48 protein-coding genes (2 of these 48 cut by a window edge) are annotated in these 57,671 nt (G+C 44.1%); 33 read left to right on the top strand and 15 right to left on the bottom strand.

The annotated features are described in order from the left end of the window. On the top strand, nucleotides 1-83 hold the 3' portion of the coding sequence (locus MHI27_RS29315) for a hypothetical protein (RefSeq protein WP_405175229.1). 169 nt of this gene lie to the left of the window's left edge; 83 of the gene's 252 nt are visible here — the last part of the coding sequence; its start codon lies off the left edge, out of view; its stop codon occupies nucleotides 81-83. Between the two features lie 334 nt (nucleotides 84-417). On the opposite strand, the gene MHI27_RS29310 is transcribed toward MHI27_RS29315, so the two are convergent. Next, on the bottom strand, nucleotides 418-921 hold the full coding sequence (locus MHI27_RS29310) for a GNAT family N-acetyltransferase (protein WP_405175228.1): 504 nt from the start codon (nucleotides 919-921) through the stop codon (nucleotides 418-420). A gap of 182 nt (nucleotides 922-1,103) precedes the next feature. Between MHI27_RS29310 and MHI27_RS29305 the strand changes: the two genes are divergently transcribed. Both MHI27_RS29305 and MHI27_RS29300 read left to right on the top strand, forming a co-directional pair. After that, complete coding sequence (locus MHI27_RS29305; protein WP_405175227.1) at nucleotides 1,104-1,721, top strand: TVP38/TMEM64 family protein; 618 nt, start codon at nucleotides 1,104-1,106, stop codon at nucleotides 1,719-1,721. A gap of 44 nt (nucleotides 1,722-1,765) precedes the next feature. Then, nucleotides 1,766-2,680, top strand: a complete 915-nt coding sequence (locus MHI27_RS29300) for an aldo/keto reductase (protein ID WP_076284881.1) — start codon at nucleotides 1,766-1,768, stop codon at nucleotides 2,678-2,680. Between the two features lie 8 nt (nucleotides 2,681-2,688). Here the strand turns inward: MHI27_RS29300 and MHI27_RS29295 are convergent, their stop codons facing one another. Continuing rightward, complete coding sequence (locus MHI27_RS29295) at nucleotides 2,689-4,200, bottom strand: aminotransferase class V-fold PLP-dependent enzyme (RefSeq protein ID WP_076284880.1); 1,512 nt, start codon at nucleotides 4,198-4,200, stop codon at nucleotides 2,689-2,691. Nucleotides 4,201-4,542: 342 nt separating this feature from the next. Here MHI27_RS29295 and MHI27_RS29290 point away from each other — a divergent pair, with 342 nt between their 5' ends. Beyond that, the gene (locus MHI27_RS29290; protein ID WP_405175226.1) at nucleotides 4,543-6,369 is read left to right on the top strand and encodes a stalk domain-containing protein; all 1,827 of its coding nucleotides are present in this window, start codon (nucleotides 4,543-4,545) and stop codon (nucleotides 6,367-6,369) included. Further along, nucleotides 6,366-6,761 (top strand): hypothetical protein, encoded by a 396-nt coding sequence (locus tag MHI27_RS29285; protein ID WP_405175225.1) that lies wholly within the window; start codon nucleotides 6,366-6,368, stop codon nucleotides 6,759-6,761. The genes MHI27_RS29290 and MHI27_RS29285 overlap by 4 nt, the downstream gene beginning before the upstream one ends. 77 nt (nucleotides 6,762-6,838) lie before the next feature. Here MHI27_RS29285 and MHI27_RS29280 read toward each other — a convergent pair whose 3' ends face one another. After that, complete coding sequence (locus tag MHI27_RS29280) at nucleotides 6,839-7,561, bottom strand: helix-turn-helix transcriptional regulator (protein ID WP_042192637.1); 723 nt, start codon at nucleotides 7,559-7,561, stop codon at nucleotides 6,839-6,841. Nucleotides 7,562-7,749: 188 nt separating this feature from the next. On the opposite strand from MHI27_RS29280, the gene MHI27_RS29275 reads away from it, so the two are divergent. The 4 genes from MHI27_RS29275 to MHI27_RS29260 all read left to right on the top strand — a co-directional run bounded on the left by MHI27_RS29275 (nucleotide 7,750) and on the right by MHI27_RS29260 (nucleotide 13,154). Beyond that, nucleotides 7,750-9,045: an ABC transporter substrate-binding protein gene (locus MHI27_RS29275; RefSeq protein ID WP_076297952.1), complete on the top strand. Its 1,296-nt coding sequence runs from the start codon at nucleotides 7,750-7,752 to the stop codon at nucleotides 9,043-9,045. Nucleotides 9,046-9,128: 83 nt separating this feature from the next. Beyond that, complete coding sequence (locus MHI27_RS29270) at nucleotides 9,129-10,007, top strand: carbohydrate ABC transporter permease (RefSeq protein WP_231573358.1); 879 nt, start codon at nucleotides 9,129-9,131, stop codon at nucleotides 10,005-10,007. After that, a complete protein-coding gene (locus tag MHI27_RS29265) occupies nucleotides 10,007-10,855 on the top strand; it encodes a carbohydrate ABC transporter permease (protein ID WP_076284877.1) in 849 nt (282 codons plus the stop codon). Before MHI27_RS29270 ends, MHI27_RS29265 begins: the two co-directional genes overlap by 1 nt. 22 nt (nucleotides 10,856-10,877) lie before the next feature. Next, entirely contained in the window at nucleotides 10,878-13,154 is a 2,277-nt protein-coding gene (locus MHI27_RS29260; protein WP_405175224.1) for a glycoside hydrolase family 65 protein, read from the top strand. An 87-nt stretch (nucleotides 13,155-13,241) separates the two neighbouring features. On the opposite strand, the gene MHI27_RS29255 is transcribed toward MHI27_RS29260, so the two are convergent. From MHI27_RS29255 to MHI27_RS29245, 3 genes are all read right to left on the bottom strand, one after another. After that, nucleotides 13,242-13,718: a DsrE/DsrF/DrsH-like family protein gene (locus tag MHI27_RS29255; RefSeq protein ID WP_042131456.1), complete on the bottom strand. Its 477-nt coding sequence runs from the start codon at nucleotides 13,716-13,718 to the stop codon at nucleotides 13,242-13,244. Nucleotides 13,719-13,961: 243 nt separating this feature from the next. Beyond that, complete coding sequence (locus MHI27_RS29250; protein WP_042192626.1) at nucleotides 13,962-14,279, bottom strand: hypothetical protein; 318 nt, start codon at nucleotides 14,277-14,279, stop codon at nucleotides 13,962-13,964. Nucleotides 14,280-14,333: 54 nt separating this feature from the next. Then, complete coding sequence (locus tag MHI27_RS29245) at nucleotides 14,334-14,957, bottom strand: acetate uptake transporter (protein ID WP_042192624.1); 624 nt, start codon at nucleotides 14,955-14,957, stop codon at nucleotides 14,334-14,336. Nucleotides 14,958-15,292: 335 nt separating this feature from the next. On the opposite strand from MHI27_RS29245, the gene MHI27_RS29240 reads away from it, so the two are divergent. The 4 genes from MHI27_RS29240 to MHI27_RS29225 all read left to right on the top strand — a co-directional run bounded on the left by MHI27_RS29240 (nucleotide 15,293) and on the right by MHI27_RS29225 (nucleotide 19,269). After that, nucleotides 15,293-16,210, top strand: coding sequence for a prenyltransferase (locus tag MHI27_RS29240; RefSeq protein WP_231573357.1), 918 nt, complete (start codon nucleotides 15,293-15,295; stop codon nucleotides 16,208-16,210). 133 nt (nucleotides 16,211-16,343) lie between these two features. Then, nucleotides 16,344-17,120, top strand: a complete 777-nt coding sequence (locus tag MHI27_RS29235) for a DUF6081 family protein (protein WP_405175223.1) — start codon at nucleotides 16,344-16,346, stop codon at nucleotides 17,118-17,120. Nucleotides 17,121-17,158: 38 nt separating this feature from the next. Continuing rightward, nucleotides 17,159-18,112, top strand: a complete 954-nt coding sequence (gene menA, locus MHI27_RS29230) for a 1,4-dihydroxy-2-naphthoate polyprenyltransferase (protein WP_405175222.1) — start codon at nucleotides 17,159-17,161, stop codon at nucleotides 18,110-18,112. Between the two features lie 161 nt (nucleotides 18,113-18,273). Beyond that, nucleotides 18,274-19,269 (top strand): Gfo/Idh/MocA family protein, encoded by a 996-nt coding sequence (locus MHI27_RS29225; RefSeq protein WP_042192615.1) that lies wholly within the window; start codon nucleotides 18,274-18,276, stop codon nucleotides 19,267-19,269. Nucleotides 19,270-19,359: 90 nt separating this feature from the next. Here MHI27_RS29225 and MHI27_RS29220 read toward each other — a convergent pair whose 3' ends face one another. After that, nucleotides 19,360-20,718 (bottom strand): dicarboxylate/amino acid:cation symporter, encoded by a 1,359-nt coding sequence (locus MHI27_RS29220; RefSeq protein ID WP_042194660.1) that lies wholly within the window; start codon nucleotides 20,716-20,718, stop codon nucleotides 19,360-19,362. A 290-nt stretch (nucleotides 20,719-21,008) separates the two neighbouring features. On the opposite strand from MHI27_RS29220, the gene MHI27_RS29215 reads away from it, so the two are divergent. Together MHI27_RS29215 and MHI27_RS29210 are read left to right on the top strand one after the other, a co-directional pair. Then, a complete protein-coding gene (locus MHI27_RS29215) occupies nucleotides 21,009-21,914 on the top strand; it encodes a hypothetical protein (protein ID WP_405175221.1) in 906 nt (301 codons plus the stop codon). A 73-nt stretch (nucleotides 21,915-21,987) separates the two neighbouring features. Beyond that, nucleotides 21,988-25,710 carry an S-layer homology domain-containing protein gene (locus MHI27_RS29210; protein ID WP_405175220.1) on the top strand — a complete coding sequence of 1,241 codons (3,723 nt, stop codon included), beginning with the start codon at nucleotides 21,988-21,990 and terminating at the stop codon, nucleotides 25,708-25,710. Between the two features lie 60 nt (nucleotides 25,711-25,770). Here MHI27_RS29210 and MHI27_RS29205 read toward each other — a convergent pair whose 3' ends face one another. Further along, nucleotides 25,771-26,784 carry an NAD(P)-dependent alcohol dehydrogenase gene (locus tag MHI27_RS29205; RefSeq protein ID WP_405175219.1) on the bottom strand — a complete coding sequence of 338 codons (1,014 nt, stop codon included), beginning with the start codon at nucleotides 26,782-26,784 and terminating at the stop codon, nucleotides 25,771-25,773. Between the two features lie 114 nt (nucleotides 26,785-26,898). Here MHI27_RS29205 and MHI27_RS29200 point away from each other — a divergent pair, with 114 nt between their 5' ends. From MHI27_RS29200 to MHI27_RS29185, 4 genes are all read left to right on the top strand, one after another. Continuing rightward, entirely contained in the window at nucleotides 26,899-27,291 is a 393-nt protein-coding gene (locus tag MHI27_RS29200) for a winged helix-turn-helix transcriptional regulator (RefSeq protein ID WP_405175218.1), read from the top strand. A 201-nt stretch (nucleotides 27,292-27,492) separates the two neighbouring features. Continuing rightward, nucleotides 27,493-28,293, top strand: a complete 801-nt coding sequence (locus MHI27_RS29195) for an ABC transporter ATP-binding protein (protein WP_405175217.1) — start codon at nucleotides 27,493-27,495, stop codon at nucleotides 28,291-28,293. Next, on the top strand, nucleotides 28,286-29,944 hold the full coding sequence (locus MHI27_RS29190; RefSeq protein WP_405175216.1) for a hypothetical protein: 1,659 nt from the start codon (nucleotides 28,286-28,288) through the stop codon (nucleotides 29,942-29,944). Before MHI27_RS29195 ends, MHI27_RS29190 begins: the two co-directional genes overlap by 8 nt. Before the next feature lie 228 nt (nucleotides 29,945-30,172). Next, nucleotides 30,173-32,188 carry an EAL domain-containing protein gene (locus tag MHI27_RS29185; protein ID WP_341129383.1) on the top strand — a complete coding sequence of 672 codons (2,016 nt, stop codon included), beginning with the start codon at nucleotides 30,173-30,175 and terminating at the stop codon, nucleotides 32,186-32,188. 95 nt (nucleotides 32,189-32,283) lie between these two features. Here MHI27_RS29185 and MHI27_RS29180 read toward each other — a convergent pair whose 3' ends face one another. After that, nucleotides 32,284-33,978, bottom strand: coding sequence for a methyl-accepting chemotaxis protein (locus MHI27_RS29180; protein WP_405175215.1), 1,695 nt, complete (start codon nucleotides 33,976-33,978; stop codon nucleotides 32,284-32,286). A 248-nt stretch (nucleotides 33,979-34,226) separates the two neighbouring features. On the opposite strand from MHI27_RS29180, the gene MHI27_RS29175 reads away from it, so the two are divergent. Then, complete coding sequence (locus tag MHI27_RS29175) at nucleotides 34,227-34,658, top strand: MarR family winged helix-turn-helix transcriptional regulator (RefSeq protein WP_081382665.1); 432 nt, start codon at nucleotides 34,227-34,229, stop codon at nucleotides 34,656-34,658. Between the two features lie 88 nt (nucleotides 34,659-34,746). Here the strand turns inward: MHI27_RS29175 and MHI27_RS29170 are convergent, their stop codons facing one another. Next, nucleotides 34,747-36,606, bottom strand: a complete 1,860-nt coding sequence (locus MHI27_RS29170) for an LTA synthase family protein (RefSeq protein ID WP_405175214.1) — start codon at nucleotides 36,604-36,606, stop codon at nucleotides 34,747-34,749. A 283-nt stretch (nucleotides 36,607-36,889) separates the two neighbouring features. On the opposite strand from MHI27_RS29170, the gene MHI27_RS29165 reads away from it, so the two are divergent. Both MHI27_RS29165 and MHI27_RS29160 read left to right on the top strand, forming a co-directional pair. After that, nucleotides 36,890-39,196: a helicase C-terminal domain-containing protein gene (locus tag MHI27_RS29165; RefSeq protein ID WP_405175213.1), complete on the top strand. Its 2,307-nt coding sequence runs from the start codon at nucleotides 36,890-36,892 to the stop codon at nucleotides 39,194-39,196. A gap of 53 nt (nucleotides 39,197-39,249) precedes the next feature. Next, nucleotides 39,250-40,218 carry a Gfo/Idh/MocA family oxidoreductase gene (locus tag MHI27_RS29160; protein ID WP_341129380.1) on the top strand — a complete coding sequence of 323 codons (969 nt, stop codon included), beginning with the start codon at nucleotides 39,250-39,252 and terminating at the stop codon, nucleotides 40,216-40,218. A 76-nt stretch (nucleotides 40,219-40,294) separates the two neighbouring features. On the opposite strand, the gene MHI27_RS29155 is transcribed toward MHI27_RS29160, so the two are convergent. Together MHI27_RS29155 and MHI27_RS29150 are read right to left on the bottom strand one after the other, a co-directional pair. Beyond that, entirely contained in the window at nucleotides 40,295-40,978 is a 684-nt protein-coding gene (locus MHI27_RS29155) for a CidB/LrgB family autolysis modulator (RefSeq protein WP_042192587.1), read from the bottom strand. Beyond that, on the bottom strand, nucleotides 40,972-41,346 hold the full coding sequence (locus tag MHI27_RS29150; protein ID WP_042192585.1) for a CidA/LrgA family protein: 375 nt from the start codon (nucleotides 41,344-41,346) through the stop codon (nucleotides 40,972-40,974). Before MHI27_RS29150 ends, MHI27_RS29155 begins: the two co-directional genes overlap by 7 nt. A gap of 111 nt (nucleotides 41,347-41,457) precedes the next feature. Here MHI27_RS29150 and cidR point away from each other — a divergent pair, with 111 nt between their 5' ends. From cidR to MHI27_RS29110, 8 genes are all read left to right on the top strand, one after another. After that, complete coding sequence (gene cidR / locus MHI27_RS29145; protein WP_405175212.1) at nucleotides 41,458-42,390, top strand: cidABC operon transcriptional activator CidR; 933 nt, start codon at nucleotides 41,458-41,460, stop codon at nucleotides 42,388-42,390. Nucleotides 42,391-42,502: 112 nt separating this feature from the next. After that, entirely contained in the window at nucleotides 42,503-42,742 is a 240-nt protein-coding gene (locus tag MHI27_RS29140; protein ID WP_042192581.1) for an aspartyl-phosphate phosphatase Spo0E family protein, read from the top strand. A 195-nt stretch (nucleotides 42,743-42,937) separates the two neighbouring features. Continuing rightward, entirely contained in the window at nucleotides 42,938-44,338 is a 1,401-nt protein-coding gene (locus MHI27_RS29135; RefSeq protein ID WP_405175211.1) for a DNA-binding protein, read from the top strand. Continuing rightward, nucleotides 44,292-44,414, top strand: a complete 123-nt coding sequence (locus MHI27_RS29130) for a hypothetical protein (protein ID WP_262495583.1) — start codon at nucleotides 44,292-44,294, stop codon at nucleotides 44,412-44,414. Before MHI27_RS29135 ends, MHI27_RS29130 begins: the two co-directional genes overlap by 47 nt. A 279-nt stretch (nucleotides 44,415-44,693) precedes the next feature. Further along, the gene (locus tag MHI27_RS29125) at nucleotides 44,694-45,140 is read left to right on the top strand and encodes a MarR family winged helix-turn-helix transcriptional regulator (RefSeq protein WP_042192575.1); all 447 of its coding nucleotides are present in this window, start codon (nucleotides 44,694-44,696) and stop codon (nucleotides 45,138-45,140) included. After that, a complete protein-coding gene (locus tag MHI27_RS29120) occupies nucleotides 45,133-46,893 on the top strand; it encodes an ABC transporter ATP-binding protein (RefSeq protein ID WP_405175210.1) in 1,761 nt (586 codons plus the stop codon). The genes MHI27_RS29125 and MHI27_RS29120 overlap by 8 nt, the downstream gene beginning before the upstream one ends. Continuing rightward, entirely contained in the window at nucleotides 46,890-48,779 is a 1,890-nt protein-coding gene (locus MHI27_RS29115) for an ABC transporter ATP-binding protein (protein WP_405175209.1), read from the top strand. Before MHI27_RS29120 ends, MHI27_RS29115 begins: the two co-directional genes overlap by 4 nt. 212 nt (nucleotides 48,780-48,991) lie before the next feature. After that, nucleotides 48,992-51,220 carry an MMPL family transporter gene (locus tag MHI27_RS29110; RefSeq protein WP_379424730.1) on the top strand — a complete coding sequence of 743 codons (2,229 nt, stop codon included), beginning with the start codon at nucleotides 48,992-48,994 and terminating at the stop codon, nucleotides 51,218-51,220. Nucleotides 51,221-51,384: 164 nt separating this feature from the next. On the opposite strand, the gene MHI27_RS29105 is transcribed toward MHI27_RS29110, so the two are convergent. The 3 genes from MHI27_RS29105 to MHI27_RS29095 form a co-directional block, all read right to left on the bottom strand. Continuing rightward, nucleotides 51,385-51,702, bottom strand: coding sequence for an antibiotic biosynthesis monooxygenase (locus tag MHI27_RS29105; protein ID WP_405175208.1), 318 nt, complete (start codon nucleotides 51,700-51,702; stop codon nucleotides 51,385-51,387). A gap of 754 nt (nucleotides 51,703-52,456) precedes the next feature. Beyond that, a complete protein-coding gene (locus tag MHI27_RS29100) occupies nucleotides 52,457-53,176 on the bottom strand; it encodes a 3-ketoacyl-ACP reductase (RefSeq protein WP_341059256.1) in 720 nt (239 codons plus the stop codon). A 172-nt stretch (nucleotides 53,177-53,348) separates the two neighbouring features. Next, entirely contained in the window at nucleotides 53,349-54,896 is a 1,548-nt protein-coding gene (locus tag MHI27_RS29095) for an FAD-dependent oxidoreductase (RefSeq protein ID WP_405175207.1), read from the bottom strand. A gap of 157 nt (nucleotides 54,897-55,053) precedes the next feature. Between MHI27_RS29095 and MHI27_RS29090 the strand changes: the two genes are divergently transcribed. The 3 genes in view from MHI27_RS29090 to MHI27_RS29080 are tightly spaced (at most 5 nt apart) and all read left to right on the top strand, a layout consistent with a single transcriptional unit that may run on beyond the window. Next, nucleotides 55,054-56,406 carry a spore germination protein gene (locus MHI27_RS29090; RefSeq protein WP_405175206.1) on the top strand — a complete coding sequence of 451 codons (1,353 nt, stop codon included), beginning with the start codon at nucleotides 55,054-55,056 and terminating at the stop codon, nucleotides 56,404-56,406. A gap of 5 nt (nucleotides 56,407-56,411) precedes the next feature. Beyond that, nucleotides 56,412-57,512 carry a GerAB/ArcD/ProY family transporter gene (locus tag MHI27_RS29085; protein ID WP_042194655.1) on the top strand — a complete coding sequence of 367 codons (1,101 nt, stop codon included), beginning with the start codon at nucleotides 56,412-56,414 and terminating at the stop codon, nucleotides 57,510-57,512. Continuing rightward, nucleotides 57,509-57,671: the start of a Ger(x)C family spore germination protein gene (locus tag MHI27_RS29080; RefSeq protein ID WP_076285622.1), read on the top strand. 935 nt of this gene lie beyond the right edge of the window; only the first 163 of its 1,098 coding nucleotides appear in the window; the start codon lies at nucleotides 57,509-57,511; its stop codon lies off the right edge, out of view. The genes MHI27_RS29085 and MHI27_RS29080 overlap by 4 nt, the downstream gene beginning before the upstream one ends.

Below are 57,671 nucleotides of genomic sequence, written 5' to 3'. Positions count from 1 at the left end.
CTCGTAAGTACGTGACAACCCTTGTGGTTGCGGGGCTGAGGGCGGAAGGTGAGGAGGCTAGTTGTTACAGTGGAGAGGTTTGAAGTGAGGGGATTTGAAGCTGAGTAGTGAGCCTGCGCAGGATAGGGGGCCTACTGCTCGGCTTTTTATTGTGCGCATGAAAGGGGCGTGGAGATAACTTCCCTGAAAATAGCCGATTATCATCGCGGAATACACTTTTTAGGGAAATCCTCCCTAAAAAGTAGCTGATTATGGTCCCGAATAGACGTTTTAGGGAAATCCTCCCTAAAAATCCCTGAAATACGCCGGTTTTGCTCAAATTCGCTAAATATTAGGGAGGTTTTCCCTGATTTGCAGTTATAGGCACCTGAAAGACCAAAAATCAGGGAGGATTTCCCTAATCTATTGCTGTCGCTGCTACTCACGCTCCATATACTCATGCCGTAATATGGACATGATATGCAGAGATTCAAAGTGTTCCCCTACTTTTATGCATTCACGTAGAGTGCCTTCCAGTGTAAAGCCACAGCTTTCATAGACATGGCGTGCTCTGTGGTTGTGGTCTCTAACATCTAACCATAGGCGATGTGATTCAGTGTGGCGAAAGATCCAGTCGCTCACGAGCTGAAGCGACAGTTTGCCATACCCAAGCCCTTTGGAATGGATGACGATTCTTTTAATGCAGACGGAAAGATGGGTGTCCTGAAGTCCTGTTACGATGATATAACCGACTCTTTTTCCAGAGTGATCCCTAATTGTAAGGTGCAGAATATCTGAATCATGAATGGCTGTAGTGTGCTCCTCTTTGCTCCATACTCCGATATAGGCACGGTTTCCTACATTTTGTTCTGTCGCTAATACGAACGCTAAATCCTGCACGGTGGTACGTTGTAAATCCAAGGCTTCTGAATGGATGATCATAACCATGCGCCCCTGTCTCATATGTATTTTCTATCTATGGTAACTGACGGTCTGCTCGATGTCATTCATGTAGTTCTAGCTTGTTTTCTTTATATTGGAAGAGCTGTAGGAATGCTCGCAACTTCGTGTATAATTGAGACCAGGTGTTAAGAATTCCAATCGGATGAGGAGATCAGCTGGTTATGTACTTTCTTGATATTATGTCTTGGCTGACAGAGGATAATCTGCGGCATCTGCTTGAACAATATCGTTCGTTTGGGCCCTTTCCGGGCATTGCGTTAACGTTTTTGAAATCATTTATACCACCACTACCAACTATTGCGATCGTCGGATTAAACGGGGCTGTATATGGTTTATGGTTAGGTTTTTTGTATTCTTGGATCGGCTTGGTTGCGGGCTGTGTGACAACATTTTGGATTATTCGCAAAGTAGCTTCGCATCGGTATCTGCGAAAATGGTCAGAACGGCCAAAGGTAGCCAAAAGTATGACATGGGTGCGGCAAAGCGGATTCAGTTATGTTTTTCTGCTTAGTATATTCCCGGTAGGCCCCTTCGTTGTAATTAATATGGCTGCTGGTCTTGCTGGTATGAGGTTTCGTTCATACCTCCTTGCGCTCACTGTGGGCAAAGCGATCATGGTATTCGCTGTTTCATATATTGGAAATGATCTGGAACGATTTATCCGCCAGCCGTGGGAGATCATCTATGTCTTGGTGTTTATTGGATTGTCACTATGGGGAGTTAAAGCCATCGAGGCGCGGTTCGCTAGAACGGTGGAAGATGGAAACAAGGCCGCTTAGTACTGTGAATGGACTATTTTAATAGAACAAAGGAGGAAATGATGATGAAATATCGTAAACTTGGCAGTACAGGGATGAATGTATCGGTGATCGGATTGGGTACTTGGCAGTTCGGTGGAGAGTGGGGCAAGGATTTCACTCAAGCAGAAGTCGATGCCATGTTAGATAAGGCTGGAGAGCTCGGTATTAACCTGATTGATACGGCAGAATGTTATGGAGATCACTTGTCAGAGAAGTTCATCGGAGGTTATCTGGCTCGCCGGAAACGTGAGGACTGGATTGTAGCTACGAAATTCGGTCATCATTTTCAGGGACATTTGCAGCGGGAACAGTTATGGCGTGCTGAGGATGTGCTGAAGCAGCTGGATGATTCCCTGCGTGCACTTCAGACCGAGTACATCGACCTCTATCAATTCCATTCCGGAACGGATGAGCAATTCGATAATGACAAGCTGTGGAGCATGCTCGACAGACAGAAGCAGGCAGGGAAAATCCGTCATTTAGGCGTCTCGATAAGTGCATCAGTCTCGGGTGTACATCAGACCTCTGCAGCAGCGGATGTGCAAGCAGAGGCCATACAAGTAGTATATAATCGGCTGGATCGTCAACCTGAGGAAGAGATTCTTCCGCTCTGCATCGAGCATAAATTAGGTGTGTTGGCGCGTGTTCCGTTAGCGAGTGGTTATTTAAGCGGCAAGTACAAGCCGGATGCGGTATTTGGTCAGGGTGATGTGCGTGCTAACCATAAAGAGGATGTAAGGCAAAAACAGCTGCGCGCTGTAGCTGAAATTGCTGCCAATGAAGTCCCTTCTGGACTCGATATGGCGCAGTGGGCTTTGGCGTGGTGCCTTCAGCATCCCGCAGTAACCAGTGTAATTCCGGGTTGTAAAAATGTAGAACAAGTTATCTCCAACGCTAGTGCTGCCGATCTGGACATGGTGAAGGACATTACACAATAAGCTGGGAACTACACCGAAAAAAGCGCTTTGACCTTCGCCTCTGCGGGATCCTCATTGTAGATATGAGTCCAACTGTTCGTAGAAGCATCATAAAAATAGTCCTGTTTCCATTGTTGGAAATGGATCACGATATTTCGTACAGCGGATACAATTCTCTCTACCTCCTGATTCGTCATAATGGGGTGTAGAGAGATGCGGATCCAACCCGGTCTAAGCGACTGGTCTCCTACAGTAATTGCCTCAGCGATCTGAGCAGATTGCGCCCACCCTAATTCAAGTAAGTAATGCCCATAAGGACCTGCACAAGAGCAACCACCCCGGGCTTGTATACCAAAGCGATCATTCAGTAGTTGAACTGCAAGATTATAATGAATATCACGTAGTGTAAAAGAGACAATGCCATGACGTTCTGTATGATGTCCAGCTAGCAGCGAGCATTCGGGTATGCTACGGAGCCCGTTCATTAATTGCTGGCATAGCTCGTGCTCTCTAATCACCATATATTGACCGTTTCCATTCATCTGTTCCTTCAGCTTCACGCAAAGTGCTGTCCGAAAAGCTTGCAGAAACCCCGGTGTTCCCCCGTCTTCCCGCATCTCTATTTCGTTGGTGTAGCGGCGTCCTCCCCAAGGATTGACCCAAGCCACTGTACCTCCACCCGGTTCGTCAGGAATACGTCCATTACTTAGAGCCTCATCAAAAATTAGAACGCCATTCGTGCCCGGTCCACCCAGAAATTTATGCGGAGAAAAAAAGATTGCATCCAGCTTCTCCAGCGGTGAGACAGGATGCATATCGATAGGCTCATAGGGTGCACTGGCGGCAAAATCTACAAAACATAGGCCTCCGTGGCGGTGCATAATCGCGGCAAGCTTCTGGTAGGGAGTCTGAATTCCGGTCACATTGGAGCAAGCCGTAAATGAACCGATTTTCCAGCGGCGATGCTGATACAATTTCAACTGGGCTTCAAGCTGCTGAAGATCTATATTTCCGTTTTCTCCGGGAGGAACAGTCACAACATCACCAATCCCCTCCTGCCAGGGAAGGATATTGGAATGATGCTCCATATGGCTGGTGAAGATCACAGGACGTTCCTCCATCGAATGGGAGCTATAGTCCTGAATCCACTCAGGGAGTCTTAAGCCCATGATACGCTGCAGCTTGTTTACGGCTCCCGTTGTTCCATTTCCGCAGAAGAGCAGGATGTCCTGAGGGCCAGCATTTACATGCTTTTTAATAATTTGTCGCGCTTCATTATAAGCCAGTGTCATGGTTAAACCGGTCGTGTTGGAGTCTGTATGTGGATTACTAACATATGGACCGAAGGCTTCCTGCAGCTTCCGTTCAATCGGTTCATATAAGCGTCCGCTGGCGGTCCAATCGGCATACAGCAGGGGCTGTCTACCATAGGGTGTGGTGATCTGATGCCGAATTCCAATGGTGTGCTCACGAAAAATCTCGAAATGGTTTTGTAGTGAAGCGGGCGTCTCTGCAGAAGAGGCGTGGATGATGTTTAGCACGGATTTCCCTCCAGCCCGTACGCCGATAGTGGTAAGGTCATAGTTTATTTTCGGCGTGCCAGTAGTTTCTATGGCATTAGTATATGCTTGCTTGGAGAATTGGGTTAAAGCCTAGGTGGAGTTTATAGGAATAACAAATAAAGGAGATAGAGGTGAATGGTGTAATTAATATACAACATTGTTTTTATTTACTTATAATGATTTTTTTTGAGATCTACTGCGTCAAATAATACGATTTGAAATAATGAATGTGCCATGAAGTAAAAGCACTGTCTCGTTATATAAGAGGAAGGTAAAGTTAGGGGCCACTTATATTCACAAATGGAGCAGAGGAGTCAAATCATGCATTTAAAAAAACTATCATTAGTTGTACTATTGGCCGTATCTCAGACTGCTGCGGCAGTGCCCGTTTTTGCTGAAGCTGGAAATATTACCTCCAGTAACACCAGTGGAGTAAGAGTGGCTACTACATCTGTTGCGGAAGTAATTCCAGAAGCTACTGATCCATTGCCATCATTGAAACGTCCGGTAGCAGAAGGGGCAACAGCAACACCAACGCCAACAGCGACAGTAACGCCAATTACAGGGGGAACAACCGATTCTACTTTAACAACGTTACCATCCCCCACACCGAGTCCAAGTCTTACACTTATACCTGCGACCACCACACCACCGATTACAACTGATATAGTTAATGCAGGGGCTAGCAATCAGCTTGTACTTATGATGAATAGTAACAAAATGTATCAGAATGGCATTGAATATTTGGCTAATCAGCCAATGGCAGTGAAGAATGGCGTTTCCTACGTTTCGATTAGAGCTATGGTTGAACGTGTAGGTGTGAAATACATTTACGATTATAAGACGAAAGAGACTATTGTTACTAAAGGCAGCGACGTTATGCGGTTCAAGACAGACAGTAAGATTTATTCCGTAAATGGTAAGAATGTGACAATGAAAGGTCCAGCTTATCAATTCAAAGGAACCTTTATGATTCCATTGACGTCCATTACTGGGGCACTGGGCATTCCGTATACCGTGGATAATGTGCAAAAACGAGTCATTCTTTCGCTAAATTTGAAGCCTAAAGCTTCTTTTACAGTACCGGCTATAATTTATGCTGGTGATCCAGTGAATTTCCTGACTTCTAGCTCTTCACCGATTGGTTCAGCCATAGTTGAAGAGAAGTGGGAAGGGAAGCAGGATATCTATGATACACCTGGGCAATATGTAGTATCCTACTCTGTTAGGGATGCTAATGGACAATGGAGTGATCCTTACTCCACGACGATCACGATTCTAAAACCAAATACACCGCCGGTTGCAAATTTTACGACCGATAAGAATTCCTACAAAATGGGTGAGATGATCACTTATACGGATATGAGCACCGACCCAGACGGAGATACACTTAAAACAACGACCTGGACAAATAAAGCGGAAGCTTTCTTCACGTCTGGTCCTGCAACAGTTTCTATTCAAGTAGAAGATTCACATGGCGCAATCAGCACTTTTGAAAAAGTCATTAATATTACGGGTGAAGTCTTGTACAGTAAGGAAGATTTCTATAGATTGTTCGCTTCTCCGGGTAGTGTATTTGATATTGACGGATCCAATGTTCCAAACTGGCAGAAGGTAGCTTATACGCTCACTTCTGAGCCTTATAATCTTATTCGCACTAACAGTCCAGAAACCGTAAATATGGAAGGGATTACTTATCGTGAAACATCGTTCGGTGGAACCCGCTTTTTGATTCACCACAAGAATAATATGAATACTAAAATGAAGGTATATGTGATAGCTAAGAACAACAATCTATCCCCTACGACGATCACAACAGAATATTTAGGCGTTGGAGGCCCACATCCCTTTCCGGAAGCTACGGGTAAACTCTCAGTGCAACGTTACTGGGAATCCATGCAAACGAAAAAAGATTACAAGACAACGGTCCTGCAACCTGGTGAAAGCGTCTCTATCCTGTCTGATCTGAATAATATTGCAATAAAACCGAGCGAAATCGTTTCACTCCAAGCGGACTTATATAGTGATTATCCTATTGAATACAATGTTATGATGATTGATGCGAATAAAGATCCGTTAACCACACTTCCTATGCTTCCAATACTGGATCGTGATGGCGTGCATAACCGAGGGACTTACGTATCATGACTGTTACGGGTGAAGTAGGGAGAACACCTGCGAGACTTCTCATCGGTGATAATTCAAGTGATTTGAATTTGATGGGCACCGACCCTATGTCAGGAACTGGTGCATCCAATGCAGGCAACTTCGGAGTACTATACAAAATCAAATTTGAACATGTTGCTCCCAATTCATTAATTACCTTTAACCCGCGTGGTGGTAATTATATGGGACCTGTTATGGTGAATGGTCAAATTGTTCAAATGCCAAGTACCGGCAGTATTACAAATGCAAACTTGAATAGTGTGGTTTATCGTACAGGTGATGAAGGGGGCTCTGTTGAGATATTGTTCACTGCAGCGTCTGGTAGTAATTTGCCGGTTAACTTCCTGATTACACCGCAACCACCGAAGAGATAGTTATGCAAAGTAATCATTAGGGGGACCAAAAGGCGAGATTCCATTCAGCTATGAATGAGAATTCGCCTTTTTGCTTATCATTTCATGTGATCTTTTCGATACTCCCTTGCGGTCATGCCTAGATGCGTCTTGCAGTAGGTAGAGAAGTAGGCAGAGGAAGCGAAGCCGAAGATATCACTAATATCCTGAAGCGCCATATTTGTATGGATCAGGAAGTTCTTGATCGCATCCATTCTTTCTTTATGGATGAAGTTGAGGACAGTGCTCCCTGTTTCTTGTTTGAATAGCGTTGCGAGGTAATTCGGATGCAACTGCACGATTTCCGCAACCCGCTCTAGCGTAGGCTTCTCTTCAATGTGCTTTTTAATATAGGCGATCGTCTTATTAATGATGGGTCCATACGAATACGAACGATGGGTTGAGATGACACTAATAAAGCTATTTAGCATGAGGTATTCAATCTCAACGGTCTTCACGATCGAGTCGCTCTCATCAATTAAGTTGATGTAATGGTCACTGAGAATGAACGCGGACTCGGAATCGACTCCCGCCTCAATGATCGCACGCGTAAAAATGGTGCAGCTAGCGACTAGAGAATATTTCAACGACTGCAAAGGCTTCGGTGATAGGTTGGCTCGTTCCAGCAGGTTGATTTCATTCAATATTTTAACGGCACCTTCACGATCAATGCGTTGGATTGCATAGACGAGCTTCTTTTCGTGCTCATAGGAAGGGTGCATATAGTTCTGATAGCGATTCTTCGCCATATTGCGTTCGAGGACGGCAGTAATGTCTAGCATGGATAATCTCCTTTAGGCTACCTGTTTAAGGGAGGATTTTACAATATAATCCGTATTTATAAATCGAAACTAATGTTAAGAATTTATAATTAAGTGTTATATTATCGTGTAATATCAGTTTTGTAAAGGCTTTCAATTTTAGAAATACAAATAAAAATTATGAAATCTTCAGAAGAGGGGTATTGCAGATGAAGAAAAAAGTAGGGGCAGCATTATTATCTGTAGCTATGTTATCCACGTTAGTCGCTTGTGGAGCAAAAAGTGATGATGGGGCAAACAAGGCAAATAGCGCAGACACAACGTCTAAAGGAACTGGTAAAAAAGCGGTTATTACAATCATTCAGAATAAAGTAGAAATCCAAAGTGCACTAGAGGATGCAGTGAAAGAATTCAATAAAACTCAAGATAAATATGAAGTACAAGCATTAGGAGCAGCAGGTGACAACCTGATGACGGTGCTCCAGACACAATTCAGCTCCGCACCAGAAAAAGCACCAACCATTTTCACAACAGCATCTGGCTCAGAGTTTCAAAAATATCTTCCATATATGGCACCCTTGGATGATATGAAAGCGGCTAGCAAAATTGTTGAAGGACAAGATACAGCAGCGCGTAATGATGGTAAATTATATGGCTTGCCAGTTGCGCTTGAAGGCTTCGGACTTATCTACAATAAGGATATGTTCAAGGAAGCAGGCGTGAATGCGGATGATATTAAGACATGGGATGATCTTGTAGCAGCAAGCACGAAGCTAGAGCAAGTGAAAGGCGTGAAGAAGGCCATAGCGTATGCACAAGAGTCTTACTTCCGTTTCATGCATCCATTTAACTGGCCATTTGCATTAATGAAAGATACATCGGGTACGATTGCTAAGATTAATGCTGGCGAATTGAAGCTTCAAGATATTCCTGAATTGAAAGAGTACGTTGCTGATCTGGACAAGATCAAAGACCATACGAACTTGAGTAAAGATACGTATGATGAACAAGTTGCAGGCTTCGCGGCAGGACAATATGCGATGATTCACCAAGGAAACTGGGCACAAGGTCTCTTGAACGATTATGATGTGAAATTTGAATACGGTTTCTTGCCAGTACCGTTCGAAGGTAATCAAGGTATTGCGGTAGGTAACAGTAACTTCTTCCGCGTGAACAAGCATGCATCGGAAGATCAACAAGCGGGTGCGAAGGCGTTCTTGGATTGGTTGCTAACAGATCCAGCGGGTCAGCACTATGTAACGGATGAGTTTAACTTTATCCCTGTGTACTCCGGTTTTGATACTAGCAAAATGGATCCGTTATCCCAAGAAGTGAACCGTTATGCAAGTGAAGGCAAGACAGTGAAATGGGTATTCGATCAATTCCCAGCGGGAGCAGATCAAGAGTTTGCGAACCAAATGGAAAAATACTATGCAGGAAAATTAACGGGCGAGGGCTTGTTAGAAGCACTTCAGAATGTTTGGATGACTGCGGTTAAAAAATAATCGTATGGCTATGGAGGCTGCTTCTCGAATATTCGTTAAGCGGCCTCTTCCTGTTTTGTAGAAATGGATAAGAGGTGAAACCATTGAAGAAAAGTGTAAAGAGAAATTTAATAGCCGCAGCTTTTATTGTTCCATCATTATTCATCTTTATAAATGTAGTCATCATTCCATTCGTTATGGGGATTGTGTACTCTTTTACAGATTGGGATGGGTTTAAATTTGCAGGTTCTAACTTTGTAGGCTTCGATAATTATGTACGGGTGTTTCAAGATTCAGATTTTCTTACATCCTTCGGCCTGACATTTAAATATGCCGTATGCATGATTATTCTCGTTAACGTTATCGGACTTTCACTCGCGATGCTGGTGACTTCCAAAATTAAGTCGCGTAATCTTTTACGCTCAATATACTTCCTGCCGAACTTGATCGGTGGTCTGATCCTAGGTTTCATCTGGAAGTTCGTATTCACGAAATTCTTCGTACAGGTTGGAGAAGTAATGGGAAATAGCTCGATCTTCTTCAATTGGTTGGATGATCCGACGGCTTCCTTCTGGGCGCTGGTCTTCGTAGGAACATGGCAAATGGCCGGCTACGTCATGATCATCTACATCGCAGCTATTCAAGGTGTTTCGGATGAGGTGCTGGAGGCAGCTGATATGGATGGCGCAGGCGGATGGATGCGATTCCGCAAAATTATGTTCCCACTCATTATGCCAGCCTTCACGATCAGCTTGTTCTTGACGCTGTCGAACGCATTCAAACAATATGATACCAATATCTCACTAACGAACGGTGGTCCTTACGGTACAACCGAGCTTGTTGCAATGAATATCTTTAAAACCGCGTTTAGTATGAATCAATATGCGCTCGCGCAATCCAAGGCGATTATTTTCTTCCTCGTCATCTTAGTTGTGACGGTTACGCAGGTCGTTATCTCGAAGAAAAGGGAGGTTGAACAATAATGAAACGTCGCAATAAATCAACTTCAATATTGCTTGAAGTTATAGCTTGGGTTAGTGGACTTCTTATGCTGTTGCCTATGTATATTATGTTTGTGAATTCGTTCAAAGGACGTGCCGAGATATTCACCGATACGTTTGGCCTGCCGAAATCCTTTTCCTTCGAGTATTATGCTGCGGCAATGGACAAAATGAACTTTTTGTCAGCATTTAAAAACTCGCTCTTAGTGAGTGTCATTAGTATTGGGCTTATTATTATCTTCTCAGCGATGACATCTTGGATGCTTGTTCGCATGAAGAATAAATTGTCCAATGGCATTCTCCTCTTATTCGTAGGTACGATGCTCATCCCGTTTCAATCGGTGATGATTCCGTTAATGCAATATTTAAACAAATGGGATATCCCATCACTTAATTTCTCTATGATTAATACACATTATGGCCTAATTTTCATGTACATCGGATTTGGGCTAAGTATGTCGGTCTTCCTCTATCACGGTTTTATTAAAGGGGTACCGATTGCTCTTGAAGAAGCGGCGATGATAGAGGGCTGTAATACGTGGCAGACATTCTGGAAGGTTGTATTCCCAATGCTTACGCCAATTACGATGACTGTAGGAATCTTGAATCTATTGTGGATTTGGAATGACTATTTACTTCCATCCTTGACCTTAACAAGCCCAGCGCTTCGTACCATTCCATTGTCAACCTTCTTCTTCTTCGGAGAATTTACAATTCAGTGGAACCTTGCAATGGCAGGGCTTGTCGTATCGATTATTCCGGTTATTATCTTTTATCTGTTCGCACAGAAATACATTATTAAAGGCGTTATGGCAGGTGCTGTGAAATAAAATTGGATGAGGGGGCCTTCATATGAAGTCGGGCTGGATTATTGAGAATCATAGGGATATGCAAGACCTCGGCGTTAGTGAGAGTATTTTTAATGTGGCTAATGGTTATGTAGGTGTTCGAGGTAATTTTGAAGAAGGTTATGAAGGTGACGAGCCAACGGTTCGTGGAACATATATAAATGCATTTTATGATATTACACCGATGCTATATGGGGAGAGCGCGTATGGCTTTCCCGATACACAACAGAAGCTTGTGAATGTGATGGATGTACAGGATGTGACCATTCATATCGGGGAGGAGAAGTTCAGTCTTTTCACAGGAACGGTCGTTTCCCAGCGTCGTTATCTCGATATGCGCGAAGGTAAGTACGTACGGCTCGTGCACTGGATTTCACCACAAGGTAAAGAGGTCGAAATTTCATTCACACGCATGGCGTCATTGACAACACTCGAATTGTTCACGATAGATATTGAGGTAACTCGTATCAATTGTCAGGATGAAGTGACGATTACCTCTGGCGTGAATGGCGATGTGAGTAACTATACGAATGCGAAGGACCCTCGTGTTGCATCGGGTCATGCCAAGCTATTGGATATGAAGAATATCGAGGTGTTCGACGAGACCTCCTTACAAATCGTGCTTGAGACAAATACATCGAAGCTACAAGTGGCGGCAACAACAGTTCATCAGACAACGCCTGCGGTGAACAGTGAACTGATCAAGGGTGAGAAAAGTGTAATGGTGCGGTATGCGTTCCCAGCCGGTAAGGATATTGTTCAATTCACAAAATTCAACGTATTTACAGATACACGTCGACACGAAGATCCAGCTGCTCACGGACGTGAGTTGATGGCTTTGGTATTAACGCAAGGGATTCAAGCGGCTTACATGGCACAAGAAGTATATTTACAACATTTTTGGGAAATTGCAAATATCGAGATCCAAGGTGATGAGGTACTTGAGCAAGGTCTTCGATATAACGTATATCAGTTGCTGCAATCTGTCGGCAAAGATAAATACAGTAACATCGCAGCCAAAGGCTTAAGCGGTGAGGGCTACGAGGGACATTATTTCTGGGATACCGAAATCTATATCCTGCCGTTCTTCATCCTCTGTCAGCCAGAGCTGGCGAAGCAGTTGCTTCGTTACCGTTATACGATTCTAGGCGAAGCGAAGAAGCGTGCGCTAGAGCTAGGCCACAAGAAGGGGGCCGCTTACGCATGGCGTACCATTACAGGGGAAGAGTGCTCGGGGTACTTCCCAGCTGGTACGGCACAGTATCATATTAATGGTGATATTGCTTATACGTATATTCAATATTATCTCGCGACAGGCGATAAAGATTTCATTGCGGAATTCGGTGCGGAAGTCGTATTTGAAACTGCAAGAACTTGGATGGAGCTAGGTCATTATCATGAAGGTCTATTCAAGATTGATGATGTAACAGGTCCGGATGAGTATACGGCCATCGTAAACAATAACTATTACACGAATGTACTTGCAAAATATAATCTAGAGTGGGCTGCATCGTGGTATAAGCAGCTGGCAGAAACTCATCCTGTGGCATGGGAAGCTTTGTGTAGTCGCATTGGCTTAACAACAGATGAGATTACAGCATTTGAAGAAGCGGCTGCGAAGATGTATCTGCCTTTCGATGAGAAGTTGAACATTCATGCACAAGATGATTCTTTCTTAGCGAAGAAGGTGTGGGATTTCGAGAACACACCGGAAGAAAAACACCCACTGTTGCTTCACTATCACCCGCTACACATCTATCGTCATCAGGTGTTGAAACAGGCCGATACGGTGCTTGCGCATTTCTTGCTCGAGGATGGCATTTCAACCGATGTCTTGCGGAACTCCTACGATTATTACGAGAAGCTGACAACTCATGATTCGTCCTTATCCTGCGCGATCTATAGCATCATGGCTTCGAAGTTAGGTTACTCGGACAAGGCGTACGATTATTTCATTGAAACGGCACGAATGGATTTGGATAACACTCATGGCAACACGAAAGACGGATTGCATATGGCGAACATGGGTGGTACATGGATGTCGATCGTCTATGGCTTCTCGGGTGTAAGGATCAAGGATGATCATTTGGCATTGAACCCGACATTGCCGAAGCAATGGAAGGGATACACCTTCACGATGCGTTACCGTCAAGCGACGATTACCGTGGAAGTGAACCATATGAAGACGCAATTAATCGTGGATGCACAAGAGCTGATTCATATCAAAGTAATGGAGAAGAGCTTCAAGATTCCAATGGGCAAGACAATCATCACGGTATAATTTATATCCTTTCAATTGAAATCCGAAGCGGCATGAGAAATTCCCCATGTCGCTTTATGTTTTCTTATATTAAATTAATTTCAACCGCTAAATGAACAGCTGAACATCACTCTCCAAAGCATCTTTTAAATACGCCGCAGCATCGATAATCTCGACCTCTGGCAGCAGTTCTTCTGTTTTAAAGCCCATGATCTCGACAGAGAGCTTGCAGGCATAGAACTTGATGTTTTTTTTACGAGCTCCTTTAAGAAAATGAATCAGCTTCGGCGCGCCTTGCTCCTCCATCATCTCCTCTAGCATCATCCGGCCCAGCCCGCTGAAATTCAAATGGGAGAGTGGCAGCTGCCCAGGGCCTTTTGGCGTAATGACATCCATCAGCTTCTCATAAATACTTTTATCCTCTAGCGTCATCTTCTCCGGATCACGCACCAGAAACAAACCCCAGAAAGAGAAAAACATCGTAACCTCTACATCAATATCTCTCGCAGCATTCGCTAGGATCAATCCCGCCATGGCTTTGTCGTATTCTCCGCTGAACATCAGAAGATTTATTTTTTTACTCACCTGCATAGTCCTCCCGTTACTTATATTGAATTATAAGAAAGTATAAGTTTCACGGTATACGTTATCCTTATAATTCTCGCATAAACGCTTAAACGTCCTTAAGAGGACGCCGAAGGCGTTTTAGCCTGGAATGTCATTAGTATGGTTATGGAGGGGAGAAGTATGCGAAGGGACCTTCCGAATTCACAAAAAAAAGCCCCCTTACGGGAGCTTCATCACCTTTATTTTGTTACCTAGCTTCTACTAATGTACTTCAGAATCTTTGGATTCTGGATCTAAGGTGCTGCGGATGTCATGGTAACGGGCGGAAAGCCAAATGCTTCCGGTAAATAATACGATGAGTCCAAGAACGATAGAAAATCGCCAGTCGCCTGCTTTGAAGTTCAGCTGAAGTACCGTTAGTACAAGCGAAACCTGGGTCCAGACCAGTGTTCTTTTGCGAAAAGCCGCAATATCTCCAGACATCTTTGGGATATTCCGAATGATCCAATAGGCAATAACTGCGAGAATAAGCGCAAATATAGCGGTTACGGCTAATTCAGAAGAGGATAGGACATGCATGGTCTCAGGCATCCTTTCGGCTTGCAAAAGTTAGGATTCAAAAAAGGTGAATTACTATTTCTTGAAAATACCTAGCGGAGCTCCGATCGGTAAGAAAGTGCGTCCGAAATGAGCGTTTAGCACAGAAGCGCCACATCCGTATAAGGATACGATACCAATTCCAAGTTCGGCACAAGCAGCAAGCTTATGGAAGAATTCTGGAGCGATACCAAAGGAATCGAAGGTTAGTCCAATAAAAAGGAAATCTATCAATACAAAAATGATAAGCAAAACTCTATTAGCCTCAACCGCGCCAATGGTCATAAAGATTGTAAAGATCAAGTAACCCAGAAATACAAATCCGAGCTGCTTAGGATCTACAGCCTCTGCAAGCGTTGGGCCGAATACGCCGAGCTTGATCAGCCAGCTGCTAGCCATGCCGAACCAAAAGAAAGCGTAGGCGCCAAAGGCGGTCATACCAAAGGTGTTGTTGTGCTTAGCATCTTGAATTGCGGCGAATAGTTGAGCAAATGCTCCGAGGAAGATAGCCCAAGGAATGACGTAGCTAAGTCCTGTTGTAAACTCAAGCTTCTGTGAAGAAGCAACCAATGTGACAATAGCCAGTCCGAATAGCCCGATGGCGCTAGGGTCTGCGGTGACGATTTTGACAGATTGGGTGTTAGGGGATTGCGCTGACATGACAGTAAAAGCCTCCATTATTATATATAGTTGTACGCTCTTAAAAACAGCACTCAAGGAGCGCTGTTCATAGGCTTGCCTATCATATCATATTGGTATGTGCTTGCCTATAAAACAGCGCTCATTTTTTGTTGTAAAAGGGTGGCCTTATGTCCAATAAGAGGTTATTTACATTTTTAGCATCAACGAAGAAACCTTTTAGCCAAACAAACCGAGGTATTATGTCAAGATTAGACATTATATGCAGTGATAATCTTCACAATCTGTTGAAAATTGATGTATAATAGTCAGTGATAATTATTATCAAGTCATAATGAAAAGGCGGTAAGCTTGAAGTGAGCAAATGGACATTATTTACGAAGGCGACCCGGTTTTGGAGTTTTTCAGTTATGCTTATCCCGATTGTTTTAGGTACAGTTGGGGCATATGTATGGGAAAGGTCATTCCATCCGGTCTTATTTATTCTAACCTTAATAGGAGCGATTTCGGCGCATCTGTTTTCCAATATGGTGAATGATCTGTGGGATTATCGCAACGGAACAGATACAGAGGCGAAGAATTCCGCTGGTGAAATCAGCACAAACTCCGGGCTACTGACAGGTGGAATCCTCTCGGAGTCTTTTTATGCAAAGATGACCTGGAGTATGTTGGCGATTGCCCTTATCTGTGGTGGAATCCTAAGTATATATAGCGGTTGGAATATCCTCTGGTTTGTACTTGTAGGTGCTTTAATCGCTTATTTCTATGTAGCCCCACCCCTGCGGTATGGCTATCGCGGTAAGGGATATAGTGAGATGGCTATCTTTATAGCTTTTGGGATCATGCCTGTGTTAGGTTCCTTTTTCGTACAAACCGGTCATTTTAGCATGAAGCCTGTCATCCTTTCATTGCCGGTTGGATTCTTGACTACATTGCTATTGTTTAATCATCATTTCTTACATTGGAAAGCGGACGAGCAGGCTGGAAAACTTACGCTTGTTGTAGTGTGGGGTGAACAGAAGGCACTTGTCTTCTCGCGTGTGCTTCTCTTCACCGGTTATGCTTCTGTAGTGATCTGTGTGCTGATGGGCGTACTTCCAGTTTATGCACTATTGGCTTTGGTTACGGCCTTCTGGCCAATTCGTATTTATCGTGGACTGAAGCCACATAATGCTTCACCAGCCTATATCCCGCTCATGGGTGCTTCACAAAAAGCCTCCGTTCGTTGCGGAGTAGTGATGGCAGCAACCTTACTAATTCAAGGATTATTCTGAAAATATAAGAATATATAGGTTTCACGCTATACATTATCCTTATATTTCTCGCATAAACGCTTACCGTCCATTAGGGACGCTGAAGGCGTTTTTGCTTGTACTAATAATTACCATACAGAAGGAGTGAGCTTTCATGGAAAAGAAGGACAAGGAACTGTTGAAGGAAGAACAAAATGTTAAAGGCAATCAAATGGTGCTTGGAGATTTCCACTCCATTTTAGAAGAAGGAAAGGTCTGGAAGACAGGTGGATTTACACTGCCTGATGGATCCTTTTGGGCTTATCGTGAACCGGAAGCAGTAGTTATCGTTCGTAATGATACGCTGTATGTGCGTGCGAAATTATCTCGTGAGAACCATCAAGTACAAATTCTAGACAATGCTAAGCATATGTATTACTCCGCGGAGCCAGTGGTAATTCCTGAGACTGGAGAGATTAGCTTTGAGCTGCAAATTCGTAGCCGTACACAAGGAACAGCACCTGGAGATTTGTATGATGGTTATGTATCGCTGAACTTGCTTGATTTTACGACAGGTGCGGCGCTAGACTTTTTTGCGGGAAATGATAAATATGCTAGTGTATATGGTATTTTGCCGTTCCCGGGGGTACAAGTACCAGAGAGCAAAGGAACGAAATATTTCTGCATCTTTAAAGAAGATACGGATTTCAAACCACGTGAATTTAATACCTACCGCATAACGTACCACCGTGGCAATGATGAGGCTGTATTCTATTTGAATGGCAAAGAAGTGCGTCGTGAGAAAAATATTCCGATCAAATTCAACAACTTTACAGTCGCGCTTGGAATTATGACAGAGAAGGATCTGAGTCCTGAAGGCAGCGTGTCTGTGCATGGACAAACGGTTATTGCTGAATGGTCCCCAGTGAAGATTACAACGACTGAACAGTAATACCTTGCAGGCTCATTTGATAAATAAGGGTGTATGGTGTGAATATTAAAAGCTTTCTAAGATTTGTGGAGCTGCCGACAAAAGTAGCCAGTATGATCCCCTTTCTGATGGGAACGCTGTATGCCCTGTATCGGTTTGAGGATTTTTATGTGTTGCGTTTTGGTCTGATGTTCGTTTCCTTGCTTAGTTTTGATATGGCAACGACGGCGATTAACAACTATTACGATTTTAAAAAAGCTTCTAAAACCCACGGCTATGGCTATGAGACGCATAATGCGATTGTACATTTTAAGCTAAAAGAGAGCACCGTCGTGGCGACGATTGTTATTTTGCTGGCTCTGGCTGCAGGGGGCGGGATTGCGCTTGTTACGCAGACGGGTTTACTGGTCTTTTTGCTGGGTGGATTGTCGTTCTTGATAGGGATCCTTTATTCGTTCGGGCCGATCCCGATTTCGCGGATGCCGTTAGGTGAGTTGTTCTCGGGTTTGTTTATGGGCTTTGTCATTATTTTTATTTCTGCCTATATTCATACGGACGAGCATGTGGTATCGCTGTTGCTTCAGAACGGTTGGGTCAGCTTGAATGTAAATATTATGGAAGTGCTGTACCTGTTCTGGTTCTCTGTTCCTGCCATTCTGGGGATTGCAGGGATTATGCTCGCTAATAATATTTGTGATATTGATGAAGATGTGGAGAACCGCAGGTACACGCTTCCGGTCTACATTGGCCGACGTAATGCGCTTGTGCTGTTTAAATATCTATACTATGTCTCTTATCTGGATCTTGTAGTGCTGCTGATCTTGGGGATTAACCCTATTCTTGTCTTGGCGATTCTACTTACACTGATCCCATTGCACCGAAACATCGATTTGTTCAAACAGAAGCAGGAGAAGGCGAGTACCTTTATTCTTGCCGTCAAAAATTTCGTGTTGATGAATGCGGCCCGTATTGCTGTGCTTGGTGCGGCTGTGCTGTTAAACATGATAATGTAATTTTTCCACTGGATTAAAAAGCAGTATCTATCGGAGTCGAATCTCCTATGGGTGCTGCTTTTTTGCGCTCTGACTGTACTTTTCTATTAGTGATGAGTTTCATTCTATGATAAGGTGTCTTAAAGTATAGTAACTAATCCAAGGGAAGAGGTGTAGCCATTATGGTACAAAAACTTCGGTGGGGAATCATAGGCTGTGCGCAGATTGCGACAGGTTCAGTGATGCCAGCTATCATGAATTCAGATTCGGGAGTGATTACAGCGGTAGCGAGTCGTGGCTTGGAAAAAAGCAGCGCTGTAGCCGCAGAGTTCGGAATAGAGAAAGCATATGGCAGTTATGAAGAGTTACTTGCGGATAAAGAAATCGATGCTGTGTATGTTCCGCTCCCTAATCATCTTCATCGAGAATGGGTGATCCGTGCGGCAGAAGCAGGTAAGCATGTGTTATGTGAGAAACCGATCGCACTGAACAGTGCAGAGGCTGCAGAGATGGTGAAAGCATGCAACGATGCAGGCGTCCACTTAGCAGAAGCATACATGTATCGGCATCATCCACGGATTGCTGAACTCCAGGACATTATCGCTAGTGGTGAAATCGGAGAATTACGCTCGATTCGAGGTACATTTACTTACAATGATGCTACAGACACTTCAAATATTCGGTTTAAATCGGCTTGGGGTGGCGGCTCGCTTTATGATGTTGGCTGCTATCCGTTAAGTGCGGCACGACTGTTGTTTGGGACGGAGCCGGAAGCTGTGACCGTGCATGCGAAGTTCTCCCCTGAGCATGATAATGTAGATATGATGGCTTCAGGGCTGGTAGAGTTTCCAAATGGTTTAAGCTTGATCTTTGATTGCGGAATGTGGGCATATAACCGCCAGCTCTTAGAGATTCTTGGGACCGAGGGACGAATTGAGGTGCCTATGCCTTTCAACGCTAGAGACGAGGATGCGGAATTCTTTGTGTACACTGGTGATGAGGTGAGACGGGTCGATGCCACAGGGGCTAATCCATACATACGGCAGGTGGATGATTTTGCAGCCGCTGTGTTCACAGGTAAGAGACTCATTGCACCGGAGGATCCGGTGCTAAGTATGCGGCTGGTTGAAACCTGCCTTGCTTCAGCTAAACAACGGCAAAGAATTAGCATGGTGTAACAGCGAATCTAATATGGATCTACGTTAAAAAAACCTCCGGCTTGCTGCATAAGCAGCTGCCGGAGGTTTATTTGTTTGCATGTTCGGATTTTAAACTGTGCTCAAGAGAATATCATCTTCGTCATCATTGCTATTAAAGGCTTCGCGGTCAAATTCACCTTCTGAATTCGCGACCAACAACGCGGTTACAGCTGTTCCTGTTGCATTTACAGCAGTACGACCCATATCGATGAGCGCTTCTACACCTGCAACGATAGCGATTCCTTCAAGCGGCAGGCCAAGAGCGGTTAAGACTACTGTAGTGGAGATTACGGCTGGTCCAGGTACGCCAGCTACACCAATAGAAGAGATAATACTTACTAAGACCAGCGTAATGTAGTCAGTCCAGTTCAGATCAATACCGAATACTTGGGCGGTAAACACAGCCACAATCGCCGGCCAAATGCCACCGCACGCATTAAAGTTGACCGATGCTCCTAATGGCGCAATAAAGCTCGCGATCCGCGGGGAGACATGAAGGCGCTTCGTAATCACTTCAAGATTGACAGGAAGTGTTGCGTAGCTGCTTCTAGTCGTGAAGGCAACGGTAATGGTTGGATAGATTTTGCGGAAGAAACGGATTGGATTCACCTTCGCTACTAATAGAACCAACCCGCCAAAGATAAGAACAAAATGTATAATCATTGCGACATATGAGGTAATGATTACGCTGCCCAGCTCCTGCAACGTTTCCCAGCCATAACGTGCGGTAATTCCGGCAATCAGTGCGAAGACACCGTAAGGCGTCAAGCGAATAATGAATTTCACGACCTGATGCAGTATCAGTGTCAGGGATTCAATAAGATCACGTACAGGTTTCACGGCTTCCGGTTTCTTGGAGCCAATTTTGATTATAGCTACTGCTAGGAAGATAGCGAAGATGAGCAGAGGCACAACCTTACCCGTAGCTGCTTCATTCACAGGGTTAGATGGCACAAGATCCAGAATAACCTGTGAGAAGGTAGGGATTTCCCGGGCGGCGAAATCTGCAGGTACATCCTGTTGTATCCCTTGACCAGGATTGAACAGCAACGCAACCGATAGGCCGATAATAGAAGCGATACCCGTCGTTCCGAGGAACCAGGCGAAGGTTTTGATCCCTATTTTGCGCAGATACTCCAGGTTAGTTAATGAAGAAATACTGTTTAATACGAGTATGAATACTAAAGGAATGACGAGCATGCGAATCAAGCTGACATAAATGCTGCCGAATGTACTGATAGCTTTGGTCTCTAAATCGAAGTATTGAAAGAATATTCCGGCAATAAGTCCGATGCCAAGTCCGATGAGTACCCGAGTACCAAATCCAATCCTTTTACGTGCTAGTAGAAACAAAATTGCAAACACAAATATGGAAGCAACAAATCCATACCAGTTCGTTTCGATGGCGGATAACAAGTTGTTATCTATGTTCACTACTAATACCCCCTTAAACCTAGTTTTTTAATGTGATTAATCCTAATGAAATCAATCTATATAGAATTTATAGTAAAGTCAATGTCATTATATGTTAAAAATAATTAATTCCGATAAAAACCATGTGAAAAATAAAAATTGATTGACAAGGGACTATAGCATGAATAATATGGAACTTAATCACAAGCCACTTGGAATCGACTGGACAGCCGGAGATTCAACGAAAGACGCGTATTTTGCGTCTCGTTGAGTCTCTTTTTTTATTTTTAGAGAAGGGAGAGGTAATGGGGGTTAAGTATGAAAATGTAGTGAAGTGGCATGGATCTACTGGACAGCCAGAGATTCAACAGGTGCGTAATAACGTGCCGTGTTGGGTCTTATTTTATTTGAAAAGGATGGTACAAATTATGAAAAAGCTTACGATATCTTTGGTTGCTGCAACTGTCGTCTTCTCCGCACTGACGTATGCCGCAGTATCCGCTAATAAAAAGACAGTAGAGGCAGCATCCATTGAAGCAAGCAGTAATACAGCAGTATCCGTTTCTGCAGCCGCTGCACCTGTAGCTACTTCTGCAGCCGCAGTCGTTGTTCAAGCAGAAGCTACCTCAGCTCCTGTTGCAGTAACGGTTCAGCCGGAATCTTCGGCTCCAGCAGTGGAGACTGTCTCGGCAGAAGCGACTGCTGCCCCAGATGCCTCAGTTGATTCAACGACGAAGGCCGTTGCCTCAGCCGCTCCAGCAGTGGGTGAAGCTCAGCCTAAGGCGACTGCAGCTCCAACTGCGGATACCGCTAAAGCAGCAACAACTGCAACCACAGTAGCTGCGACTGTCAAAACACAAACTCAAACAGCTACACCGGCTCCAACCGCTGCACCTACGACGGCTCCAAAAGCAATCGTAACCGCCAAAGCAGCTCAACCGGCGTCTGCTCCTGTCGTATCAGCTCAGCCTAAGGCAACTGCGGCGCCTGTTGTAACGGCAACGGAAGCACCTTCCAAATCGAAATCCATTACCTTCTCTACAACTGAGGTGGTTAAAGCGACAGCAGCTCCGGTAGTTGAGTCTGCCCAACCGAAGACATCGTCTTCTGCACCTGCATCATCCACGGTCAGCGCACCAGCAGCTGCTCCAGCGGAACCGGCTCAAGCACCTGCACCCGCACCAGCCGCTGAGGAAGAGGTTTGTCCTTGATGAGCAGCAGGCTCATTCAGGATTCCTTTCAGCCCATCCATCACATAAACCTATTTAAGGCGAGGTGCACATAATGATACGACCATTAACCTTCAAAAAAATTCTAACGCTGCTGCTGGCAGCCTCCCTGCTAATTCTGCCTACTCAGGCAGGAAGAGCTTATGCTAATCCGGATAACGCAGAGGCGATAACCTCTTCCCAAGGCGGCGTTAGCCACTTTGATTATTTCAGTCATGTATATGACCGTCTGAATGATCCTAACCATGTATTTAAAACGGCAACCTATGAGGATATCGTTCATCTTTTTGAGAGTGAAGGCACTTACGCTGTCCTGGTGGGCGGCGCTTGGAGCGACAATACACAGGCCGACATCGGCTTTATCAATGAGGTAGCCAAGGAATATGGCATCTCTACGATTTATAACTTTGATACTAAGCTGGATGGGGATACCCTTCAGATTGCAGACAGCAATAATAAATTTGCTTACAAATACGTTGATCTAGTAAATAAATATTTGAAGAATTTAAATCTATCCTCAAAGGATGTTCCAGAACGCAATGTCAGCTACACCGATAAAAACGGGGATATCGTAACTGCTAATAAGATCGAATCTCCATTCCTGTTGGTCTACAACAAGGATCACAAGGATGCACAAGGAAATAGTGCTCCTGTTGTATCCTATCTGGATAAGAGCTATTCGTGGAATGAGTTCCTGACGAACGGAACACTTGATGCTGCGAAGGTTAATGCGTATAAAGCATCAGTAAGAGAGGTACTTAGTGCCGCTTCTGGGTATAGCACGATCGATGAGTCCGCTTATATCAAGGCGGCATTTAACAAGAACTACGAAGGAGAAAACGAGGGCAAACCTACGATCTTCAACGAATCGGACGGTACGCTCGTGTATGAGCATGTGACCTACCATCAGCTGAAGCAAATTTTGGCGAGTGATGGTAACTATGCGATTTTATTAGGCGGCTCATGGTGCCCTAACACGCAAGCGGTTATCAAATATATAAACGAGTATGCCAAAAAACATAATATCGATAAGATCTACTTTTTCGATACGAAGCTCGACTCTGGAGTGACGGTTGCTGAACCGAGCAATAACAGCGGCACTAAGGGCAATGCTAATCCGCATAATAATAATGAGCTTCAGATTAGAACAACCAATCATCCATATGCGAATTTGTATGTTGATTTGGTTCGTACTAATCTGACTAATATCAAGACCGAAAACAATACAGCAGCCAAACCATCTGTGATTAGTTATGTGGATGGGCTTGGAAACACCGTGATTGGAGACAGACTTCAAGTTCCGTATCTGTTCACGTACAACAAGGACAACAAAGATGCAGGTGGTTCTAACGCACCTATTCTGGGGCATATTGAGCTTATGTACAGCTGGACGAACATCCAACCGGATTACGTGCAGGCGAATTACCCAGTCGGAGCGAGATACACTAACACTACAACAGCTCTAGATAAGCTATTCTCTAAACTGGAAGCTGTGCCGAATGGACTTACGGGTGTAGCACCAACCGCAGCAGACAGTAAGGATGGGCAAATCTTGGGCACAAGTTCAGCCTTGGAATATAAGCTAGCTGGAGATACGGCATATACGCCAATATCAGGATCAGCGATTACAGGGCTTGCGCCTGGTATTTATAAGGTAAGATATGCGGCTACATCAGGATATCAAGGTCCAACGAACGCAGTGGGACCAACGATCATTTCTTATAATGCTGGCGAAGACGTAAGTGTGGAGGTGCCTGCTTATATCCATCAACAAGCAGCTCCGACAGGTCTATTAGGCGTAGCTCCTACTTCTGAAGCTAATGACGATGGGCAAATTACGGGCTCAGCTGAAGGGCAGGAGTATAAGGGTGTTGGAGAAGCTGACTATAAGCCTGTAACGGGCGTAGCCATCACAGCTCTTACTCCAGGTTTTTATAATGTACGATATGCGGCAAAAGAGGGATACAGCGTAGGTAAAGATGCTACTGTTGAAGTTCCGGCTTATGGTGAGCAAGCAGCTCCTGTAGGATTAGTGGGCGTAGCGCCGACTACTGTAGCCAATAATGATGGTAAAATCACAGGGACTACGAAAGCTTTGGAATATAAGCTGTCAACGGTTACTGATTATGTTTATGCAACAGATGTAGAGATCGTTGGATTGGTACCGGGGACGTATCAGGTAAGATACGCAGCCAAAGAGGGGTTTAATGCGGGTAGAGCAGCAGAAGTGATCGTTCCAGTATTCACTTCAGAGCAAGCAGCGCCATCCGGGTTGCAGGGTGTAGCACCTACCTCTACAGCGAACAATGATGGGAAAATTACGGGCACCACGACAGCCTTAGAATATAAGCTGTCCAGTGTAACTAATTATGTGTATGCACCAGATAAAGAGATTACAGGCCTAATACCGGGTACGTATCAAGTACGATACGCAGCGAAAGAGGGGTATAAGGCGAGTCCAGTAACTAATATTGTTGTCCCTGCGTATGTGTCTATTTCAGACCCAGGAACAAGTGGACCTGGCGGCAGCAATCCTGCGCCGAGCACGACCACACCAACACCAACAGCAAGCCCTCAACTGGTTGCTACAACAACAACCGGTAACACTGTGAATTTATCATCAACAGCAGCAACCAAAACGGATAAAACCACAGGAGTAACCACAGCAACAATCACGAAGGAAGCGGCTACCGAGCTTGTGAATCTTGCTAAAAAGGCAGAAGCGGATGGGAAGAAAGCCGTACTTGAAATTAAAGTAGCAGCTACTTCTGAAACCCAAACAGCCGAGCTTACGCTACCGAGAAGCATAATTAACGAGTTGGTCTCTGGTACAAAGGCCGAGATTACCATTCATTATGAGAATGTAGGTACGATTACGCTTGATGCCAAATCTTTGGCAAGTATCAGCTCAGCCTCGGATGCAGGGGATATTGTCATAACCATTGCTAAGGTTTCGTTAACGGCAGAAGGTAAGGCCGTTCTCGGGGACAGACCGGTTTATGATTTGTCGGTAAAAGCAGGTCAGAGTACCATTTCCACCTTTGGTGGGGGCATTATCCATATCAGTGTGCCGTATACACTGCAAGCAGGAGAACAGAAAGATGCGGTCATCGTATACCATATCAATACCAACGGAAGCTTGGAGAATGTACGCGGGAATTATAACGCTGCCAAGGGAACCGTAGATTTTGTTACCACACATTTCTCCCAATATATTATTGGATATAACAAGGTAAGCTTTGCGGATGTTTCAGAAACTTCGTGGTATAGCAGTGCAGTAGGTTATCTTGCGGCACGCAGTATCACATCCGGTACGGATGCAGAGCATTACAGTCCGAATGCTGCAATAACTAGAGGGCAATTCATAGTCTTGCTCTTGAATGCTTATGGCATCACACCCGACGCTACCGCAACTGATAATTTTGCGGATGCGGGCAATACGTATTACACGAACTATCTCGCGACTGCTAAGCGCCTTGGGGTAGCCACAGGTTCTGGAGATAATCAATTCCAGCCAGAGGTTCAGATCACTAGACAGGAGCTATTTACACTCTTGTATCGCTCACTTGTAGCGCTAGGTGAACTGCCATCCGAGAAGAAGGCTGTAGCTCTTTCTGATTTTGGTGATGCAGGGGAAATTGCTGGCTATGCACAGGAAGCCCTTCAGGCGCTGGTGGAAAGAGGTGTAGTAACCGGAGCGAATAGCAAGCTGAGTCCTAAAGAAGTTACTACAAGAGCGCAAGCGGCACAGGTCATTTATAATTTATTATCGAAATGATTGGCGGTAGCTGAATATAACAGTAGAACCCCCCTGCTTTTTTACAGGGGGGTTCTACTGTTAAAACTTAATGCAGATTTTTCCGAAGTGTGTACCCTTAGCCAAGTATTGCAATGCTTCAACAGATTGTTCAAATGGAAATACAGCGTCAATGATAGGGCGAAGTCCATTTTGTTCAACCGCACGGTTCATCGTCTCAAACATTTCACGGCTTCCGACATTGATGGCTTGAAGGCGTGCTTTTCTCAGAATTGCAGGGATGATTTCAAAGCCCTCGACTTGGAAGCCCGACAGACCGCCTACCAGGCTGATCCTTCCACCCACCCGCAGCGCCCCGATTGACTTATTTAATGTGGATGATCCACCGAGATCAACAATATGGTCTGCCCCGCGTCCCCCTGTCAGCTCAAGAACAGCCTTATCCCATTCAGGGGTCTTTAAATAATTGATACCAAAATCCGCTCCCAATCCCTTTGCACGCTTAAGCTTCTCATCGCTGCTTGATGTGATGATCACCTGTGCACCGTGAAGCTTGGCAAATTGAAGCGCGAATAGTGAAACTCCACCCGTTCCTTGTATCACTACAGTCTCTCCAGCCTTCACCTTTCCTTCTTCAACAATAGCATGCCAGGCTGTAACACCAGCACAAGGAAGTGTTGCCGCTTCTTCATCAGTTAATAGATCTGGAACACGAACCAATCCCTCCTCGGGAAGCACAACATATTCTGCAAGCAACCCATCAAGCGGACTTCCAAGTGAGCTCACCCAATTTTCTTGTGTAGGTTCTCCCGAAATCCAGCTTTGAGTAAAAATACCGCTTACCCGGTCACCAATCTTGAATCTGGACGTATGCTCACCTAAAGCGACAACTTCACCAACACCGTCCGATACCGGAATTAAAGGAGAGTTCAAAATTGGGTTATAAAAACCATCAATGACACCTAAATCTCTAGCGTTAAGGGAAACTGCCCGCATTTTTATACGAACTTCACCAGAACCAGGATTAGGAATTGGACGTTCGGCTACCTTCAGTTGATCGAGCCCAAATTCACTTTGAATTTCGTATACTTTCATGTGCAATCTCTCCTTCTTGAAGTGCATAGACATACAATAACCCATAAATTACACTTAAGTAAGGAGGCACTTTATAGTGTCCAGGGAACCAAAAAGTGCACGGGAGGACTTTATATGAACAATCCATTTTCGACGAATACCGTAGAGCCTGATATCTCGCTATCGATTTGTGGGTACAGTAAGGTCCTTGACATTATCTCTAATAAATGGACAGCTTTGGTCATCTATGCCATGGAAGATGGAATCATTCGTTACAGTGATATCAGAAGACGAATCGAAGGCATCTCTAAAAAAATGCTAACTCAAACTTTGCGGCAACTGGAACGAGATGGGTTGGTAAAGCGTGAGATTACACCTTCCGTTCCACCCATCGTAGAGTATTCTCTAACACCCCTAGGGGTATCTTTACTTGAGCCTATGAGAGCGTTAAATCAGTGGACGAGTCAAAATTATGTATGGGTTGAAAAGGCCAGAGCTTCATATGATCAAGTGGATCAAACAGAATAATTTGCGTGGGATAGATCTCTACACTCTAAGGGGGAACCAATGGTTCTCCCTTTTGTGCTGAAAAGGGCATTAGCATTCATAGATATAAGATTAGTGAGTTAAATTATGGAGTGGGATTCAGTTGAATGATACAATTATTGTAATTTTATGAAATAGTAATTTTTAACATCGTCAATTAGTCGCTAGAGAGGGGATTAGGATATGGGCCTTGCTGATGATCCAGTCATTGCGATTTCTGGTTTATGGATGAACTACACGGACCGAATGGTGCTAAAGGGCATTGACCTTAAGGTATACAGAGGACAAATTATTGGCTATATCGGCCCTAACGGGGCAGGAAAGAGTACAACTGTTAAGATTATGCTCGGTCTGGTAGAAGGCTACAACGGCAAAGTAGAGATTTTCGGTAGGGATATTGCTGATGGAGATGTTTCTTACAAAAAAAGAATAGGTTATGTGCCGGAGGTAGCCGAATTATATGATAGCCTCACCGCTAGGGAGTATCTAACTTTTGTAGGTGAGTTGTATGGCATGAAGCGTAGTGATGTGGATTCCAAAGCTGGAAAATTGATGGCCTTGCTAGGTCTTGAGAAAGCTTATGATTCGCGGATCGCAACCTTCTCCAAAGGGATGAAACAAAAGGTACTGCTGATCTCCAGCATGCTTCATGATCCCGATATTCTGTTCCTAGATGAACCGTTGAGCGGTCTGGATGCCAATAGCGTAATGGTGGTAAAGGAGATTTTTGCATCTTTGGCGGCACGGGGCAAGACCATTTTCTATTCTTCACACATCATGGATGTAGTTGAGAAGATCAGTAGCCGGATTGTTTTGATCGATGGTGGTGATATCGTGGCGGATGGGAGCTTTGCTGAGCTAAGAGAGAAGGGCCGCGAAGGGTCGCTTGAGGATATTTTTAATCAATTAACTGGATTTGATAAATACCGTGATATTGCTGGGGAATTTGTTGCGGTCATGCAAGAGGGATCTTCTCATGACTGATTTCTATGTGCTGAAGCTTCTGGATAAGCTGCGAGGTGGGTTTAGCCGAATCGGAGTTGATTATGATGTGATGCGGAGTATTCTGCAGGTCAAAATGACGATGGACGGAAGAAGAACACCGACAGTGCTCGCTGGAATGCAGAAGAAGGAGGAGAAGAAAGAGGGCTCGCCGCTGCGGGTGCAATGGATTTATTTACTTTTTGGGGTCATGTTAATTCCTCTTATGATGTTAACGGGGAACTATATGCTGCAGATGAGTCTAGTGTTTGGTGTAGTGATGTTTATGATTACGACCACACTGATCTCTGATTTCTCTTCCGTGATGCTTGATCTTCGGGACAAAAACATACTGGCTTCAAAGCCAGTGAACCGCCGTACCTTGAACATGGCGAAGAGCATCCACATTCTCATTTATTTATTTTCAGTAACGCTGACATTGACCGGACCTTCGCTGATTTTGTGCCTGTTCAAACAGGGAGTACTATTTTTTCTAATATATGCTGTTGAGATCATTCTGATGGACTGCTTTATCCTCGTCATTACGGCGCTGCTTTATTTACTGATCATGAAGTTTTTCGACGGGGAGAAGCTCAAAGATATTATTAATTATGTACAGATCATTTTGACTATAGGGATTACAGTAGGGTATCAGCTCGTTGTTAGACTGTTCGATATTGCTGAATTGAGCCTCTCTTTTAAGCCGGCATGGTGGCAGTATTTGATTTCTCCGATTTGGTTCGCGGCTCCATTTGAGATGTTGATTGGCGGGGCGAGAGATACACACTTCGTGGTGCTTTCAGTGCTAGCTTTAGTAATTCCGGTTCTGCTGATTGTGGCTTATATTAAGCTGATGCCTTTATTCGAAAAGAGCTTACAGAAGCTTTCAGAGCAAGGGAACGTTGGAAAAAGTAACGCCCGAATGGTGGACTGGTTTTCGAAAGTAACTTGTAAGAACCCGGTAGAGGGCATGTTTTTTCGTTTTAGCTGGTCAATGATGAAGAATGAGCGTGACTTCAAGTTAAAGGTATATCCGGCAATCGGTTATTCCATTGTCTTCCCGTTCATTTTTATATTTGGGATCTTTTGGGATGGAAATGCATCGTCTATCAAGGATTCGAACACATACCTGATGATTTATTTCGGTGCGACGTTACTTCAGACGGTTGTTCTAATGCTAAGGTACTCTGCGGGTTATAAAGGCTCTTGGATTTATAAGCTGATTCCTCTGCCAAACACCGCACCCATCTATCGTGGAATGCTTAAGGCAGCTATAGTTCGCCTGCTATTACCTTTATTCGCTATAGAAGCGATAGTGTATCTTTGGTTGTTTGGGCTGCGGATTGTGCCAGACTTGGTAGTCGTGCTGTTTGCAATGCTGATCTATGCGGTCATTTGCTTCCGTTCTTATCCTCCGGTACTACCTTTCTCAGAACGTTATGAGGTAGCTAAACAGAAGGATTACACCGCAAACTCCTTTGGGTTGCTATTTTTGCTGATGGGGATGGCAGGTATTCATTACGTCTTCACTTTGTTTATGGGTGGAGTTTATATCTACCTGTTGGTTCTGGTAGTTTTGAATCTATGGATATGGCGAATTACCTTTCCAAAAAATGTATCATCAACAGGTCATGGTTCAAGTTTTCCGGGTTGAGTGATTGTGTCAAATATGGACATTTCTCGCGTAATAAAAAAGGGTATAAATTCCAGTATTTACTTAGACAATCTTCTGAATACAGAGTAGAATACATCTAAAGTTTCTTTTTATGGATAACCTATAATCTTTACGCACTCTTCCATATCTGATATTCGTGTACTGATTTTTTACTTGAGAAATACGCTGAGCGATTACGGGATTCAAAACCGGTGAAGAGGTTAACTAATGGATAAAATGGGAATCCACTTTAATGTTTGGATTGTTTTACTATCATTTGTGCTAGCGGCGACAGTTACTTATTCTGCACTAAATCTGATTTCGCAAGTTTCGCGTTCTACTGGCAAAATCCGACGTCTGTGGTTGATCTCGGGAGCTTGTGTGTTAGGCTGCGGTATATGGGCAATACATTATGTTGGGATAATGGCGAATCGCTTTCCGGCGGAGGTCAATTATTATCCAGGCAGATCTATAATATCACTATTAGTTGGTGTGTTATTCTGCTATTTGGCATTCCGGATCACATCTGTTCCTCAGTTAAAGATATGGAATTTAGTAGTAGGTGGTATTCTCTTGGGAAGCGGCTTTTCGGCTATGCATTATATCGGAATGTCTTCTATGAAGATTGCGACGAGGATTCATTATGATATATGGATTCAAGCCGTTGCTGTAATTCTGGTTTTGGTTTCGTCTTATATCGGATTATTGATGTTTCAAAAGTTTAAAGAATGCGCAGGGTTTCAGCGATGGAAGCTATACTCGGCGTTGTTTATCGGATTTTCAGTTACCGGATTGCATTACACAAGTGTAAAGGCTTGTCATTTTGAATATAACAACTTACCTGGAAGCAAACCTTTTTTTGTAGAGACTGATGTTATACTGTTAATGGCATTTTCGCTGGCAGCGCTACTTATGCTCGCAGTTTCTGCTGGCGCCGTATTTCTGGATCGCCATGTGCTTGAACGAATGGCTTATCAAGATCCGCTAACAGAGCTGCCGAATCGACATGGACTAGAACGCTATTTTAAAGATGAATTTTTTGAAAGTAGATCTGGTGCTGTTTTTATTGTAGATCTAGATCGCTTTAAGTCGATTAATGATACGCTTGGACATGATATAGGTGATATGCTACTACAGGAGGTCGCTGTTAGATTAATTCGTTCTGTAGGGGATAAAGGAAAAATATTCCGTTTAGGCGGTGACGAATTCCTGATTGCTCTTCCAGATTGCACGCTGGAGGGTGCGCAGGAAGAAGCAGGGCATATTATGCATGAACTTAAGGAATTCTATCGTATTCAGGGCAATGAGCTATATGTTACTGCAAGTGTTGGAATCAGTATGACTCCTATGCATGGGACTGATCGCTCAGCGCTAATGAAGGCTGCGGATACGGCTCTTTATACCTCTAAGGATTCAGGTAAGAATAAATGCAGTGTGTTCGACCAGGAAGTAAATCGCCATCAGTTACGGCGGATGTCGCTAGAGAAGGATCTTCGAAAAGCTTTGGCTCGTTCTGAGTTTATGGTTGTGTATCAGCCGAAATGGGATTCATATATGAATGTTACGGTGGGTCTTGAAGCGCTGCTGCGCTGGAGACACCCAGAGCATGGGATCATTTCGCCAGCGGAATTCATTCCTATTGCAGAGGAGACCGGACTGATCGTTCCGATTACCTATTGGATGCTACATGATGTGTGTAGCCAGAACAGGTTCTGGCATAAGGAAGAGATAGCTAACGTACCGGTCTCTATTAATATGTCCGCACGGATGTTTGAGGATGGGAGTCTATACGATGTTGTAGCGGAAGCACTCACATGTGCAGAATTAGAGCCACACTTTCTCGAACTGGAGATTACAGAGTCCATTGCGATGCATAACATGAAAGAGACGGTTGCACAGCTGTCTAGACTTCGAATGCTTGGGGTAAGAGTATCGCTGGATGACTTTGGGACAGGCTTCTCCTCCCTTGGTAATTTGGATGAAATCCCAGTGAACACACTCAAGATTGACCAAGTATTTATTCGTAACAGCAAGATGCACTCCAAGAAAGCTATTATCAGCAATATTATTGCGATCGCGACTCATCTTAATATGGAAGTCGTGGCGGAAGGTGTGGAGACACCAGAGCAGATTGAATTGCTGAAATCACTGGGTTGTAGAGTCATGCAGGGTTATTATTACGGTCGGCCGATGCCTGTACATGAGCTGGGTGAGTGGTTTATAGCAAATACGGCAGCGTCGTGATCTCAATACATAGAAGAGGGGCTAGCGACCAAGCAGAATTTCTCTGCTTGGTCGCTAGCCCCTTTAAGTTTAAGAACTTACATGAATAAGAAGAATTATACTTTGAAACGTTCAATTAGAATCTGTAGCTTCTCAGCTAGCGAGGACAGGAAACCTGCAGCTGACTCCACTTCTTCCATGGCTGCAAGCTGCTCTTGTGAGGAGGCGGATAATGTTTCCGCACCGCTTGCTGTCTGATTAGCGACGTCTACAATATTCTGTAGAGTAGTAACGAGACCATCGGAGATGGAGGCTAGCTCGCGGACTGTTCCGGAAATCTGCTGACTTTGTGAAGCCATCCCAGAGACGGACATCTCAATCTCGGAGAAGGATTGACCTGCCGTTACGATTAATTCCCGACCTTGATCCATCTCTTCTGTAGAGCGCTTCATGGTTTCTCCTGCTTGGTCCATCTGATTTACGATGATGCTTACGAGTTGTCCGATTTGAGCAGCAGATTGGGCGGATCGCTCGGCAAGTTTGCGTACGGATTGTGCAACTACCGCAAAGCCTCTTCCCTCTTCTCCGGCTCTTGCAGCTTCAATGGCTGCATTCAGCGACAGCAAATTGGTTTCTTCTGCGATGCTCGCAATCGTGCCCACAATATTCTCAATTTCCTTGGAGTAGCCACCCAAGGTTTCAATAATGACAGCTAAATCAGTGATGCTGTCACTGACGATGCTCATCTGTTGTGTAGTAGAGTCCATTGCTTCTCGACCTGTGCGAGCCTTTTCGGCGTTACTGGTAGCATTATTCATTGCATTATCAGCATTTCCTGCAATCTCTGTAATGAAGTGTGACAAGTCTTGTACAGACTTATATCCACCCTCCAAATTTTGCAATTGTGTATTAGCTCCATCGGCAAGTTCAATCGAAACGTTGACACTGTACTCACCAGCACGGTTAGTTTCCTGTGCGCTGGCAGAGAGCTCTTCGGATGAAGACGCAACCTGCATGGAGGTTTCATTAACTTCGGTAATGAGCATGCGCAAGCTCTGCGTCATGCCGTTGAAATTTCGAGCTAGTGTACCAATCTCATCCTTGCTGTTGAATGAAATAGGATCATGAGTAAGATCACCCTGTGCAACAAGATTTACGCCTCTGGATAGCTTCGTTAGTGGACTTACCATTCGGCGGATTAAGAGATATGCTGCCACAATAGCAATAACTAGAATGGAAGTCCCGATAATAAAAGGCTGAACAATGATGTCTCGGGTCCGTTCTTGAATTAATGGGCCATCGAAGTTAATAGCCATTAGAGCGACTATAGGCTTGGACGGATCATGATCCTGATAGATGGGGCCGTAACCCGTCTTAAGTGAGGTACCTTCGTATGTATAAACCTTGGAGTAGGCGGAATGCTTAGATGTAGTGATCAATTGCTTCTCTTCATCTGAGAAATAAAAAGTGTCGCCTGCTTTATAACCTCTTGCTTTGAAGCTTGAATCTGCGGCGAGGATCTTTCCGTCTAGCGATAAAATGAACGCCTCTTTAAAAATAGCCTTATGTGCAACAATCCAACCGATCCGGTCTTCGACAGCCTCCAATTTGCTTTGATCTCCTGCAATTAGCGCGGTAATATCTGATGGGTCAATCAGCCCGGTTGTAATATTGGCGCATCCTACCAATTCGATACCTGCTGCTTCATCTACTTGCTTATACGCAGTACGGTATCCGAAGAACCCGATGGATGATCCAACAAGAAGTAACACGATGAACATCATCCAAGTTAATTTAGTTGCCAATTTCATTCTTTGCACCAACCTTGACAAAATATGTTTTCGGAGACAATCGCTCTCACTGCTACGATTATAGCGTATCGTTAAGCCTATGACCTTACATAGAATATAGTATTTTTGTGTCGGATATTGTAAATTGATGGAAAAATTATGGAAATAAACGTGATTATGAAATCTTTAGTAGACAAAAGCATTGAATCCTGACCAGTTCTAGTGGTACGCTTGTGTTATTAAAAAACGGATTGGGAGTTGAAACAAGGATGCCGCATCAATTAGATCCGTTAATAGAGCGTCTTGGATTATCCATGTGGAGAGTACAGCGTAAGATCATGTCTCAAAGGACTTTGCATAAAGAACTCGGACTTACCGTACCTCAGATGGGTCTGTTAAATATAGTAGCGAAAGAGAAAAAGTCGCGGGTGGTACAGCTGGCGGAGTCTATGGAGGTCAAATCAAGTGCCATTACCGTGATGCTCGATCGCCTGGAAGCGCTGGGTTTTATTAAGCGTGAGACGGATGGATCGGACCGGAGAGCGGTTGTGGTGACCATCACCGAGCAAGGTCAGCAAATACTTGAAGAAGGACATTTCCGTTCAAAACAGCTGCTTGCTGAGCATTTATCTATACTGAAGCCGGAAGAGCTGCAAAAGTTTGCGGAGTACTACCGTATGATCGAGGATCAGGAACGGTAAATCTCTAGCTTTAGCTTATAGATACAGAAAGAAGGCCACCTTCTCCGGAGAGAAGGTGGCCTTCTTTGAAATATAATAATGATAAGTTCTAAGGTTCAATTGGTTTGTCTGGCAGCTGCGTAATATAGCTATGGGAAAGCTGTAGAAGTCTCAATGCTCGGTTGTATTCATCCTCAGTAGCAGCCGGTGCTTTTCCATTATAAATAGGGTATTGGGTATTATCTTCAAAGCTGTTACCCGGAATAAGCAGTCCTGAGCTGGAAATGAAAGATCCAGAAGGTAAATAATATCTTTCTGGCAGCAAATTATAAGTCTGACTGAGTAGATCTTGACCGAAAACTAGGTTATTCTCTAATGAAATTCCAAGAAGACCAGCAGCAGTTGGCATAATATCCACTTCGCCACCGACTTGCTCTAAGGTCTGTGGTGCTGTACTGTCTCCTGCATGAATGAGCAGAGGAATGTTTAACATATCCGCATAGGAATATTCATGACCATAAATTTCAGACATTAATTGCTTATCATCATGATCGAGAGAATAAATAGGCAGTCCCATATGGTCTCCATAAATCATGATCACGCTGTTATCCCATACGCCATTCGCTTTAAGCTCTTCTACGAAATGTCCGAAGGCATCATCCGCATAGTTCTGGGAACGGATATAGTCACCCACAAAAGTACCTTCGTAACGCTCTGGTAGCTTCATGCGGTATTTTTCCTCAGGAATTGTGAATGGATGATGCGCTGACATCGAAATGATCTGAGCGTAGAAGGGTTGACCCTCGTTGCTCATTTCTTTCAGTTTGTCAGCAGTTTTACTATAGAGCGTATCATCAGAAGCACCGAAGAAGAAAACATCATCTTCACCAAAGAATGAGCGATCATAATAATGATCGAAGCCCAGTGAGTCATACAGCTCACCACGGTTCCAGAACTCTACGACATTGGTGTGGAAGGTTGCGGTCTGATACCCATTGTCTTTAAGCAAGCGTGGCAGACTTGGTAGCACCTTATCCACATAGGACATCGTTGCCGCACCACGTGGAGGGATGTAGGCGGATGTGTTCACTACGAATTCTGCATCCGACGTATTCCCTTGACCTACCATTTGATAGAAATTAGGGAAGTAAAGACTATCCTTCATTACCTTGTTCAGGTTCGGTGTAATCTCTTGCCCGTCTAGCTCAAGACCCAGCAAGAAGTTCTGGAAGGATTCCAATTGAATGATAATAAGATTTTTGCCTTTAGCCGTGCCATGAAGTGGAGAACTAACCGCAGTATTAATCCCCTTCACTTTGTTGATGGCATCTTGTGTAATGTCACTTGATTGCACAAGCTCTGGTTCTTCTTTTGCAAAGATCGTATAGGCTTCATAGTTAAGAATACCCATCTCCTGAGCTTTCTTAATTTCGTTCATACTAGCCTTATTAGGCAAAATGTTAAACAAGCATAAACCAAGTGAGACTGCGAATAGAACACTATATTTTATTTTTCCGTTACGACGGTTGATATTCTCTTTTTTATAGACACGGCCTTTCTTATTAAAGAAGAAATAGCCTCCTAGGACAATTATATCTGTAAAGATTAACAGGTAGTAAGGATCCATAAGTGAGAATACGCTGTTGCTGACAGCTGTGACTTGATTCACCTGTTCTGCGGCATGGTAAGTTACAATGACACCATAATATTTAAAATACATAATGGCTGCGAAAAAGATGGCTGTTACTAATAAATTGACTGTCATGTAATATCCAAGCTTTCGTTTGGAGGCGAACCGCTCAATAATACAGAAGAGCGCCCAGGCAAAAGGGATTTCTGTCAGTAATGATTTCCAAGGCAGCACATCATCAAAAATGACGCCCCAAGCCAGAAATGCTTTTAGGATAAAAAGTATTGTGAAAAACACAAAAGGTTTAATAATCCAACGTTTAATATTAAAGGATGACACAGCTTCCCCCTCTTTCTACATGATAAAACGCCATTTCTCAAACAGGACGAAACAGCACCAAGACAAAATGACTCCATAGTAATAAAATTTATTATGCAGGGCTAGCAGAAGAAAGTCAAAAACCGAAAGCGTAAGTATAAGCTTTGTGGAGTGCGTAAAGTTAAACACGCATGGGTGAAAGATAATGTTTATGCTATCCCATGGGGTTATACAGCGATTAAAGGACCGAAATAGACATTGGGAACAAAAAGGATATATGGCTAATTAAGGGAGGTGAGAATAGTTGGATCATACTGTAACCCTATCCGTTAGAACTCTCGTCGAGTATGTTTTTCGCAGCGGTAGTATTGAGCCTGGATTTCATGGTACTTCCTCTATGGTTGAAGGAACACGAATTCATCAGAAAATCCAAAAGCAATATAAGGAAGGCGACCGCAAGGAGGTCTATCTGAAAACAGAGATCCCTTATGGTAGCTTACTCTATATAGTAGATGGGCGCTGTGATGGACTGCTTGTTTCGGAGGATGGGAGCCTAATCGTCGAAGAAATCAAATCAACCTCCGGACTGCTGGATATGCTGGAAGAGGGACATGAGGTTCATTGGGCTCAGGCGCTGATGTACGCATATATGGTATCGCTGGAGCAGGAGCTTTCTTCTATTCAAGTAAAGCTTACCTATGTCCACCGGGCTACTGATGAGCAAAAAAGCTTGTACCGAACGTTGTCTTTAGATGAACTGATCTCATTTGCTAATGATACCGTAGCCAGATATGCTCCGTACGCTGAGATGATGGTTCGTCATGATGCTAAGAAAGAGCAGAGCCTTCGAGAGTTACAATTCCCGTTTCCTTCTTATCGAAAGGGACAACGGCATTTTGCCGGAGCGGTGTACAAATCCATCGTAGAAAAGGTCAGTCTGTTCGCTCAGGCGCCCACAGGCATCGGAAAAACAATGTCGACGCTGTTCCCGGTCCTTAAAGCAATGGGCGAAGGACAAGCTAAAGGATTGTTCTATTTAACGGCTAAGACGGTTACCCGTTTTGCCGCGCAGGAAGCAATCTCGCTGCTGCTGACGCAGGGACTTCAGCTGCATGTCATCACACTTACTGCTAAAGAGAAGACCTGTTTTCATGATGAAGGGATTTGCGGTAAGGATTCCTGTCCCTATGCGGAAGGCTATTATGATCGGATTAATGATGCGGTAATGGATCTGTTAGAGCATGAGACACTGATGAGCAGAGACACCCTAGCACTGTATGCTCACAAACATAAAGTGTGCCCGTTTGAGTTCTCGCTGGATGCAGCCTATGCCTGCGATGCGGTGATCTGCGATTACAATTATATATATGATCCTCGGATCAGCCTGAAACGGCTAACAGAGGAGAGAAAGAGAGAAACGGTGCTTCTGGTAGATGAAGCACATAATCTGGTAGACCGGGGACGAGAGATGTTCTCTGCCTCTTTGCTGAAGGCCCCCTTTCTAGAAGTCCAGCGTCAGTACAAGGAAGTAAACCGTAATTTGAGTGCTGCAGCTAAATCGGTGAATGCTTTTTTTATCTCCCTTCGCAAAATTTGTAATGAAGAGGGGCAAGGGCAGTGGGCTTCGTTCCCGGAGGAGCTGCCAGCCTTGCTTGAGATATTTTCTTTGGAGGCGGAACAGGAACTTATTCACCCGAGCGCCAGCATTGTTCCTCAGAATGGAGAAGGAGAGAATGTTCTCCTGGATACCTATTTTGCAGTTCAGGGGATGCTTCGCACCTTTAAGACCTATGATGAACGCTACATAACTTATGCTGAGGTTCGGCGCGGCGATGTGTACTTGAAGTTATTTAATTTGGATCCATCGCATTTGCTCCGACAAATGTCCAAGAGCTTTCGAAGTCAGATTCTGTTCTCTGCTACGCTTTCTCCATTATCGTATTATCGGGATATGATTGGTGCGGTGGAGGAAGATTACAGTTTAACGGTCTTATCTCCTTTTCAGAAGGAGCAATGGGAAGTGACCGTGCTGCCTGTCTCCACACGTTATCATGACCGGGAAGCTTCCCTCATCCCGTTAACTCAGGCATTGAATCAAATGGTTTCAAAGAAGGGCAATTATCTGGTGTTTTTTCCTTCATATCTCTATTTACAAAACGTATATCAGGCCTTTACGGAGAATTACCCCGAAGTACGGACTTTGATGCAGGATACAGGCATGAGTGAGCAGGCTAGAGAAAGTTTTTTAGCAGCATTTAGTCCAGATAATGACGAGACGCTGTTAGGATTTGCTGTACTCGGAGGGATCTTTTCGGAAGGTGTAGATCTGCCAGGAGACCGTCTCAACGGGGTAATGGTTGTTGGAGTTGGCCTACCACAGCTTGGTCTTGAGCGTAATCTGCTGCGTCAGTATTTTAATGCCAGAGGTAAAAATGGCTTTGATTATGCTTATGTCTACCCGGGAATGTGCAAGGTATTGCAAGCTGGAGGCAGACTGATTCGAAGTGAGACAGATACAGGCATTATTGTGCTTGCGGATGATCGCTTTTTGCAGAGTCCTTACATGCATTTGCTTCCCGAAGAATGGAGAGATTATCTTATCCGCTCATAAGAGGGTATAATCTATGAAAAGGTATTCATAATCAATCGGCAGGAGGAAAAAGAATGACATTAAAAGTGGGTATTGTGGGTACCGGTTGGTTCTCTAAGGTACATGCTGATTTACTAGCAGAGATGGATAATGTCCGTTTGCAGGCGGTCTGCGGAAGCAGTAAGGCTAAAGGCGAAGATATGGCACGTCCTTACGATGCTGCTGGATATGGTGATATTACGGAGATGCTGGATGCGGAGAAGCTCGATGCTGTTTATATTTGTGTGCCTCCACAATCTCATGGCGCGATCGAACGATCATTAATCAAGAGGGATATTCCCTTTTTTATAGAAAAACCGCTTAGTATGACTACTGAAATTCCCGCAAGCCTACTTCAGGATATCAAAGAACATAATTTGTTAACCTCGGTAGGATATCATTTCCGCTATCAGGAGAACATTAAACGTCTGAAAGAAACTTTGCGTGGTGACAAAGTCGGTATGATTATGGGGCAATGGATGGGCGGCATGCCAGGCGTAGCTTGGTGGCGTGATCAGAAGCAATCCGGAGGACAATTCACAGAGCAGACTACACATATCGTTGATTTGGTGCGCTATCTAGCCGGAGAAGTAAAGGAAGTTTACGGCATGTTCGGAAACCGGATTATGCATGAGCAGCATGAAGGTGTGAGCGTGGCAGATGTAGGTACCGTATCCCTGAAGCTTGAAAATGGAATTATTGCTAATATTTCAAATACATGCGTTTTACCTGATGAGGTGGGAAGTGTAGGTCTTAGCTTCTATAATGATCGGGGACTTTTGGACTGGAACCCGGATCGTCTCTTGGAAGTGCGAAGCGGCAATAGCACCGAATTTGCGAATACAGGAAACCCATATTTAGTAGAAAGTGAAGCCTTCATACATGCTGTACGGACGGGGGATCGCTCGCGCATTTTATGCGATTATGAGGATGGATACAATACCCTCAAAGTCACCTGTGCGGCCTATGATTCAGCGCAAAGCGGATTGCCTGTTAAGTTCTAAGGTTCAATTCATAGAAAAAGGACATGCTACTTTAGATGTACTAAAGAGACATGCCCTTGGCCCAAGCTGGGTTAGCCTAGTGGAGGAATATCGCGAGCAAAGCTGGCGCCACACCTATAGATAACAGCGCGGACAGAATCATCGCAATACTGGAGATGGTTCCGGTCAGTGAACTAAGCTCGAAGGCTTTGGATGTTCCTGTACCATGTGCAGCGGTTCCCAGCGATACACCGCGCGCAATTTCATTCTCAATGCGGAAGATGCGAAGTACAGTAGGGCCCATCATTGTACCAAGTATCCCGGTAATAATGACGAAGACTGCCGTAATACTCGGTACACCGCCGATACTTTGCGAGATGCTCATAGCGATCGGTGTAGTTACCGAACGCGGGACCAGACTAGCTGCCAGATCGCCGCTAACATGCAGCCATTTGGCGAGCAGAATGGAAGAGATCACCGCAACTATCGTCCCTGATAGCACGCCTGCCGCAATTTCGGCGGCGTGCTTTTTGAGTACCTTGAAGTTCTTATGCAAAGGGATGGCAAAGGCCATGGTTGCTGGTTGCAGCAAATCCGTCAGCCATTTTCCTCCCGCATTGTATGAGTCATAAGTAATGCCTGTTATAAGCAGAAAAATGATCATAATCACTGGTGTGATGATTAATGGAGAGGTGTAGACTTTACCGGTAGAAGCATAGATACGTTTCGCGAGTAAATACACCGCGACCGTGAGGCCAAAGAACAGCAGAGCGTTTAACATGATTCTTTCCGCTCCTTCGCTTTATAAATTCTACTGGTAAGTAATCCGGAACTAGCCATCACAACAAATGTGCCTAAGACGACAACGGCAAGAATACGTAATCCATCCGTTTCCAGAATATTAGCGTATTTCATTACACCTATAGCAGATGGAATGAAGAACAGCAGGAGCTCGGCGAGTAGCCAAGAAGCACCAACCTCTACCCAATTCAGACGAATGACACCGAACTCAAGCAGGAGAAACAATATAATCATTCCGAGTATGCTTCCGGGAATAGGGATATGCAATAATGGGGTCACAGCATTAATAAGTAAAGAGAATAACATAAGTCCCGCTACCTGCAGCAAGCCTATAACAATCTTTTTCATAAGGCTTCGCTCCTTTCATGATAATGAAAGTTTACATCAATTGTTTTCATAGGTAAAATGAATAGATCGAATAAATGACATTCCTTTTGTCTATGGATTGGGGGCACATAAATGGATATCCGACAATTAGAATATTTCGTTCAAGCGGCACGAATGAAAAGCTTTACCAGAGCTGCTGAATCATTATATATAACACAGCCCACGATCAGTAAAATGATTCGGAATATGGAGGTCGAACTGGAGGCAGACTTGTTTTATCGTGAAGGGAAGAGTGTGAGGCTTACAGACGCAGGGGAAATTTTGTTCACCAAAGCGCAAAATATCGTGGAGTCTTTCGCTAGCTTGTCTTCCGAACTGGATAACTTACGGAATCTGGAGCAGGGCCACATCCGCATCGGCCTGCCTCCAATGGTAGGAGCGAGCTTTTTTCCATCGGTGATTGGTCAATTTCATAAACGTTATCCGCAGGTTACGATTCGTCTTCATGAGGATGGGGCCAAAAAAGTGGAGGAAGATGTAGAAACGGGACTGCTGGACATTGGAATGGTTGTATTGCCTGTAGATACAGCCAAACTTCATTGTTTTACTTTTGTTGAAGAGAAGCTGAATCTTATTTTGCCTATGGGACATCGGCTGGCCGAGGCAGAGCTTGTTCCGCTAAGTGAGCTGGCAGAAGAGGAGTTCGTGCTATTTCGAGAGGATTTCACGCTGCACGATCGGATTATTACGGAATGTGTAAAAGCTGGATTTCAGCCGAAGGTTATATATGAGAGTTCACAATGGGACTTAATCAGCAAGATGGTAGCCGCAGGAATGGGAATCGCATTATTGCCGGAAACCATTTGCCGTGACATGGATCGCTCACGATTGGTAGTTATTCCTTTGACAGATCCGGTAATTCCTTGGCAGATCGCTATGGCTTGGCGTAGAGACCGTTATTTATCATTCGCAGCACGTGAATGGATTTCTTTTGCAAAGGGACTATTGAGAGAACAGTATCCAAATGAGCTTCCCCACGAGCCTATAGAGCATCCGAATAAATAGCTATTTTATTTTTTGTGGATGTTCTGCAAATTTTTCTTTTTTTTTGAAAATATGTTTTTTGGTATCATGGATTATGATAGGAAGAGATGTTGATAGAGAGAAGGAGAGAGTTGTGACACTATATCAAGGTTCTTCCGAGAAAGCTTATAGAAGAGACTACAGAGAAGATGAGCTGTTTGTGACTATAGAGAGCCTTAGATGCGAATTGCTGGAAGTCGCGGAGCAACGGAGTCTTAGTGACCATGCTGTCCTAGAGCTAAGCGAGCGATTGGACGGTTATATTTTGCTGGCACAACATAAGATGATGGAGAACTTGCGCAGTCGCAAGGCAAGTGCAACAGCTTACTGCTGAAGCTCAAAAGCCGCTATTACAATAAATTAAACTCGATACATCCATAGAATTACACTATTACAAAGATCCAACCGATAAAGAGGAGAGAAATACGCTCCTCTTTTTGTCGTACAATCTATTGGTTGTACAATCCATAACTTTCACCTATAATGTCAATTAATAGAATCTTTTCAAGTCGAACTTTGGGGGTGCCGAGTGGAGGGAAAGTTAACAACTATACGCTCAGAAATTGAGAAAAATCTGTCCCGCTCCGGCCATAATCTCGCCTCATTTTCAAAAATTTGTGGCCTGAATCGTGGAAGTCTCAGCGCAATTCTGCATGGGAATCCACCGAAGCCTATGTCCCTGGGACAAATAGATGCAATCATTAAAGCCTTTGGTTTTCCGGATGGTTGGTTGTATCCACTGTACGTTGATGAATGCTTCAATGAGGAGAAGGTCTCACGCCGCAGGGTTGAGCCTTTTTTAATACGTTGCGCTGAACTAGGTAAGCAGCAATGCATTGATGAAACATTAAGCAAGTTATTGGAATATCCGAAATCGCTAGATATCGTTTATTCGATAGCCGAAAAATTGTTTAATAAAGGTAAAATAGATGAATCCATGTTTTTCTATAAAATTGTAGCAGAGAATGAGTCCGACAGTTACTCAGAGAGATTGGCTATCAGTCATTATCGTATTTTTAGAGCAATCTTATCAATTGTCGATTCAGATGAGAAGCTGCATGCAGTTATTACATTTGAACCTTTCAGGAATCGACTGCCAGAAAATATGCAGTTAGATGGTCTACTTACTCTAACGCAGTTGAGCTTTGATCTTCGGCGATGGATTAAAATGGAGTCGTTCGCGGATGAACTAAGAACGTTGGCCAATGCTGTTTATCGTGACCAATTACGAAAAAGTCAGGATAGAAGAAGGGAAGTTCTTCATACTGAACGTCCGCTTGTTGTTTATTATGGACATGGATATCTACTTAAAGCAATCTCACTTACCAAGCAGGGTAAATATGAGGAAGCTAAGAAGTATACTGCAGGCTATGCAGATCTTAGCTGGTTTGAAATGATTAACGAAGAAGGTCGTCAGGCTGTAGAGCAATTCCGGTTATTCGCAATTGGTAATGGATTCACGATAGAGATGTTGATGGGCAATGTGGATGTCTTGCCTAGCTATACGGATTTTTTGGCAGATCACCCGGGCGAAATCTTGGCAGGACTTATTACCATTATGGATGCGGCTAATCGATATGGGTTCTCTGCTGATAATATACTTACACGATTCTCACGAGAAATGTTGAGATTTGAAGGGTTTCAGGAGCCGAATAACGTGGACCGTGTATTCCGTTTGTACTATCAAGTAGCGATCTATCAAATAAATAGGAAACGTTATGTTACAGGCGTGGATTATCTTGTGAAATCTCTCGAGTTATCTATTAAGCAGAACAATGGAAAAGACTTCATTAATTGTATAACTTTATTTGAAATGAGTAGAGATTATGCTAATACTGCTCAACAGGAGAAATATAGAGAATTAGTAAAGGGGGTGAGAAAGAATGAAAAAATCACTATTGATGATGGTAAGCGTGTTAGCATTGTTTAGCTTCATCATTATCGGACCTGTAGGCTCTGGAAGCAATGGAGGCATTACAACGTACGAGCATGGAGCTTGGTTCTAAGAATACTGAAATCTATTCAGTATTCTTATAATACAGAGTAATACATATACGAAATTGGACTCCCTTGCCATTGTGCTGGGGAGTTTTCTTTTTCGTAATAATTGATACCGTATTCAAAATTTGACAAAGCGTTGCACCGAAAATATAATTAGGTAGCCTAAATAATACAGTGTTTAATAATTAGCTGACCTAACTAAATTAGAGGTGAAAGAAATTGGGATAAACGGAGGAAATACAGAAAATACTGAAAATTCAGTCGCACACGAGCTTTTTGCGGCGATGAAACGGCTGCATAAAGGCCAATGGCAAAAGGGTGTTGAAGGCCATAAGCCGAGTGAGATGACTTTAATGATATGCATTGAAAAATGGAATCATTCTGATGATGAGGGTCTAAAGATATCTGAAATCAGCCGACTTCTCGGATTCACACCTCCAACTATTACGCAGTTGATTAATAGTCTTGAGGCGAAACAGATGGTGGAAAGACACGCAGATCCTTCGGACCGAAGAGTCGTACGCGTGAAATTGACGGAGAGTGGAAAAAAACTCACACGAAGAGCAGAGCAATATAGAGACGCAATGTTTGATGAGCTCGTTCGTTACTTAGGTGAAAAAGAGACTAAGCAGCTCACAGAACTGTTGCTGAAAGTACATGCATTCGTTGAGGATAATCCACCACCTAATTGGGATAGGCTACAAATGAACGGAGATGAGAAGCTTGATTAAATTATTTAAACAACTGAAGCCATTTCGAGTAGCTATTGGTGCTGTATTAATTCTTGTGTTCTTGCAGTCCATGGGCGACTTATACCTCCCTACGCTGATGTCCGACATCGTCGACAAGGGTATTGTTCAGGGAGATCGTACTTTTATTTGGAAAATAGGTAGCTTCATGCTTTTAGTTGCAGGGGGCGGGGCCTTATGTTCAGTCATTGCCAGCTATTTATCAGCAAAAGTGGCAGCAGGGTTCGGTAAACTTACCCGTGCTCGTGTGTTTAACCACGTAGAGAATTTCACGCTGCATGAATTCGATAAGCTCGGTACCGCATCTTTAATTACCCGTACAACGAATGATATTACGCAGGTACAGACCGTACTTACTATGATGCTGCGTATGATGATCGGTGCACCGATGATGATGATTGGTGGTATCATCATGGCGGTATCTGAAGATGCGAAATTATCATTGATCTTTGTAGTAGTTATTCCGGTACTCGTTGGCGCAATTTTCTTTATCGGGATGAAGGGATTACCACTGTTTAAAGCGATACAGATCAAGCTGGATAAATTAAATCTGGTTCTACGTGAACATTTGACGGGTATCCGTGTTATCCGTTCATTTAACCGGATTGATCATGAGAATAAACGCTTCTCCGAGGCTAACCGTGATCTGACTGACACAGCGATCAAAGTAAATAAAATCATGGCCGGTTTGATGCCGCTTATGATGATTGTTATGAACTTTTCCATGATCGCAATTCTTTACTTTGGTGGGATTCGAATTGGCGATGGAGATTTGCAAGTCGGCTCACTGATGGCATTTATTCAATATGCGATGCAAATCATGTTCTCCCTGATTATGGTGTCGATGATGTTCGTGCTGATTCCTCGTGCTTCAGCTTCAGCCTTGCGTATCAATGAAGTGCTCGATATGCGGCCGGAGTTCACAGATCCATCAGAGAGTGAATTACAAACAACGGCTCAAGCAACTAAAAAAGACGGCCGTGATCATATGCGTGGTTTTGTTGAATTCGATAATGTCTCCTTTTCTTATCCTGGCGCGGAACAACCTGCACTTTCGAAAATTAGCTTCAGTGCTCGCCCAGGTGAAGTTACTGCGATTATCGGGGGTACTGGTTCAGGTAAATCTACGCTGCTTAGCTTGATTCCAAGGTTCTATGATGTTAACGAAGGTGCTGTACGTGTTAACGGAGTAGATGTGCGTGAGATGACTCAGGAAGAGCTACGGAGCAAAATTGGTTACATCCCTCAAAAAGCGGTATTGTTCTCAGGTACGATTAACGAAAACATTCGCTACGGTAAAGAGGATGCTACCGATGAAGAAATCATTCATGCAGCCAAGGTAGCTCAGGCCTACGATTTCGTGTCAGCAATGAAAGATGGATTTGATTCGGAAATTGCTCAAGGCGGTAGTAATGTCTCTGGTGGTCAGAAACAGCGGCTGTCCATTGCACGTGCGCTTGTGAGAAAACCTCAAGTTTATCTGTTCGACGACAGCTTCTCTGCACTTGATTTCAAAACAGATGCTAAGCTTCGTGCGGCACTCAAAGATGAAACCACGGAATCCACTGTTCTAATCGTAGCTCAACGGGTTAGTACCGTTATGGATGCCGACCGGATTATTGTTATTGATGAGGGTGAAATCGCCGGAATGGGCACTCACCGTGAACTGCTCGCGAGCAGTGATGTGTACCGCGAGATCGTATCCTCGCAGCTGTCAGAGGAGGAAATAGCATGAGTGAACAAAACAATAGAGCTGCAGCTCCGCGCACCCATAAAGGTCCTGGACCTGGTGGCGGCCCTGGCATGCGGATGCCTGCAGAAAAGGCTAAAGACTTCAAGGGTACACTTCGTCGTCTGATTAAGTATTTAAGACCTCGTATGGTTCAATTGATTATCGTTCTTGTAATGGCAATTGCCAGTACTGTATTCAGTATCTTCAGTCCTAAGGTTATGGGTAAAGCAACAACTAAACTATTCGAAGGTGCTTACGGTAAATTAATGGGTGTTGAGGGAGCTTCCATTGATTTTGGATACATTAATGATATCCTGATCATACTTGCGGGTCTGTATTTGCTTAGTGCTCTATTTAGCTATATTCAGCAGTACGTAATGGCTGGCGTAGCTCAGAAGGTCGTCTACGACATGCGTGAGCAGATCAACAGCAAGCTGGAACGTTTGCCTTTGAAATATTTTGATTCCCGTACCCATGGGGAAATTCTAAGCCGTGCTACGAATGATGTGGATAACATCAGTACTACACTGCAGCAGAGCTTAACTCAACTGATTACTTCTATTGTCACCATTATCGGTGTCATCGTAATGATGCTTACCATCAGCCCATGGCTGACGCTGATTACAATTGTTACATTGCCACTCAGCTTCGTTGTAATTATGGCTATCTCCAAGCGCTCGCAGACTTATTTTGTCGGACAGCAGAAGTCACTCGGTCAGTTGAATGGTCATGTAGAAGAAATGTATACAGGTCACCGGATTATTAAAGCTTTTGGTCGTGAACCGCAGTCCCTTAAGGATTTCGATGAAATTAACGATAAGCTTTACGACTCTGGTTGGCGTGCCCAATTCATGTCCGGTATGATTATGCCGCTCATGATGTTTATCGGTAACTTGGGTTATGTAATGATTTGTGTAGTCGGCGGTATCTTTGTTACTAAAAAAATGATCGATGTCGGGGATATTCAAGCCTTTATTCAGTATTCCCGTCAGTTCACTCAGCCGATTGCACAAACGGCTAATATTGCGAATATTATTCAATCCACTATTGCTTCCGCAGAACGGGTATTTGAACTTCTGGATGAAGAAGAAGAAGTTAGTGAAGTTAATACTTCGCTTGCGAAGCTTGATGAAGGTACTCCGGAAGGTTCCGTTGAGTTCCGTCATGTGAAGTTCGGATATAAAGAAGATGCGATTCTGATTGAGGACATGAATATTGAGGTTAGTCCAGGTCAGACCATAGCGATTGTCGGCCCTACTGGTGCTGGTAAAACCACTCTGATTAACCTGTTGATGCGCTTCTACGAGCTTAATGATGGGGAAATTATCATTGATGGTGTCAATATTACCAATATGAGACGGAGTGACCTGCGCAGCAAATTTGGTATGGTGCTTCAGGATACCTGGCTGTTCAATGGTACGATCCGCGATAACATTGCATACGGACGTGAAGGTGCCTCAGAAGCTGATGTGGTTCGTGCTGCCAAAGCTGCTCATGCCGATCACTTTATCCGCACACTTCCACTTGGCTATGATACGGTGTTAAATGAAGAAGCTTCTAATATTTCACAAGGTCAGAAGCAGCTGATTACGATTGCTCGTGCGATTCTGGCCGATCCATCGATCCTCATTCTTGATGAAGCAACGAGCAGTGTCGATACACGGACAGAATTGTTGATTCAAAAAGCAATGAAAGCATTGATGCAAAACAGAACCAGCTTCGTAATTGCTCACCGTCTTTCGACGATTCGAGATGCTGACCTTATCCTTGTTATGAATCAAGGTAGTGTAATCGAGAAGGGCAATCACGAGGAACTGCTTGCACAAGGCGGATTCTATGCTGATCTTTACAACAGTCAGTTCTCCGAAGGAGATTTGGACGCAGGCTAAGTTGAAGTGAAAGAAAAAGTATAGCAAACCATAAACCCCTCTTTTCACATGTTGCTGATTTTATATGTGAAGAGAGGGGTATTTTATATGTGATGAGGTGTTTTGATTTTTCAGAAAATAAAAAAAGTTTGATTAAAAATTAAAGCATATATATGATAGAATTAAAAAAATGACCCGCGGCTCATTTTTAAGGCGGGAAGGTAAAGGAGAGGATGAAGGGAATGTCAGGCTACGGTAAATGGGTGGCAGGAAAAAAGACGAAATGGATTACTCTTCTCGTATGGATAGTGCTAGTAGGTGCACTTACCCTATTATGGCCTGCAGTGAATTCTCAAGTTGCTAATAATGCGCCCAATCTCCCAGATGATGCACAATCAATACAGGCAACAGCAATTGCAGAACAAGAGTTTCCAAGTGGAAGCGGAGTACCTGCATTGCTCGTATGGCATAGAGAAGGTGGGCTTTCGCAAGACGATTTAGTACATATCACTGCTGTATACAACAAGTTGGAGCAGCAACCGTTACCCCATCAGAACTTTGTTCCCCCACTAGGGAAGCTGCCGCCGCAGGCACTGCAAGCCTCATTATCTGAGGATCTTAGTACACTGGTAACCCCGGTGCTTTTTGATAAAACGGCAGATAGTGATCAGCTCGGTGAAGCTGTGACAGAAATGAAGAAGATCATAAACACAGAGACGGGTGGAGACCCCTCCGCGGCTAAGGTAGATGGAAAAGACCTGAGTTTACGTGTTACGGGTCCAGTGGGCATCTCTATAGATGCTTCAGGCCTGTTTCAGAACGCTGACGTTTCCTTGTTAATTGCTACGGTTATGCTTGTTCTGGTGTTCTTATTAGTGATTTATCGTTCGCCGATCTTGGCGTTTATTCCACTTATTGCAGTTGGATTCGCTTATGGTGTAACTAGTCCGATTCTTGGAAAAATGGCGCAAGAAGGCTGGATCACCGTGGATTCACAGGCAGTATCCATCATGACAGTTCTGTTGTTCGGTGCGGGTACGGACTATTGTTTGTTCCTGATCTCACGGTTCCGGCAGTTGTTGAAGGTAGAAGAGAGTAAGAGTCGTGCGCTTCTTCGCTCCATAACCGAATCTTCAGGCGCCATCGCTATGAGTGGCTTCACCGTCGTGCTCGCGCTGTTTGCGTTATTGCTGGCTAAGTATGGAGCTTATCATCGTTTTGCAATACCGTTCAGCGTGTCGATTTTCATTATGGGAATTGCTAGCTTAACGCTTGTACCTGCACTTTTGGCGATCTTCGGACGGACCTCGTTCTTCCCATTCATTCCGCGCACGCCGCAAATGGAGGTTGAACGGGCTAAGGCTAAAGGAAAACCAGCTCCAGAACCCAAAGTCTCCCATAAAAAAGGGATTGGCGGATTTGTAGTTTCCAGACCTTGGGCTATCGTAGGAGTGACTGTCATCGGACTGGGGATTCTGGCTTCATTCTCTAGTGGAATCAAGTTTACGTATGATATCCTCTCTTCTTTTCCTAAAAATATGGAGTCCCGCGAAGGGTTCGACCTCATCGGTAAGCAGTTTTCTCCGGGAGAACTAGCACCCGCTAAACTGATTATTGATACTAAGGGGCAAGCGAGTGGAGAGGATCTTAAAGTCATTCTCGGAGGGCTCACGTATGTGGACACGGTTTCCGATCCGCAGCAGGGCGCTGTGAACAAGGATATTCTGGGTTATGATATCGAATTTAAGAACAATCCTTATTCACTTGAAGCGATGGGGCATATTCCAGCCCTTCTAGCAACAGCAGAGCAAGCGCTGATTGATGTAGGGGTAGAGAATCCTTCAGATCATGTGTGGGTAAGTGGTCAGACAGCGACGCAGTATGATACCAAAAAAATCGGAGATCGTGACACCGATCTGATTATCCCTGTTGTTATCGGGTTGATCACTTTGCTGTTGTTGATATATCTGCGTTCGATAGTGGCGACTATTTATCTGGTCGGAACGGTCATTCTCTCCTTCTTCTCTGCACTTGGCTTAGGCTGGATTATCATTCATTATGTGATGGGCGCAGATGCCATTCAGGGAGCGATCCCGCTCTATTCCTTTGTATTCCTGGTGGCACTTGGAGAAGATTACAACATCTTTATGATCTCGAATATTTGGAAAAAGCGTAAGACCATGCCGCTTAAGCAGGCCATCGCGGAAGGCGTAAATGAGACCAGCTCAGTAATTACCTCTGCGGGCCTCATTCTGGCAGGTACTTTTGCTGTATTAGCTAGCTTACCGATTCAGGTGCTTGTGCAATTTGGTATCATCACCGCTCTAGGTATTCTACTTGATACCTTCGTAGTACGTCCGTTCCTTGTGCCCGCTATTACGACACTTTTTGGTCGATGGGCATTCTGGCCGGGGAAACATCAAGAGGTGGAGCAAGCTCTGTCTCGTAGTAGTGAGCAATAAGCGACACACTGTAAAAACAAACAGGGATGTCTCAAAGCCATATTGGCTTAGGGCATCCCTGTTGTTATTGTCATGGTCGAAACCCAATGCTTATTATAGATAGCGATGATGGTCCAATTGCTAGCTGTGCGAAGAGTTTACGATTAGTTGTCCATTCTCTACACTTAATTGCTAGTGCCGGGTGTTCGGCTGATCATCAGATTATACTTGTCGATCGAAGCACCAAGAATGGCTTCATTGCCACCAGCACCGCGGTGTGATTGACGGAAGGATTCACTGGAGGTCCAGCCTTTAAATGCCTCCTCATTCTCCCACATGGTACAGATCTTTAATTCCTCAACACCTTCTTTGGCACTTCCTTGCCACACCTCCATACGGACGAATCCTGGCATATCCTGTACACCATTATTTCCTCCGAAACGTTGAGCAATGGCTTCACCATGACCTTCTTTAACCTTAATAGTATTAGTTAATACTAGCATATTAGGTAAACCTCCGTTCAGTAGTGTGATATCCATACATAAACAATAGGTTGAATATATAATTGCACTTTATACACTTAAAAGTTCTGTTTCGTTAAAAACGAAGCGATAAGTGTATTCTCTGCAACTAAATTCCATGAATTTGGCGAATGGTTGAAAATTGCCTGCTTTTAGTTGCACAGAGTGCAATTAAAGTGTGAAGGATCCTCTAATTACGCTGAATAGATGTACAAAGTGCAACTATTGCTACTCGAACGCCTAGTAGTGACTAGAGCTCGATGTAACGGCCCTTAACTACAATTACTTATCGTAACTATAAGTACCAATCACAACTATAAGAAGAATATAAGCACCACAATATTATAATTACTAACAATTAAATAAGTACCTAAACCCCAGTTGCCTACTCTGGTGATGAAAGTGAAGTTTGATTGCAAAATGTGCAACAGAATAGCTAGGAACTAGTCTACAAAAGGTATTCTGTTGCACTCTGTACAATTGAATTAAGGTTAAATCGCCTAAAGTAGTGTTTTTCCCCAGTTTGATTGCACAAAGTGCAATCAAACCAAGTTTTAGCCGCCACCAGAGACATTCTATTGCACAAAGTGCAATCAGAGCATCGAGAGGAGTTAGAGCCTGAGGGATTATCGATCACAAATTGCAATAAAACAATCCAAGCTTCTTCCTCCTACATCCAGCCGCATTCTCCTGAACAAGTGCAATCAGAGCATGGCGTAGAACCAGCTGCTCCCTTTTATTGCGGATTAGTGGTCCAGAGTCCTGCTGTTTTTAGGAAGACACGATCCGGCAGCTTCAAGGCTGTTAAAGCCAATTCAGCTACATCCTCAGGCTGCATCATGCGGTCTTCGTCACCGATTTTAAGTCCAGCGTTGGAAGCTAATCCGGTGTTAACAGTGCTTGGAGTCAAGGCTACGACGCGGATGTTGTGCTTACGCACCTCTTGTGCGAGAGCTTCGGTCATGCCCATCAGTGCGAACTTGGATGCGCAGTAAGCCGAGCCTGTTGCGAAACCGCGTTCTCCAGCGGTAGAAGAGATATTGATGATATTTCCACCATTTTTCTCAATCATAGCTGGCAGCGCAGCGCGAGTTACATAATAGGTACCGTAAAGATTGACTTGGATATGACTTTCCCAATCGGCAGGGTCCATTTCTACCAAAGTGCCGAATTTTGCAATTCCGGCATTGTTGATTAATGCGTCAAATGTTCCAAGCTCATTTTGCAAGAAAGCAACCGCACGTTCAGCTTCTTCGCGTACAGCGATATCCGCAACGGCAATGCTGACTTTAACGTCGTATACTTCCGTTAAGGCTGATTTTAACGCTTCGAGATCGCCTGAAGTTCTGGAGATCAGGCCCAAATTAGCACCTTCCTTAGCTAGTGCCATGGCTAAGGCTTTGCCGATCCCTTTGCCTGCACCAGTAATCACAACACTCTTTCCTCTTAAATCCATCTCTAACGTCACGCTCCTTTAAACATTTTTGAAGCTAATGCTTCGTTCATGTCCTATTATACCTGAATGCTATAGAGCATTCACAATCGCCGAAGGAAACGATTTGAAAATTTCCATGTATAGCGATGTTATTTTCCATTAATCCATCATTTGTTTCCACGAATGAAATGATTTATTCGTAAAGCTTCGTCAGCGGCACGGATGCAGGTCCCTCTAAGACTTCTCCATCATAGGAGAAACGGGAGCCGTGGCAAGGGCAATCCCAAGAACGGTCGCCATCGTTCCATTCGCATTCACAGCCCATATGTGTACAGGTTCTGTCTACCAGATGAAGCGTCCCTTCCGGATCCTTATAAGCTCCCACACGTTTACCGTCATGGAAGACAACAGCCCCTTCGTCTGCCTTCAAATCACTTGTCTTTTTATGGACGATTTCTACTTTGCCCGCTACAAGCTCTTTTGCCACATTGGCATTTTGAACGAAGAAGCTTTTTAGGCTGGCGCCAGCTTTGAAGCGGGATGGATCGTATAGCTCTGTGTATGGATTATCCTTACGCTGAATCTGATCGGAGATAATTTGAGCGGACAAGGTACCGCTTGTCATGCCCCATTTTCCGAATCCGGTAGCGATATAAATCTCTTCGCTGTTCGAAATCTTGCCGATGTAGGGGACCTTGTCCAGCGTAATTAAATCCTGTGCTGACCAGCGGTAAGGGATCGATTTGATGCCCAGCAAGTGGCCTGCGAACAGCTCCAGATTCTCATAATGACCTATCGTGCAAATGCCTTGGCCCGTCTTATGATTCTCACCCCCGACGATAATCAGATTCTGGCCTTCCCACTCCACTGCACGCAGAGAACGGGTTGGTTCGCTGGCACTTAAATACATTCCACCCTCAAAATCCGTTTCAGGCTGGATCGCCAGACAGTAGGAACGTTCAGCATGCAGTCGCGAGAAATATAACGCACCTCCGTCGTAGAAGGGGAAATGAGAAGCTGACACAGCGTAACGGCAGGTGATACGGAAGTCATTCTTTTCCGTAAAAAGCGTAAGCGTTTCGTTCTTCTCCACCTTGTCCGCCATCATTGTATGCTCATAGATCACGCCACCTTTTTCCACGATAACCTTCAACAAGGCCTTCAGATATTGCAGGGGGTGAAAGCGAGTTTGTCCTGGTAATTTAATCGCACCGCTCGCCATTAGAGGGATAGAGACGTTATCCAGCCATTCACCGGGCAGGCCTAATTGTTCATAGGCTTTATACTCTTCTTCCAACTGTTTAAGCGTTTTATGATCTTCAGTATCAGCGTACAAATAGGCCGCTTCACGTTTCATGTCACAAGACACATCAAGTTCTTCAGCCGTTTTTAAGATCCAATTCATAGCCTCATTGTTCGATTGATAATAGCGCCGGGCATTCTCCGCCCCAAAATGTTTCAGCAAATGATGATAGATTAATCCGTGCTGAGTGGAGATCTTGGCGCTTGTAAAACCCGTAGTACCGCTGAGGATTTCCCCTGCTTCCAAGAGTGCGACTTTGTATCCGGCTTTGCTTAAGAGATAGGCTGTTGTAATCCCTGTAATACCGCCGCCCACCACAGCGACATCTGTAGAAATATCTTCAGTCAGCTTTGGAAAGGTCGGTAAATCTGTAGTGTCACGCCATATTGATTCTGGAAATTGCGGTAGACCTTGCGTTATTTTACGGTGTGGATCCATCTTATTATCCCTCCATCTGTACAATGCTCATTTCATTTATTACCACAGTCGCGTTAAAAGAAACTCCGTATTCATATGTGCAGTGCATGAATTCAGAGAAATAGTGCCAAAATAAGGTGGCATCTGGGAAGCGCAGGATAAATAGGAGGGATGATCCATGTCAGTTCAACAGGATAAGCATAATGTTTCTCTGGAATGGATTAAGGGGGAGTTGGACGGATTTGCCGATTTAATTGATAGAACGCTCGTTGCACCTTTTGGGCAGATCAACTTACTTTATATTAAAAGCGTTACAGATTCGCAGACGCTCAGTCGCCATGTGATTACGCCGTTCTATGAGATGGGGGATACTAACGCTTATCTTGATTACATTACGACGTATCCGGGCACGGAAGAGGAGACTACGCAGGAAATAGCGATCGATCTTCTGCTTAGTGGCTACGTTCTTCTTAGCATAAATGATGTGATTTGTTTTTTTGACGCGATGAGTACAGAGAGCAGCGGTGTTAGTGAAACGTCTGCAGAAAGCATTTCACAGGGACCTTCAGATGCACTAACGGAGGATATTGCGGTTAACCTGAACATGATTCGCCGTCGCTATCAATCCACTAATCTCAAAATGGAAACCATGATCATCGGCGATGTCTCCAAAACAAAAGTGGCCATCCTATACGACATCAGTCGTGTTGATCATAATGTATTAGCGGAATTAAGGGAGAAGATGAATACCCTAAAGGTTGATATTTTACAGGCTACGGGAGAACTTGAGAAGTTTATAAGCAGTGATAAATTGAGAATACTCCCTAAGTCTATTATTACTGAAAGACCTGATAGAGTTGTGTTTAATTTGTCTGAAGGAAAAGTAGCGATACTCCTGGATACAACGGGATATGCGATAGTGTTGCCCTCCATATTTAATGATTTTTTTACATCCATGGATGATAAGATCCAATTTCCTATTGTGGGCCGTTTCTTAAAGCTACTCCGAATTATCGGTGTGTGCATGACGTTGTGGCTGCCTGCGATCTATGTAACACTTACCTCTTATAACCCAGAGATTATTCGTGTGCAGGTTGCACTACTCATTTCGGGTAGTCGCGCGACCGTGCCTTATCCATCTTTTGTGGAAGTACTCTTAATGCTTATGATGATGGAATTTCTGACCGAGGCGAGTTTACGGCTGCCCAAAGCGATTGGTCCTACGGCCACGACAGTCGGAGGTCTAATCTTAGGTCAGGCAGCTACCGCGGCAGGGCTTGTAGGTAATATTATGATTATATTAGTCTCTGCCGTTGCGATATCCAATTTTCTGATTCCTCTGAATATGATGAGCTTGTCGATACGCGTGCTGAAGTACATTTTTCTTATAGCTGCCGCTGTTCTAGGAATGGTTGGTGTAGTGGTCTGTGTTGTAGGATTCGCGATGTATTTATGCAATCAGCGTAGCTTTGGACAACCTTATTTCAGATTGTTTTTTCTTGATAACCTTGGTAAGAAGAAGGGCGGGTAACATTGATGGCCAAAAGCCGTTATTTCTACTGTCTTTTTCTGATGAACAGCTTGATCAACATCATTAATTTTGTTCCTAGGGAACTAATAGACAGACGCTTTGACGGTGCTTTGTTCTCCATACTGATTGCAACGGTCCTTGGCACTTTGTTTGTCTATATATTTACTGTATTGATTGCTAAATTTCCTGGAAAGGGGTTTCCGGAAATATTTACCCCTCTTCTTCCTAAGCTGCTAGTCAAACCCTTACTAGTGTTTTTTGCGGGGTTATGGTGTGTGGCTGGGGGGGTTACCTTGCTTTCCTTTGTAGATATTACACTGCGGTATGTCAGTCCGAATTCAAGCCCATATACTGTCGTGATCGGCTTTCTGATATTGGTCTGCATCTGCTGTCGCTTTGATTCACTATCACTTTTGTATGGTCTTGAAATCATTCTTTTCGTTACATTACCGTTAATTGTCTATGGAATCGTAAAGGCGCTGACCAATCCGGACTTCAATTGGGATTCTGTTCTGCAGATCACTACATACATCTGGCATAAGCCGGATTTGATGAGTCTTTCGGCAGCTACCTTTTCTTTTAGTGGTTATATTAATCTAGCCATCTTTAATCGGGTATTTCATGGGTTAAAGCTAAAGCATGTCTGGATTTTAGGGGTGGAAGGACTTCTCGTACTTCTCGTAACCTTTTTAGTCCCTATCGGTTATTTCGGTACTGTTGCGATTGAGAGACATGTATATACGTGGTTCTCGACGGCAGACAGTATCCGGATAGAATCCTTTATTATTGAACGGATGTTGTTTATTTTTTATTTTGCCTACATGACTTTATCTCTGGTGAGCGTAATTGTTCATTGGCATGTAGGGTTAGGGTTATTCAAAGGTGCTATTTCATCTACGAAAAAAAAATCGCAGAAGGCAGAGCAGTGGAAAGAGTGGCTCATCCTGTGCTTGTTTAGCGGACTGGTCCTCTCCTTAATATGGATGGATCAATATCAGCTCAACGTGTTGGGTATTTGGTTTCTACAGATCCGCTGGTTTGGTGAGATGTTCTTAATCGCTCTGCTGTTTTATTGTTATCGCAAAGTAAGGAGGCAGAGGTTGTGAGAAAAGCACTTAGTGCAATAGGAATTGTATTACTGCTACTCCTTGCCGGCTGTGACTTCAAAGAAATTGATTTAAGGATATTCGTACTGGCGATCGGTGTTGACCCTGGTGAAGAAGAAGGGACTTTCAAGATCAGCTTGAAACTGGCCATCCCACAGG

It is taken from the genome of Paenibacillus sp. FSL H8-0261, from assembly GCF_045040645.1.
GTDB lineage: Bacteria > Bacillota > Bacilli > Paenibacillales > Paenibacillaceae > Paenibacillus_AQ.
This window is presented reverse-complemented; position numbering and strand designations above follow the sequence as displayed.

Excerpts from the sequence above, each read along its gene's own strand:
- MHI27_RS29310 (WP_405175228.1), bottom strand. The coding sequence starts at position 921 with ATGATCATCCATTCAGAAGCCTTGGATTTACAACGTACCACCGTGCAG.
- MHI27_RS29305 (WP_405175227.1), top strand. The coding sequence starts at position 1,104 with ATGTACTTTCTTGATATTATGTCTTGGCTGACAGAGGATAATCTGCGG.
- MHI27_RS29300 (WP_076284881.1), top strand. The coding sequence starts at position 1,766 with ATGAAATATCGTAAACTTGGCAGTACAGGGATGAATGTATCGGTGATC.
- MHI27_RS29290 (WP_405175226.1), top strand. The coding sequence starts at position 4,543 with ATGCATTTAAAAAAACTATCATTAGTTGTACTATTGGCCGTATCTCAG.
- MHI27_RS29285 (WP_405175225.1), top strand. The coding sequence starts at position 6,366 with ATGACTGTTACGGGTGAAGTAGGGAGAACACCTGCGAGACTTCTCATC.
- MHI27_RS29280 (WP_042192637.1), bottom strand. The coding sequence starts at position 7,561 with ATGCTAGACATTACTGCCGTCCTCGAACGCAATATGGCGAAGAATCGC.
- MHI27_RS29275 (WP_076297952.1), top strand. The coding sequence starts at position 7,750 with ATGAAGAAAAAAGTAGGGGCAGCATTATTATCTGTAGCTATGTTATCC.
- MHI27_RS29265 (WP_076284877.1), top strand. The coding sequence starts at position 10,007 with ATGAAACGTCGCAATAAATCAACTTCAATATTGCTTGAAGTTATAGCT.
- MHI27_RS29260 (WP_405175224.1), top strand. The coding sequence starts at position 10,878 with ATGAAGTCGGGCTGGATTATTGAGAATCATAGGGATATGCAAGACCTC.
- MHI27_RS29250 (WP_042192626.1), bottom strand. The coding sequence starts at position 14,279 with ATGCATGTCCTATCCTCTTCTGAATTAGCCGTAACCGCTATATTTGCG.
- MHI27_RS29245 (WP_042192624.1), bottom strand. The coding sequence starts at position 14,957 with ATGTCAGCGCAATCCCCTAACACCCAATCTGTCAAAATCGTCACCGCA.
- MHI27_RS29235 (WP_405175223.1), top strand. The coding sequence starts at position 16,344 with ATGGAAAAGAAGGACAAGGAACTGTTGAAGGAAGAACAAAATGTTAAA.
- MHI27_RS29225 (WP_042192615.1), top strand. The coding sequence starts at position 18,274 with ATGGTACAAAAACTTCGGTGGGGAATCATAGGCTGTGCGCAGATTGCG.
- MHI27_RS29215 (WP_405175221.1), top strand. The coding sequence starts at position 21,009 with ATGGGGGTTAAGTATGAAAATGTAGTGAAGTGGCATGGATCTACTGGA.
- MHI27_RS29210 (WP_405175220.1), top strand. The coding sequence starts at position 21,988 with ATGATACGACCATTAACCTTCAAAAAAATTCTAACGCTGCTGCTGGCA.
- MHI27_RS29205 (WP_405175219.1), bottom strand. The coding sequence starts at position 26,784 with ATGAAAGTATACGAAATTCAAAGTGAATTTGGGCTCGATCAACTGAAG.
- MHI27_RS29200 (WP_405175218.1), top strand. The coding sequence starts at position 26,899 with ATGAACAATCCATTTTCGACGAATACCGTAGAGCCTGATATCTCGCTA.
- MHI27_RS29195 (WP_405175217.1), top strand. The coding sequence starts at position 27,493 with ATGGGCCTTGCTGATGATCCAGTCATTGCGATTTCTGGTTTATGGATG.
- MHI27_RS29190 (WP_405175216.1), top strand. The coding sequence starts at position 28,286 with ATGACTGATTTCTATGTGCTGAAGCTTCTGGATAAGCTGCGAGGTGGG.
- MHI27_RS29185 (WP_341129383.1), top strand. The coding sequence starts at position 30,173 with ATGGATAAAATGGGAATCCACTTTAATGTTTGGATTGTTTTACTATCA.
- MHI27_RS29180 (WP_405175215.1), bottom strand. The coding sequence starts at position 33,978 with ATGAAATTGGCAACTAAATTAACTTGGATGATGTTCATCGTGTTACTT.
- MHI27_RS29175 (WP_081382665.1), top strand. The coding sequence starts at position 34,227 with ATGCCGCATCAATTAGATCCGTTAATAGAGCGTCTTGGATTATCCATG.
- MHI27_RS29160 (WP_341129380.1), top strand. The coding sequence starts at position 39,250 with ATGACATTAAAAGTGGGTATTGTGGGTACCGGTTGGTTCTCTAAGGTA.
- MHI27_RS29155 (WP_042192587.1), bottom strand. The coding sequence starts at position 40,978 with ATGTTAAACGCTCTGCTGTTCTTTGGCCTCACGGTCGCGGTGTATTTA.
- MHI27_RS29150 (WP_042192585.1), bottom strand. The coding sequence starts at position 41,346 with ATGAAAAAGATTGTTATAGGCTTGCTGCAGGTAGCGGGACTTATGTTA.
- cidR (WP_405175212.1), top strand. The coding sequence starts at position 41,458 with ATGGATATCCGACAATTAGAATATTTCGTTCAAGCGGCACGAATGAAA.
- MHI27_RS29130 (WP_262495583.1), top strand. The coding sequence starts at position 44,292 with ATGAAAAAATCACTATTGATGATGGTAAGCGTGTTAGCATTGTTTAGC.
- MHI27_RS29125 (WP_042192575.1), top strand. The coding sequence starts at position 44,694 with ATGAAACGGCTGCATAAAGGCCAATGGCAAAAGGGTGTTGAAGGCCAT.
- MHI27_RS29115 (WP_405175209.1), top strand. The coding sequence starts at position 46,890 with ATGAGTGAACAAAACAATAGAGCTGCAGCTCCGCGCACCCATAAAGGT.
- MHI27_RS29110 (WP_379424730.1), top strand. The coding sequence starts at position 48,992 with ATGAAGGGAATGTCAGGCTACGGTAAATGGGTGGCAGGAAAAAAGACG.
- MHI27_RS29105 (WP_405175208.1), bottom strand. The coding sequence starts at position 51,702 with ATGCTAGTATTAACTAATACTATTAAGGTTAAAGAAGGTCATGGTGAA.
- MHI27_RS29100 (WP_341059256.1), bottom strand. The coding sequence starts at position 53,176 with ATGGATTTAAGAGGAAAGAGTGTTGTGATTACTGGTGCAGGCAAAGGG.
- MHI27_RS29095 (WP_405175207.1), bottom strand. The coding sequence starts at position 54,896 with ATGGATCCACACCGTAAAATAACGCAAGGTCTACCGCAATTTCCAGAA.
- MHI27_RS29090 (WP_405175206.1), top strand. The coding sequence starts at position 55,054 with ATGTCAGTTCAACAGGATAAGCATAATGTTTCTCTGGAATGGATTAAG.
- MHI27_RS29085 (WP_042194655.1), top strand. The coding sequence starts at position 56,412 with ATGGCCAAAAGCCGTTATTTCTACTGTCTTTTTCTGATGAACAGCTTG.